Consider the following 57,671-nt stretch of genomic DNA (forward strand, 5'->3'; position numbering starts at 1 on the left):
GTAAATGTATAGGTGGGAGATGAAAAAAAAGCCTCACCCCCAACCCCTCTCCAAGGGGAGAGGGGAGTGAATAGTAAGACTGAATATATTTTAGTTTAACATGTGCAACGTGTTTGCGAGTATATTTTTGATATATGGCAATATATATAATGGCGATTTGTTTGGTTGCGGTTAACTAATTGGTTATCTTTGCAATGTGCGCAGAACGCCACAAATATAAAAAAGAAGGTTATTTCGGACGATAAAGTTTCATCTTAAAACGATGTGAGAACTTATAAAATGAATAAGAAAAAGAAAGATGATGTGCAACTCACACCCATTGAAGAGCTTATTAAAGAAGATTTTGGGTCTGAGGGGACAGTGGAACGGACGGCCTTTGAAACAGGCGTAGACGCTTTCATCCTTGGTGAGTGCCTAAAAGAAGAGCGTAAGAAATAAGGACTTACACAGGCACAGTTGGCAGCAAAGATTGGTACGAAGAAGAGTTATATCTCACGAATTGAAAATGGACATGCTGATGTGCAGCTGTCTACGTTATTCGGAATCTTTGCAATACTGGGTAAACGGGTGTCCCTGTCGGTTTCTTAGGGGTGTGCTTTGCCCCTTTTTGTCCTCCAATAAATCAAAAAGCGACCCGCACAGCGGCCGACGTTCACGCCATTGTCTGCCAAGTGCGGGTCTGTGGAGCATGATGCTCCATTTCTTGTGAGTTGTTGTTCTGTGCTAGGAGTTAAGGAGTTATGGAGTTATGGAGTTATGGAGTTATGGAGTTAAGCCAATGGCTTTGCAGGCTTTTAAGGAGATTACAGGCTTGCCAGTTTACGATTTTCTCAGTGTAACTTACAGTTCTGTTCAAAGACCTATACTTAGCATCTTAATCACAAGAATAGTTTTCTTTTGATATTCAAAGCTATTGGCTTAACTCCATAACTCCATAACTCCTTAACTACAATCTGCGTGCTATCGTTACCACGCCATTCTTCACCATTGCTTCTGCTCCCGATATGTTGCAGAGGCTTGCGAGCACATCTGCTAAGGGCGCAGCCGTAACCAGCTTGCCGTAGAGCCGTTCGTTGCGCAGGCCGTCTTGCACCTTAAAGCGCATGCCGTAATAGTTCTCCAAATACTCCGTAACTTCTGATAAGCGCATGCCCTGCATGGGCAGCACCCCTTTCAGTCGGTCTACGTATGCGGCTGCGTTAACCTTTGTTTTCGATGCAAACTGCCCTTGGGCAATGTTAAGCCGTTCGTTGGGCAGCATGTTCACCTTATCTTTCGCGGTAGTGTTCACCTCAACGCGACCTTCGGCCAACACCACGCTGGCTTTATCTGCAGCATAGCTGTTAACGCAAAAGTGCGTGCCCAGCACGCGCACGTCGAACCCTTGGGCATGCACCACAAAGGGGCGGCTTTCTTCGTGAGCCACTTCAAAGTAGGCTTCACCTATTATATATATATCGCGCGTGTGCGCGCTAAAAGGCTTGGGGTATCTGATGTGGGTGCGCGAGTTGGCCGTCATGCGTGTGCCGTCGGGCAGGGTAAGGGTCAGGGTGTGCCCAGTTGGCACCGCCAGTTCTTGCATTACGCTTGCCGATGCGTTGGGGGTGTGCGCCGCTTGCTGCGCAATTGTGTTGCTGTTGCCTTGCAAATTAAGCCCCAACCACACGCCGCATGCCAGCAAAGGCACCATCACGGCAGCTGCCACGATCCACCAACGCTTACTTCTTCGTGCCCTGTCGGTTTGAATTTTCTCGTAAACGCGCGCCATGATACGCTCGCCAACAACGTTGGCGGGCTCAGCTCGACTGATGAAGTCTTGCAAAAGCAGGTCTTCTTCCGAGCCGTCAAAGCGCATGTCGTGTATGTCCCTGTTCATGGGCAAAGTGTCTTATTCGTTTTTTAATGCGCCGGCTGCGGGTTTTGTGCGTCTTCTAAGTAGCTGTCTCAGAGTCTGCACGGCCAGTCCCACGTGGTAATTAACCGTGGCGAGGGCTATACCCAGCATGTTGGCGATGTCTTGATAGGGCATTTTCTCTACCTTGGCCAAGAAAAACACGTACTTGCATTTGGGCGGCAAGGTGTCGATGGCGGCGTTGATGGCCGCCAACTCTTCGGCCGAGATAAGCGTATCGGCAGGCGTTTGCATGTCGGGGAAGGCGAAATCGCCCATGCCGAAGTGCTCCACGCTAATCTGTTTGGTGTAGTTTCGTTCGCGCCGCAGGTAGTCAACGCTCTTGTTATACACGATGCGTGTTAGCCATGCGCGCACGTTTTGCAGTTGCGTTAGCTTTTTGCGCATGCGCCATGCCTCCAAAAAGGCATCGCTCACCACCTCTTCGGCCATCTCTCTGCAACCCAATATGCCGTAGGCGTGACAATAGAGGGTATTTGAGAAACGGCTGATAAACCCGTTGAAGGCCACTTGGCTCCCTTGCGAGATAAGCACCAGTTGTTGATATAGTTCTTCCATAGGAGGCGTGATGGGCGCATGCTATGCTCGCCCTTTATTATCTAAGACGAGTGGTTTGGGGGTTGTTATAGGTTTAACGGGACAAATAAAGGATATTTAACAAAAAACGTTGGGCAAGCGAGACGGTTGCCCTAAGATGCCCAGGATGGCTAGAATAACTAGAAAACTTTGAGTAGCTAGTGATAAGCAAGCAAATCGGGTTAACCAAACTAAGTGCAGTTTGGTTAACCCGATTTAGATTTAAGTAGCCATATCCTAGTTCCTTGTTGTGCTTACGTTCCTTCCTCAAACCATTCTTTGTCGGGCATATAGGGACCTGTGGCCTCCAACTTGCGTGTGCACATGGCGGCAGCAAACTTGCCAGACTCGGCATAACTTAGGCCTTGGGCACGACAATAGAGGTAACCGGCTGAATAAGTGTCGCCACAGCCCGTGGCATCTACCAGCTTACGCGGTGGATAGGCAGGGATTTCGTAGAACGTTTGGTCGGCATAGATGAGCGAACCACCGCTGCCTAGGGTGATAACTACATCTTTAACGCCCCACGATGCGATTTGTTGAGCCACCGAACGCGGGTTGGTAAGCCCCGTTATCACCTCCATTTCGTGTTCGTTTAGTTTCAAAGTGTGGGTGTGTTTCAAAATTTTGTGCTTCTCTTCCCAGTCTACGGCCACCACCTTTTGTCCACGCACCTCGCGTAAAAAGCCTTGTGCATCGATTGAAATGCGTCCGCGTGTGGAGAGTTCGCGTACAAAATCGGCCGAGAAGTCGTCGTTGAGCAATGAGCCTAGGTGGAAAACCTTGGCCTCGACGCCGTTCATCTCGCTAATCTTAAAGGGTTCGCATTTGGACAACACCCGTTGTGTGCGTTTGTTTTGGTCACCTTCGTAGCGGTTTTCGAAGTACACAGAGTTGTCGCAAGTATAAGCCAATACGTCGATTCGTTCGGCGCGCATGCGTTTCACCTCTTCAACATCATATCGTCCAAGCTTGGTTACCAACTGATAAGACACCTTACGGGGTAGGCGTGCTATGGCATACGAGAAGTAGAAGGCTGTTCCGCCAGAGATAAAGGCCTCGTGATGGGGCGTTATTATCTTGTCGCGCGTGATGTGTCCAATACAGCAAATGTCGTTCATTGTTAGAGATAAGAATTGTTTTAGGAAATTATATATGAGACAAGGTTGGGGTCTAAGCTAAGAGTTTGCGGCTGAGATAGCGTACGGGATACCAAACTGAGAGCCAACCCACGGCTATGACGGTGACGAAAATCCACGCCACATCGGTATAGTGCACGCTTACGGGGTAGGCATTGACGATGAACGAGCCCTCGCTCTTGCCTAAACTCACTAGTCCGTATTGTTGTTGCAGCCAACAAAGCAGTAGTCCGAGGCCCACGCCCACTAGCGCGCCGACGGCCGAAATCATGCGACCCTCGAACAGGAAGATGCGCACAATCTGCTTGTCTGTTGCGCCAAGGTTGCGCAAAGTGGCCACATCGGCCTTCTTGTCGATGATGAGCATAGAGAGCGAACCCACGATGTTGAAACACGCCACTACCAAGATGAAGGTGAGAAAGATGTAGGCAATGGCCTTTTCTACGTTCATGATGCGGAACGTGTCTTCTTGTTGTTCGTATCGGTCGAGCACTTTGTACTTACTTCCTGCAATGGTTTGTATCTTCTTTTTCACCTCGTCGGTGTTGGCATTGGGCTTTAATTTCAACTCTAAAGCCGTAAGCATGCCTTGCATACCAAAGAGATTGCGGGCGAAAGAAACGGAAGTGAGGATGTAACGCTGGTCGTACTTGGCTTGTCTTACCGAGAACACCACGCCTGGCGAGAGCAACGAGTCGACAACGAAGCCCGAAGTGGGGTTGGAAATGTCGAATTGTCCCTCGCGGTTGGGTGCAAACACGCGCATAAAGCCGTTCCACCGCGCGCCCGTACCTAGTTGTTGGGCCAGTCTGATGCCCAACACGCCATATTGCAAGTTGGCTGCGCGCAAGGCGAACTCGCCGTCGCCGTATAGCAAATCGTTGATGCGCGTTAGCTGGGTGAAGTTGTCGTCTACGCCCTTGATAGTCACCATCGCTTGCTTGTCGCCGTAAAACACCAGGGCATTATCCTCTACGCACTCGGTGGCAACGTCCACTTCGGGCAGTTGTTTTATCTGTGTGAGCACCGGATCGTCGGTTGGTGCGTCCTTTCCTTTGGCTGGCACCACCTCGATTTGTGGGTCGAAGGCGGTGAAGAGCGAGGCCACGAGGTCGTGAAAGCCGTTGAACACGCTCAGCACGATGACCAAGGCCATCGTTGCAACAGCCACGCCCACCACCGAGATGGCACTAATGACGTTGATGGCATTGGTGCTTTTCTTGGAGAAAAGGTAGCGGCGGGCGATGAAAAGAGATACGGCCATGGGCGGTTATTTTTTTAGCAGCTCGTCTATTCGTTCGATATAGTCGAGACTGTCGTCGATAAAGAAACGCAGTTCGGGTATGATGCGCAGCTGATTATGCACACGCGTACCCAGTTCGTAGCGTATGGTTTTGGTGTTGCTTTCAATGTTTTTGAGCAATTCTTCGCCCTTTTCCGAGGGGAAAACGCTGAGGTAGGCGGTGCAGATGCTGAGGTCGGGCGACACGCGTGTACGTGTTACGCTCACCATAACGCCGTGCATCATTCGCGTTTGCGATTGGAAAATAAGGCTCAACTCTTTTTGCAGAAGTCGTGCGATGCGGTTTTGTCTTGTTTCTTGCATAGTGGGGTGGGGTGTTTAGAGTGATGTGCGTGGCTATTCCAAGCTAACGTGTTGGCAGTCTATTTGTTCGTGCAGAAATATCTGCGCATTCTCTTTGAACTTGTCTTTGTTCTCGGTGGTGAGGTAGCGTGCCGTTCCATGTTTGGTGCAAAGCGCGTCAATCTCTGGGTGTCGTTGCAGATATTGTTGCAAGCTGTTGGCCACATACTCGCCTTGTGGCACGATACGTACGCCGGGCGGTACGTGTTTCACGATGCTGTTCATCAGTAGGGGGTAGTGGGTGCAGCCAAGCACGATGGCATCTATCTGCGGATCGGTACGCAAAAGACTGTCGATGCGTTTCTTAACGAAGTAGTCTGCGCCTGGACTGTCGGCCTCGTTTGCCTCAACTATGGCTGCCCACAGCGGACAGGCCATGCCCTGCACCACAATGTCGGGGAACAGCTTTTGTATTTCCAACCGATAACTGTCGCTCTTGATGGTGCCTTCGGTGGCTAATATGCCCACGTGGCGGGTGCTCGTAAGACTGCCGATGCTCTCGGCCGTTGGTCGGATGATGCCCAGCACGCGACGTTTGGCATCGAGCGAGGGTAGGTCGCGCTGTTGAATGGAGCGCAGAGCCTTTGCCGATGCCGTGTTGCAACCTATTATGATAAGGTGACAACCTTGTTCGAAGAGTTTGACTACGGCCTGGCGTGTGAACTGATACACCACATCGAAAGAACGCGGACCGTATGGCGCACGGGCGTTGTCGCCCAAGTAGAGATAATCGTACTGGGGTAACAGTTGCCTAATGCCGTGCAGGATAGTTAGTCCGCCGTAGCCCGAATCGAATACGCCGATTGGGCCTGCTTGTTGTGGAAAGTTATTCATTCGCTATTGATGTAACGGGCCGTTAGGCGCCGAAACGACGCCCATTGCCCATAAGGATGTTGCCTAAGCAACGTGTGCATCACTTCAACTCGGCACTGATGGCGGCCGAAACGTTTTCGCCCAATGCGGGATTGAGGTAGGGCGCAGCGTTGTTGTCGGTGTTGAGGATGAAGGCCAAGCCCTTTTGTTCGCCCACTTTGGCCACGGCTTGGTTAAGCCTAGCTTTCAATGGAGCCATTGCCTCGGTCTCGGCTTTCTGCAACAGGCGTGCTGCCTCTTGCTTGAAGGCCATGTTCTTCTCCATCAGTTCCTGCAATTCGGCCTGACGTTTCATGCGGATGGCTGGTGCAAAATCTTTCAGTCCATCGAGAAAAGCCTCGTATTTGAGGTTGAACTCGTCGGTGGCGCGCTTCATTTCGGCCTGATACTTGCCGCGAAGGGTCTCGATGTTCTGCTGAATGGTTGCGTAATCGGGGGCCGACTGCAACACGTCTTGATAGCTGAAATAGCCAAATCGCAATGTGGCAGCACGCTCCGAGGGTGCATTTTGTGTTTGTGCGGTTGCATCTTGTGCGCCAGTTGTGAGGGCTGCCAGGAGCATTATGGCCGCAAAAATAGTTTTTTTCATATCGTTTGGTTGGTGTTTTCGCCCCTTTTGGAGCATCTGTTAGTATGGCGATGCGCTGTATCGGCTGTGCTTATCGGCACGGATACACCTTATAATATATATGCGGGCGCATTCGCGAAAAGGCTGAAACCCGCGTTTGGCCACGACAAGAAACGAGGTCAAACACGGGCATCAGTGCTTTAAGAGGTTGTGAAGGCATGGCCGTTCGGGGCGTTCGCCGTAGCGATGTGCCGGCAGAACGGCTTTGCATAGGCTTTCCTCTGCCCTGGTTTGTTTGCCAAAGTGCGCGATGCGCAGTCTGTTATAGGGCTTTGAGGGGCGCTTTACTTCATTTTGTTGAGCTGTGCTTTCACTTCTGCCGTTACGTCTTTGCTAAGCGTATCGCTGATGTAGGGGATGCCGGCCGATACGTCCATGATGTAGACGTAGCCGCCTGCCTTGCCCACAGCCTTAATGGCATCTACCAGCTTACCCGTGATGGGACCCATCTTCTCTTGCTGAGCCTTTTGCAAAGACTGCTGGTTGTCTTGATAGGTTTGCTGAATTTTCTGGTACATCTGCTGCAAGCTAGCCTCCGTTTCTTGTTGCTTGGTGGCGTTCATCGTGCTCTTGGTCTTCTCGTACTCATCGCTTTTGCGTTTCAGTTCTTCTTGCATGGCGGTGAGTTCGTTCTCGAATTTCTTGGCCGAAGCCTCGATGTCGCCCTTAGCTTTTAAGAATTCGGGCATGGATGCCATCACTTCTTGGGCGTTAACATGTCCGAACTTCTGTGCGAACATGGCCATTGGTGCGAAAAGCATCAGCATTAAAACTAGTTTCTTCATTGTTATAATTGTTTAATATGTTAATATTCGGGTCTATGAGTTGGTGCGTTTAGAGTTGGTGAGTTGGTGAGTTTGAAGTTTATGAGTTTGATGTTTTGAAGTGATAAGGGGTGCGAATGGCGGAAAGCAACATGGGTTTGGAATGTCAAGTAGCGAGCCTCGTTCATCAGTTAGGTTTGCGTGAGATGCCAAAAGATATGGCCACCCCCTCTACCGCTCATCCTCCTTACCACATACTACTTCCTACTTACTCCTTACTACATACCCCTTACTCCTTACTACATACCCCTTACTCCTTACTACATACCCCTTACTCCTTACTACATTCTACTTACTACATATTACTTACTCCTTCCTACTTCCTCCTTACAACTAACCTCACTAATTGGAATAGCCCAAACGTCCCAGCACTTCGTTGCTGATGTCTATCTTGGGCGACCCAAAGATGATGCCCGTATCGCTTGCCCTATCCAGCACTAGCGAGTAACCGCGCTGTTCCGAGAGTTCTTTTACAGCGTTATACACGGCCTCTTGTATGGGGGCAATCAGGCTTTCGCGCTTTTTGTAGAGTTCGCCTTCGGGCCCAAAGTATTTCTTTTTCAGCTCGCCTGCGTCCTTCTCTTTCTTCATAATGGCCTCTTGCTTGGCCTTGCGTTGCTCTTGCGAGAGGAAAACCACCTCGTTTTGGTAGTTCTTGTACATCGTCGCAGCTTCGTTCGAGAGTGCCTCAACCTCTGCTTGCCACTTTTTCGACACTTGGTTGAGTTGCTCGTTGGCTCGCTCGTAGGCAGGAATGTTCTTCATAATGTATTCCATGTCGATGAGCGCGAACTTCTGCGCATGGGCTGCCAGCGACACAATGGCCACAAGGCAGGTGATGATAAGTTTCTTCATAATCTCTCTTCTTTAATTTGTTGTTGTCAGCAAAAGGGGCGAAGGCTGGCCAAAACCGGTTTGGCCGAGCCATGTTCCCCAATATGTTTTAGACGTATACGACGTTAAAAGGTTTAGAACTCTTGTCCTAAGATAAAGTGGAACTGGCTGCCACCCTTTGTTCCGTAAACCTTGTCGAAACCGTAAGCCCAGTCTATACCCATAAGTCCCACCATTGGAAGGAATATGCGCACACCCAAGCCTGCACTGCGTTTGAGTTGTAGGGGGTTGAACTTGCGCGTGTCGGTCCATGCGTTACCCGCTTCTGCGAAACCTAATCCATAGATGGTGGTGTTGCCCAGCATGAAGGGATAGCGCAGTTCTAGTGCCATGCGCGTATAGGCGTAACCTTCTGCACCGTATGGCGTGAGCGAGCCGTTTTCGTATCCGCGCAAGCCGATTGTTTCTTCGGCATAGCCCGTTGAATAGCCGCTCATACCGTCGCCACCCATATAATAGGTCTCGAAAGGCGACTTCTTATAGCTGTTGTACGAGCCCAACAGGCCGAATTCAACGCGCGACATCAGCACAAAGCACTTTTGTCCGCCCGAAAGAGCCGTGTAAGTTTTCGACTTAAACTTCCATTTGTGGTACTCCACCCAGCGATATTTCTCCTGCTGTTCCTTTGCAAATGTGGGCGATTTTGGGTCGTTGGCCAAGTTGCGATAGTCTTTGCCGTCCCACTTAGACCAAGGTGGAGTTACGCTAACCGATGCCATGAACTCCGAACCCTTGCGGGGGAACATGGGATTGTCCGTAGAGTTGCGGCTAAGCGTAAGCCCCAGGTTGATGTTGTTGGCGTTACCATTGCTCATAATGAAGTAGCGCCAGTTCTTCAACATGTATCTTGTGTACGAAAGATCCATCGAAAGCACGAAGAAATCGTCGGGCCAACGCAACCTCTTGCCCCATCCCACAGATGCACCAAGCATCTGTATGTATTGGTTGGGGTCGTAATAGTTCTCGTAATTGTTGTAATAGCTGCTCCCGTAACCGTTAAGCGAGTTGTAATAGGCATAGCGGGAATTGTTGTTATAATAGTTGCTGTTTACGCCAGTTTGCTTAGAGTAGAACACGCTGACGTTGAATTGCAACGGACGTTTGCCGCCAAGCCAAGCCGTTGAGTAGCTGGCGTTGTACGATTGATAGTACTTACCATTGGTTTGTACGCCCAACGATAGTGTCTCGCCATCGCCAATGGGCAGCAGTCCGCGGCGCTCCTTGTTCTTGCCAAAGAGGTTGCGCATGGAGAAGTTGTTGAGCTTGAGACCAATCTTACCGATAAGGCCCGTCTGTCCCCAACCCAGTGAGAACTCAATTTGGTCGTTGCTCTTCTGCTCCAAGTTCCAGTTGATGTCCACCGTTCCGTCTTCGTAGTTGGGACGAACGTCGGGGCTAACCTTTTCTGCATCGAAGTGTCCCATCGTTGCAAGCTCGCGCGCCGAACGTTGCAATGCCTCTTTGGAGAAGAGGTCGCCCGGCTTTGTGCGCAATTCGCGGCGTACAACGTTCTCGTAAAGGCGGTCGTTACCATTGATGCGCACCTTGTTCAGGTGTGCCTGTTGGCCTTCAACGATGCGCATTTCAAGGTCAATAGAGTCGCCAACGATGTTCATTTCGGTGGGTTGCAGGTTATAAAACAAGTAGCCGTGGTTCCAATATTGGTTCCCAACCGCGTCTTCGTCTTCCGTTAAGCGCTTGTTCAGCAGCTTTTGGTCGTACACGTCGCCCTTCTTCATGCCCAGAAGTGCGTTCAGATAGTCGGTTGAATAGACGGTGTTTCCTACCCAAGTAACGTTACGCAGGTAGTATTTCTTACCCTCGTCCACTTTTATATGTATGTTCACATGTTTCTCGTCGGCGTTCCAAACTGTGTCTTCCAAGATGGTAGCATCGCGAAAGCCCAGCTCGTTATACTTCTCGATAAGTTTCTTTTTGTCGGCAGCCCAGCGTTCGGGGGTAAACTTCTTAGCCTTAAACAGCGACGAAAGCTTACCTGCCTCGTGGGTTTTGGCGAACGCACCCTTGCGCAAAAAGCCGCCCTTAATCTTTCTGCTAGACAGTTGTGCGTTACCTTCGATGATGATGTCTCGCACCTTCATCTTTTCTTTCTTGTCGATGATTACGTCGAGTATCACCTGGTTCTTGTTAGACACGTCGTCGCGTTGGCGAATTTCGATGTCGGCGTTCTTAAAGCCTTTGTCGTCGAAATAGCGTTTGGCCAAAATCTTGGCGCGGTCTATCATGTTGGGCGTAATCTGCGCTCCTTTTAGCAGTCCCAGCTTGTTTTCCATGTCTTCGCGTTCCGACTTCTTCAATCCAACGTAGTTGATAACCGAAACACGCGGGCGCAAGGCAAGGCTTACGTGCAGGTAAATCTTGTCGCCGACAATCGAGTCGGCCGAAATCTTCACGTCAGAGAACAGCCCATGCCGCCAATAACGTTTTACGGCATCGGTTATTTCGTTGCCGGGAACGGTTATCTCCTGCCCCACACTCAATCCGGATATGCCTGCCAGCATATAGTCTTCGTAGCCTTCGATGCCCGAAACGTTGATGCCGCCCAGCACCAACGTTTTGGGTGTACCGGCGTATGATATGTCTGGGTACACGATTTTGCCCTGTGCGGCGGCTTTAAGCCCGCACAAGCAGAGGGCGACAACAGGAAAAACCTTGCGTAATATCTTCATTTTTGGGTTGTTTTCTATCTTTATAAGTCAATATACTTCATGCCTGCCGTTCAGGACTCGCTTTCTACTTGCATGCCCGTTTTGCCGAATCGCCTTTGTCGCGCTTGGTAATTGGCGATGGCTTGGTGCAAGTCGGCCTCGTCGAAGTCGGGCCAATAGGTGTCGCAGAAGTACAGTTCCGAGTAAGCAATCTGCCAGAGCATGTAGTTAGAGATGCGCAACTCTCCACCTGTGCGTATCAGTAGCTCGGGGTCGGGCATGAAAGCAGTCTCCAATCGTTCGTTCATCAGCTCTTCGGTGATGTCTTCGGGCTGCAACGTTCCCGCTTTCACGTCGCGTGCGATGCTTTGGGCGGCACGCGTAAGCTCCCATCTCGACGAGTAGCTCAGTGCCACCACCATGGTCATTGCCGTGTTTTGTGCAGTGTGTTCCATGGTTTCTTGCAGTTTGTCTTGCACCGATTGGGGCAGGCGTTGTATGTCGCCCACCACTTGGAAACGCACGTTGTTCTTCATGAAGATTTCGTCTTCTAGCGAAGAGAGCACCAAACCCATCAGCGCGGCAATTTCCGTTTCGGGCCTACTCCAATTCTCTGTGGAGAAAGTGTAAAGCGTTAGGAACTTCACCCCTAGGCGCACGCACTCCGAAGTGATACGTCTCACGGTGTCCACTCCGGCTTGATGCCCGTAGCTTCTTTCCTTTCCGCGTTCCTTTGCCCATCGTCCGTTGCCGTCCATAATGATGGCAATGTGTCGGGGTATGCGTTTGATGTCTAGTTCTTGTTCCATTAATCGTCTTTGTTACAGGTTCTGCATTTGGGCATGAAACTATATGTGAGCGACAACGAGAGGGCCGAATAGCCGTCTTTGTTTTTGAACATGCCCACGCTGCGCACCGTATAAGGGTCGGCAACGCCGTCCAACTTGTCGCTCGTTGCAAAGTGCATGGCCCATTCCAGCCCAAGGTTCAGCCTCTCGGCTAGCTTGTATTTCACGCCCACGCCTAAGGATAGGTTGGCCGTTGCCACGCTTTTTTCGCCGCCGCTAACGTGGGTCAGCCCCATTCCGCCCATGATATAGGGTGTAAGGGGTTGTGCCCCGCGATAGTCGCGCCCTGTGCCGTAGGGCCAAAAGTTGTACTCGTAGGCCACGCCCACATCCACCACGCGGTGGTTAAAGTGGTAAGGCGAGGCGGCATAGGCTGGGTAATAGGTGCCGTTGTTTTGCGACGAACCTTTTATCTTGCCTGTAAAGGCGGCCAGCCGCAGGTCCATATAGGGGTTTATCACTCGCCGCAGAACTAGTCCGCCCATAGGCTGCGCCCCACGGAAGATGCCTGCATTGAAGTCGCCTAAGTAAGTAACCAACCCTAATGTGCCACCCGCCTCCATGAGATAGAGGGGGTCTCCTTGCGCCATTGCTCCGCTTGGGAGTGCGGCGAACAGCAACATTGCGAGCCAGTTTCTTTTCACCTTATTATATAAATACGTACTGTGCGCGGCTTGTTGCAGTTTGCCCTTGCCCCGCGTTTGTGGTGTTATTTATTTGTTGCCCAACCCACACTGTTCTTGCGTACGCGCCAAACTTTACCCGTGCCAGCACAAACCAACCAGATGTGGTTGTCTTTGTCGGCACCCATTGCAAATTGGGTGGTGTTCTTTGCTATGTCGGTGGGCATTGTATAAATGCGGTTGGTGCGCCACGACAGCCCGCCATCGGCACTCACATACACGTTTTTCAACGCCTGTACGCTGCTGCTTGCGCCCATACCTGCACCGCCCACGGCCAAGAGAACCGGCCCATGAACCACTACTTGCAGGTTAGACATGCGCGGAAGTCGCGGCTCTGCCTCCAAACTATTGTAGTAAGCCCACCTTTGGGTAGAGCTTGTTTGTCCGTATTCGAACACCTTACCCCACACAACGGGTGCGGCATCGCCGGCGTAGTCGGCCTCTTTGCGGTTGCCAAGTAGCACCACTTGTTCGGTTTTATCGCTTGCCGAGTGGTTCCAAACCACCATGTTGAAATCTTGTTGCGGCAGATAGCCGGAGCTTGCTGCCAACGTTTCAAGTACAGGCTCTGACGTTCCAACCTTTGCCAAGTACAGGGTGCTAGTGCCTTTAAGCAGATGTAGCCCCGCATTAGATGCGCCCAAGAGGTGCGATATGCCTGCGGCGTTTACGCCGAAGTCGGTCCAAGTTGTGCCATCGGTTGATTGCCACACCCTGTTTCCGCTCAACACGTATGCCACGCCATTGAAACTAACGGCGTTTTGCCATGCGTTGGCATCGGGCGAGAACGAAGGCGATAGCTTTGCCCACGTCTTTCCGTCGGCGATGGGCGAGCCATAAACCACCGTTCCACTGCCAGTAGAACCGAAAACCAGCACCATCGACCCCGCGTTTGCTACGCGCATGCCTTGCATAGCGGCGAAAGCAGGCACCGTGGCCAACTGGTTCCACTTAAAGTCGTTGGGCTTTTGCTTGTGCACACGCACGTCTACGGTGTATTTCTGCGAGTACTTTTGCGAGTTGCTGTACACAACGAACGTGCGCTCGGAGGTAAAGTCCACCGAGTCTTGCCCGTTTTTATAGTACGCAGTAGAGTCGCTGGTAAGGCTTTTCAGCGTAACCACGCCTGCGTTTCTGGTAGAGAAGGTGCCAACAATCTTCTTTTGGTTCACGCCGTAGGGCAATGAGTCGAGGTTGTACACCCTTTTGTTTATCTGGTCGATGTAGAAAACATATTTCTTGGCATCGAGTTTTCTATAATATACACTGTCTTTCTTGCCGTCTTTTGTGGTGGAATCCACCCTCAAACTTAGTTTTCCAAGGGTGAAGGCCGTGATAGCCGTGTCGTCGTAATAGGTGATGTCTCTGGCATCGTCTTTCAGACAAGATGCAAAAACAAAACCAGCCGAGAACAGCAAAGCAAGAGACCATCGCATTTTTTTCATTCCGCTTTTGAATTAATTTAGCTGCAAATTTAGTGAGAATTCCTCAAATAAACTGCGTTTTGTTCGCTTTATTGTGCAAAATATGATAAACGCGCTGCTTTTTTAAGGTATTTTACGTGCTTTGGCGGTGGCAAGCGATGGGCGGTGTGCCACATGCGTGCCTAGACTTTCGGCTTTTTGTATAAGGTAAACAAACTGGATGATAGCAGCTTGTTGAGTTTGTATGTGTTAAGAAAAAACCATTGGGCTTGATGTTTTCTTTGAGCATGTCGACAGCAGTTACGCCATTTTTCAGTGCCTTCCTATCCCTAAACGGACAATCGAGTTCGTTTTTTCAATCTTTTCCCCAAATTAGCCTTTTAGTTAATTTTAGTGCATATATTTTACAAAACACACTCTGCCTGGCACACCATTCTAGCGAAATTTTAGGTTGAAAAGCGTGCTTTTTGCAGCATTTTTCAGCTTTACGCAATTCTTTTTCAGTCCATTTTTGATGGTTTTGCTTGCATTTAGCACCATTTTACCATTCTATTTGGTTGCCTGCTCTCTTTTTTTAAGGCTCTAAAAACTGTGTTTTTACCACTAAAACACCACTTTTTCATGGTTATTTTGTCCCTTTTAGCCATGTTTTTAATGGTTCTAAGAGGTTTTGTTTATGCGATTACAGTGTATTTTTATGCTTTTCATCTTGCATTTACCAGCATTTTGCCTTGCGTTTAGCAGCAAAACGCCCTGCATTTAGCGGCATATTGGCTTGCGTTTTGCACCAAAACGCACTCCATTTTGCACCAAAACGCACTACGTTTAGCACCAAAACACACTCCATTTAGCGGCAAATAGCCCAAAAGTAGGTGCAAGTAGTGGTTTCTTTAAATAAAAATTTATTTTGCCGCATGCGCACGCTAACCCCTTTTTGCATCAAAACAAACCTTCGCGAGAATTGATTATTTGCGGTGGAGTGAGCAGTTGGTGGGTAAAACAGGTACCTATAATGTTAAAATTTGTACTGAAAAGACTACAAATAATGTTTGTTGGGTGGGATGATGAGTCAACTAATTGGTGGATTGAGTATTGTGGAAGGTTGTGCAAAGGCGAACATCAGTAAAGCCTTTTGTTGGCTATTGTGAGGCTGTTAAGAGTAGCTAGGCGCTGGGCATTAGTCGTCGTAAGCATCGCCAAGCGATTGAAAGCCCTGTTCTGTCCAATACAAAGATTGTCCTTTGGCGTGGTATAGGCTTTGCAACAACTCGGTAAAGCTTTTGGCAACAACCGCTTGCTCGCCAGCAACGCCATGCCTATCCCAAAAACTATCGTAACAATATCCCTGTTTGTTTTTTGACAAGTCGATGGTTATATATTGCGAGTGGTTGTCGTGCGCAATGATAAACCAGTTGTGGCTTACGTCGTCTGCCACGTCTTCTCCCACAATAATGGGGTTAGCCCTTTTAAATTCAGCAGCACCAACGATTTTTATTGGATAATGGGCATCGTTGAAAAGCGAGATTGAAGAATAGTTTTCAAGAAAGTAACGTAAGTCTTGCGGTAAATGCAAAGGCAATTTGGCCGCAGGATGTGACAGTTTAGAAACCGCACAACTTTCGTTGTATTCTATTTCTGTTAGAATATTGATAAGGTCTTCCATATGTGTTTACTCTTTTTTATTGCTTGTATGGGCAGGTTGGTTGATGGCTTTTAATATTCTATTTTCCAAGTCGATAGGAAACCAAACAATAGAAAACTCATGGTGTTTAAATTCTTTTCTTGTAATGGGCGTCTCTTCTTGCGTGGCAAAATTCCTCAAACGAAAGTCTCCATCAACACCAAATATCATTCTTAGACTATCGTAATTTGAGTGTTTATACTTGTCGTAACAGTCTGTTTTCCCGATTATGCGCCACCGCTTTTTTATAATGCCGTCCCAAAATATTTGCAATGGAGCAAACAACACGCCCGAATTTTCTATTTCGTTAATGCAGGTTTGAGCGGAACCAATCTTCTTAAAAATCTCTACTAAGACCGAGGAGCTGGTTTCTATTACTCTTCCAAAGGCAAAGTCTTTATCTAAATCTTTGTCGGATAGTTTTACTTTTAACTTCCAATCGTCTTTGGGCATGAATAGAGGAATACAAAATATATCCCCTGCATGAACGACAATCTTATTCATTGTTTAACTTTTAGGGTGTTTGGAAAGTAACTTATTGAAACTTATTAATCAGTTCGAAGATGTCGCTTGCAGCTTTATTCATCTGCAATGAGCCTAATGCGCCTAAATCGTTAGCGTATATTGAATGGTCGTTGGGCGTATTTGTGCTTATGAAATAGCCCATGTCTCCATCTTGTCCAATCATCAAATAATTGGGTTCGTAGGCTCGTACCTCATAAGTTTCGTTCCTTTCCTCTATGTCGGAATAAGAAAACAGGCCTATCCCAGAGCCTTCCACCTCAAAGACGTCGTCCGCTTTGATGTGGCACAGGAAATCAAAATAGGGCTTGGGAAAGGTTATTTTCAACCTTTCTTCCAGTTCAATAACGTTCTTCTTTACGCTTACACAATCCATTGTTGTTGCTGTTATAAGTAAAATTGGTGAGGTTCGGACATGATGCAATGGGCTTAACGGCCGCTTGTTAAGTGCTAACGCGTATGACAATATTACTTGCTGTAAGCAGAATTTACGTTGAAGTTGTCTTGGCTTTCAGTATTTTTATAAATTGAGAGGAGTTTATTATCTTTGTGATGCTAAACCAAGATAAACATTCCTCTCATGTACGAAGTACAGGACAAAGCTACAATGGCCAATTGGGCTAAAATATCTCTGAGGTACTTCCAGAATTGTTCTCGGAACTTAATACCTCGCCCTTGTCGGTATCGGGACTTTTTCTCAACGCAGTTGTAGGTTCCGACGCAGAACAGTTCTGGCGGGGATGCCACAAACAAGAGGTAATTCCAAACGTTGTCTTTAACAAACGCAGAGGAAAGCAAAGGGAGGAAGAGTTCCTTGATAAATCGCTGTATAGCTAGAAGTTTCCATTGTCTGCAAGCACATTTAGAGCCTGATGATGGCTACTTTATTATAAACTGCAAAGCAGCCAGGATGAGAATGCCTGCAATTAGCATCCAGCGATTAATATTGATATTCTTAAGATTATCCGCATGCTGATCAGAAATTTGCTTGCATAATTCCTCTATATCCCTCTGGTTTTTGGTTATAGCTCGGTTTAATTCTTCTGTTCGTTCTGAGAGCCTACTGAACTCTTTGCTCATAGAATTAGTGAGCATAGTCATATCGGCATCGACTTTCTGTGATAGCTGACCATACTGTTTGGAAATATTTTCAGTACTTTCCTGCAGTTTATTATGAATGGAATGCACATCTGCAGAAATCTCGTCCTGTCTGGTCTTTAATCCAGAGGTTATTTCTATCGATTGTTCCAACTTCGTTTGGAAAGCACTTAATTCTTCATTGCTTTTTGCAAGTCTATCATTTTGTGAAACAAAATCAGTAAGTATGCTAGAAGAATTTTTCTTGAACTCTGCAATAATGGTATTACAAGAGGCCTCTATAGAGGTAACAGCTTCTTTTATTTCTGTTACTTTCTGAACTCTCATCTTAGCAATTTCCTCTTTCAAGAGGATAGTCTCTTGCAAAACAGCATTTACAGAAGCAACATAACCATTCACTACATTCTGAAGTTGTGAACTTGCATTGATTGTGTCTTCAATCTGTTCCTTTGCAGAGTTAATGTCCTGGAGATTCTTCTCGAGTCGCTCCAATGCAAGATTTATATCGTATGCCATAGTTATTTATTTAAATATTTCTTCGTTATCTTATTAAAATTCTCTTCATGAATGAAAAGCATTATTGCATCTTTACCTTTATTCAGGATTTCTTCCTGAATGTAAGCATCATGTACTTTTGCACAAAGTTTTTCATTGAATACTTCTAGTACGTTCCACATGCCATATCCCATAGTTCCATAAAGTGACATAAAACCTTCTATATAACTGTTATAAGCTGTTGCTTTTAATGTTTCATTGTTTCCTACACCAAGGAATGTGATGCAATAAGTAAGTAACAACTGAAGTGCAGCATTTTCAGGATGAGCACGCAGGCAAAGCAATGTTGCACCATAGAGATGTTTGACATTGTCGACCTCGCTGCCAGAGCCATCTTCCGTCATGGCCCGTATATATTTCTCTACGACCTCAAAGCCATCCAGTCCCTGTTCGTCGGTGTCCTCCATAAGCGAATAGTGCCTATCACCAAACTTGTAGCCTTTGCGTGCATATTTAGAGTTGAAGTACAGGTGAATGAACTCCTTTAGCCAATCATCATTGCCATTTTTATATCGCTCGGTGATACTATCTTCGCAAGCAATACGCATATCATCAATGGCACGATAACGCTTCTTCTCCAAGTTAGTATAGACAAAAGCCGTCAGATACCCTAAACACTTATCGAGGTAGTTACGTCCTTTCTGATTGTCGATTTCAGCAACTTTCTTCTCAGCTTGCTCCGAAGAGTAATATTTCTTGAAGAAATCAAACATACACTGTTGGAACTCTTGGTCTGAACGATTACGGATTTTAAGCTCATAAGTTTCTGACAGATAGTCTATAGTAACGTCCTCCACCAGACCTATACAACAAAGTCGATAGATGGCCTTATCGGTATCATCTTTGTCTCGTTTCCGGCAAAAGAGAATCTTTAGTTTTTGATATGTAGCCTCGTCAGCATGATAACGTAACCATCTTGAATCGTTGGAACAGTTTGCAATCTGAGTAAGTAAATCGTTGAAGTTTCCTATCTTATTTAGTTGTAGTGGTCCATATCTGTTTTCATCTATGTTATTCCAGTTTTGTTTCTGAGCAATATTTGTAATTTCGGCTTTCAGCATTGCCTTGAAATCATCTGGGGATTGTTTTATTTGATTTTCCCATGAAACCGTTACATAGACATACCCATCTTTGTCAGCTTGAGACATTGCGCGGTAAATTCCTTCCGTTAGATTGTTTCCACCATCCAATGGTGTGAGAAGGTCTTTAGCAGAATGGTCTGAGTAAGTTTTCAGGATGTTAATAAGTGCATTTGTAATTTTCGAACAGATCTCATCTTCAAAGCCTATATAATTGTATGACGGACGCAACGTATCCAAGAAGATAAAGCCATATTGCTTTGCATTTTCTTCCTTTGAGAAGATAGTTATTGCATTCTTTAATTGATTCACTTCCAGGCAGATGTCATCATTACCCATGATCTCACGTAACTTCCCTTGAATCTCAACGACATAAGTTGGCTTTATATTCAAAAGGCGATCAGTCATCTCATTAAGAATAGCTTTCTCCTTCAGTAAGCCTCTAAATGAATTATTATGGAACCATAGGTCGATACCTTTATCTACATTCTCAAGATAACCATTCCTGTGGATTATTTCGGTAATCGTTTGAGCTTGTTCATCCGTAGCCCCTTCTGCCTTACAAAAGTCAGTGAAATCATTGGACAGAATATACCGGTCATTATATTTTTCAAGCCAACGGGGGTCATCCTTTCCCATATAGAAACGGATGTCATTAATTTTATCTATCGTCAGATGGATATATTCCGTAGGTTCGTAAAGAATATAAGAAATAGCATTTTTCTTGTCGCGCCCACCACGTCCAGCTTCTTGAACATAACTTTCTATGGATGAAGGGTGGTTTATGTTAATGGTAAAGCGAATGTTGGGTTTGTCAATACCCATACCAAAGGCCTTTGTGGCTATCATTACATTTATGTCATTATTATTGAATGATGACATATGACCAGAAGGTTGGTCACCACCCACGAAAGTACCTATCTGCAAGTAATCTTTTTTTGATCTAAGTACTGCTGAGATACCTTCTCGAGTTCCCCAGTCATTATTGTTCACTCCAAAGGTTCCTTTGGCATGGGGGCAGAAAATGATTCCTGCATAAGGGTATTTGTTTTCTTCGTCGGAGGTATAGAAGCACTCTTTTTCGAAATTTTCCAGCGCACATTCCGAGTTGTGTATGTTCTTTTCTTCGAGTTGCGAAGGTATTGAATCGAGAAGCAGAGACATCTCTTCTATCTTAGCTTTCGCTATGACATCTTTCATGTCCCACTCATCAACACCCGCTTTCAGCAAATAAGGCTGTTCAGACTCTTTTAACGAATCAAAGTCTGCTTTTACCTCTATGACACGATAGGCCAATTCAGGACGCGTATCATTTTCTGGGCGGACAACAGCTTCGCTGTCAATTGTTAGATTACCACCTAAAGTAAGTTCCCGTTCAACGTCGGCTAACACGTCAAAAGAGGCCGTTGCCGTAAGTCCGATGATAGATAACGGACGTTTGGACTTCGTATGCATGAAGTTAATCATATTTCTTCCCAAATGAAGATAGGATGTGCGGAAGTCATGTCCCCATTCTGAGACACAATGCACCTCGTCTATGATACCATAAGAGAAATATACATGATTCTTCTTGGTCATAGAAACTAGACTTTCTCGGAAGTTTGGCATCATAAATCGCTCAGGAGATAGTAACATAAACAGTACTGCTCCCCTCTGCAACATATTCAGCTTGTCGGCTTTTTCCATACTACTCATGCTACTATTAACGCATTCGCAGACATCAATTCTAATACTGCGCAATCCCCTAACTTGATCAAGCATCAATGACACTAATGGGTCTACTACAATTGATACGCCAGGTTGTAATATGCATGAAATCTGATAGGTTAGTGATTTTCCACCACCAGTAGGAAGTAGTCCGATAGTTGTTCTATCTCCCAAGGAATGACTAATAATAGGCAACTGTCCTGGCCGGAATGAAGGCTTACGGAATATGTCATGTAGGAAATAAGACAGAACCTTTTCACGCTCCGGTATATTAACATATTTACCCGTAGTATCTTTGACCACCAACGGCGGATATTGAATGCTCTCTGCAGAACAGATGGTTCTATGTCTCTTTTGATAGTGAGAAGAACGAACTATATAAACAGCATCAGCTTTGATATTAAGTGGAAGGGCATCGATGTTATCACGCAATAACATAGAGATATCCACGCAAACATCAAAATGCCTGTGTGGTATCTCTAGATTAACTTTCTGCTCTAAGTGTAAGGGTGAATCGGCAAATTCAGCTGTAGAAACAACGCTAAGATTAATTTTGGGCAAAGGATTACTTTTCCCTGATAGAGAATAGATGTTCTTTATCTTTTCTTGTAGAACCTCTACGGCTATCGCCGCACAAGGCACGTCGCGTTCTACAACTGCAACATTCCACTCAGTAGCGTTTTTCTTAAGACATCCTGCCATTAAAGTTTCTATTAGGACTCGTTCAAGTCTTGCTATTGCCAATGGGCTAAGCACAATCTGGAGTGTATCTTTCCACGCCCCAGACAATTCTTTTCTGCTATTCTTTTCTAATATCTGCAGATACTGATTAGCTGATTCCTTTTCTCTCCAGTTGTGTAGAAAAGAGATGTCCTTTAACACCTTTATGTGGTATGTATACCATCCTTGTTCTGTGGAACTACTATCCCGTTGTTCATCACGATGTCGTTGAAAGATATTACTATGATAGACCTTTGCATCTTTCTCTATTATAAAGCCTGTACGAGACTCACCGTATGGTATATTCATGGCAAAGTCCACGCGTTGTTCTTTATGAAAGTTTCTGTCAGGAATTTCTATAATTGTAGAAAGAGGGCGCAGGGGTTCAAGAACCTGTATCAAATACTCATTTTTGCAATCCTTTAAGGTCTGTTCTACGAAGCTTTTTTCAAAGCTACTTTCCAACATATCTCCATTATAGCATTCAATATTAAAACGTGGGTCTACAATGTGTAATGCTTCATAGATTTGTTGAGCAGAAATAGAATGTTTTGAATCATAATTGAGATTTGCTCCTTCTACAGGTTTTTCTGAAACACCAAACAAGTCTGAGAACGTATCTTCTAAAAAGATAGGAGCTTTCGTTGGAAGACCACGAGAAATAATGTTTGCAAGTACGGCAAACTGGGCATCGAATTTATCATACACTCCCAACTGAATATTTGATTTTACATCAAAAACGGATAATGCACGATAAAGACTCTCTGCTTCATTAGAATATTCAAAATCTAGATATTCTTCAGCTACCGAATCCAAAACATAACCAGCAAAGAACTGATCTTGTTTGTGGGACTCCTCAATACGTTTTCTAATATCCCTAATAGCCTCTACACGTTCGAAAGCCTTATCAAATATGCGCAAAGAGATTGTCCATTGATTTAACCATTCTCCTTTATCCTTGTCCATTATTGCAAACATCTCGTCAGGATCAGTTGCAGCAATGAACTCGCCAATCCGTCGTGAATTTGAATAATATGGACCTATACAGATGAAAGTATTGGCTGCATTAAACGATTTTTGAAAAAGATAGATGAATTTAGCCAAGTCAAAGCCTTCTACATCCAAGATATTACTGAATAAATGGATTTTTCTATAATTAGATTTTTCAAAATCGTCCACACATAAACTATCAAAATCTTTCGTGATAGTTCTAACAGTATAATTAGGATTAATACAAGCAACAACTTCAGAAGCACGTTTAACTGCTGCTTTAGATGGCTCTATAAGATTAATGTTCAATAACTTTGGTGTAATCTTATGGGAAGATAGAAAATCTAAAAGACATATAGTTGCTGTACCTTGCCCACAACCCCAGTCATAGATTTCAAACTCTTCTGTTAGTAATTGCGCAAAATTGGGTATAGCATCAGATGCGGCTTCAAGCTTAGCTTTGTGCATCTTCCCAAAGCTATGCAAATACATATTCAAGTGGTTCTCATCGTCCAATACCCCTTTACCCCTATCCAAGTCATGGTGTAGCTTGTCGCGTTCAGCTCGATTCGCCGGGAGAAGAGATTCCGCAGTATCTCTCATTCCAATGAATGATAAATTCCCTTTTTCCTTAAACAATCGTATAAAGTCAGACATAATTATTTACCTGTAATTGTATCGGCGTTTCTGTTCTGTTGATGTCGCTTCCAGTTTTCTATAGCGAGTTTTTGGGTCGTATTTGCATAACAATATTCACAAAGATGTGGACAAGTATTATACTCACCAATATCCTTTGCAGCCATGCAACCGCATAAAGCCCTTTGACCAGGATCTTTTTTATGGGCGCTAATAAAGTATTGGTTATTAGGAAGGCATGTGGCGCCTTCTGGAAGCAAAACTCCTGCGTCGTCAAACAAGGAGGGTGAAGGCATTGGCTTAACCTTTACCTTCATAAAATTCATAAGTTTCTTATCATCCCATGCTAACCGAGTTATGAGATCAGCATCAATACAACGATTATGGAGAATACCATATCTTTCAATATCAATCTTTTCGCTACAAGTAGCAAGCTGATAATTCCAGCCACGCTCAATATTCATTTGTGAGAGTTTTGCTGCAAACTCCAGCATTTGCTCCTCAGTCCACTCATGATAGGGAACACCGCTTTTCTCTAAGTTATATTTCACTTTTTTGTAGGTTGCGATATCTGCATACGAGAACACAAGCTTCTCTGTATAACCTTTTAAGGCATCACCAATATTTTTTACTTTATCGAGCAAGTTTCCTATGGAAATATCATCTGTTAAAATAATAGGGTCAAATCTCCAAATAACACTTCCAAGTCCTAGTTCTTTAACTAACAACTTAAATGTTTCAATACGCTTGGAGAGAGGGGGGACTTTCTCTAACTGATTACCTTCATAATCATTCAAAGTATATTGAACATAACATTTGATGTTTTTGCATTTTAGAACGCTTAAGTATGGGAGAAGTGGGCGTGGGTTCTTCGACCAGAATACAATGAATCGTGTGTTGATATATGAAACATACGATTTAACACCATTAAAAGGATTTGTCCATGCGGAGAACCCCTTCTCTAATCGGTCGAAAAACCAATCTGCATAGAATGCCGGAATGTCAGTACTTCTGCTTGCAGATATGATAATGGGTGCCTGTGCTTTCACAGTTTTTCCATCAATTATAATATCAGTATATTCCCAAGTTGCCATTTCTAATCTTTATATCAGCATTCTTTTTCTATTCTCGATGGATATGCTTTTTCCAAGCGCATTATCTGTTTTTAATCTTTTTAAATTCTTTTTTGAAGTAAAAAATAGCAGTATTGGTAATTGTTAGTTGGAGTTATGATTAGTGCTCTGCTGTTTTCTGTCAAAATAATGGCTTTGATAAGGTGGAATATGAAAACGTCCTACAACTCCATTATAAATTACCCTGTAATTATGATTTGTTCGCAGAACTTATATATCTATCCGTACAAAGGTACATAATACTTTTCTAATAAAGAAAGATTCAGGGTCGTTTTTTATATTGAAGGCATCGTGGCTTTCTCCTCATTATATACTTACAGGAAACATGTTTACAACTAGTAGAGAATGCACTGAGTAGCCTCTAACAGCCCATCTTCGGGACATAATTACATTATGTCACAGAGAAATGGAGTAGGATTTAATTGTCGTTGTAAGTTTGTCCAGCACTTCGTACGTGAGATGTTCATTTATATTGCTTTTCGCATCACAAGGCTAATACAACTCTCAATTATAGCAGTCTTAAAAGTCAAGACGACTTCGTTGAATATCATTCCATTTCTTTCTTACAATTTGGTTTGCCACCAAGGTTTTTAACGTAACCATTAGCTGAATATTATCTGCAAGTGCCGTTAGTGCGCCTTAAAATTATAAGTGCTAACGCTTATTGTCACGATGTTGTTGTACATTGATGTCGTTGGATTGTTCGCAGCGTTTTTTCAAATCTTGGGGTAAATCATCGCGCAAACAAATGGCAACTTTACAGCCTGTGTCGCCTGTGTTGTAGATTAACCGCATCAGTTCGTCATCTAAGTGTTTAAACTCGGCTATTTCAGACATGATGCAATAGGCCAAATCGTTTGGCAATTTGCCCAGCAATTCTTTCACGATAGGCTCAGCGTCTGCTTGTTCAACGTCGAGACGTATGGCTATATTGCTTGACGTTTCCCACGTTTTGCTTAGCTTTTCAAAATCGCAAAACACGTTTTCCTTATTTATATGTAGTGTTCTCATTTGAAATGTGATAGCGTCTTGTTTGTATTTAGGTGCTAGCATTCAACTTTAAGTTGCATGATTTTTTGCTTGAATTTGTTGAGTTCAATCAAGTCAAAACCGCTGTCCATGTGGTGTATCACCCTTAACAGTTGCTTTTGAACTGCGAGTTCTTGAGAAATAAATGCGTCTGAGTTGCTCATCCTTTTGTTACTTAACGCAATTATATCTGCTGTTTCGACAAGTTTAATTGCGCAGTAATCAATGTACTTCGCATCGTTCTCCTTGATGAAGTCAAGATAATATGCCTGTGCTATTGCTGCATTCTGTGCCAAAACCGCCTCGTTTCTTCCATCTTCATCTGTGTCTGGTATTATTTGTTCTACCAACTTTATGTCATCAGAACTAACACGTGTTTCAATTTGATTAAACAGTTCTTGGGTGCAATTAAACAGCATTTTATCTGTTAATTGACTGATTGCGTCAAACCGACAACGCTTGTTGGTGCTTATGAGGTAACTTTCGAGAAAGCTTTCCATCCTTATCACACAACTGATGCCAAACAGCAATTGCTTGTTTGGCGATAGTGCTAATATGCTGTCCTCAATTGTCTTTTCCATCACTTACAACTACATGGCGATGCGCTTTCACTCTTTTACCAATTCGATAATACGGCTATCGAGCTGGTTTCCGCCCAATACTTTAAGCCCAACCTTGTGTAGGTAGTCGCCCGTAAAGCACTTGTTGTGGAAGGCCAGATGGCTTTCTTGCCCTGGCATGAGGCAAATTTCGCGCACGCGATAAGTGGCGGCGGGGTCTAAACCTTGTAAACGGGTGCTGATGATGGTTTCGTTATACCGCGGATGCAGGTCGTAGGCAAAGAGTAGGGCATGCGTTTTCTCGTCGTTTACGCGCATCAGGGCGCAATGACTGGTTTCGTAAGGCGATACCAAACGATAAAGATTGGGGGCGAAAATGATGGGTTTAAGTCGGTTATACTCCTTTATCGCCGCCTGGCAATAAGCCAAATCGTTTGGCGAAAGGTGTTTCAGGTCGAGATCGAAGCCCAATTTACACGAGAAATCTACATCTAAACGAAACTTCACCGAGGCAGTTTTGTTCCAGTCGGTAACGTGCGAACACATGGCCTTTGCAGGCATAAAGTGCGAGAAAGCCCACTGAATGTAGATGCGCTCAACGGGGTCGGTATTGTCTGAACACCAAAACTCGGTGAAATACTTCAAGGCCTCGAAGTCGCAACGGGCGCCTCCGCCCGAACAAAGCATCATGTAAAGCTTGGGATATTTGGCTTGAACGCGGTTGAGAACGGCGTAAAGTCCGCGCACATAGTCAACGTATAGGTTGCCTTGTCGTGCTTTAAGGTTGGGTGAAAAGATGTTGGTGATGGGGCTATTGCAATCCCATTTCATGAATTTGATGTTGGGATTTTCTTTCATTAGCCCGTCTATCACGCCGAAAACAAAGTCTTGCACTTCGGGGTTTGTTAGGTCTAGCACCAGTTGGTGGCGGAAAAGATAAGTCTCGCGGTCGGGCAAACGCAATATCCAATGTGGTTTGTTGCGTGCCAGTTCGCTTTCGGGGTTCACCATTTCGGGCTCAATCCAGATGCCAAAGTCCACGCCTTGCTCGTTCGCCCCTTTCACCAAGGCCGGTATTCCGCCAGGCAATTTGGCGCGATTAGCCTGCCAATCGCCCAGCCCTGCTTTGTCGTCGTTGCGCGGATAGCGGTTGCCAAACCATCCATCGTCTAGCAAAAAGAGGTCTACCCCTAGGCTTTTGGTCTGCCCAAAGAGGTTGTCCAGTTTCTGTTCGTCGAAGTCGAAGTAGGTGTTTTCCCAATTGTTAAGCAGCGTCATGCGGTCTTCTTGCGCCATATACAACCTGTGGTTCAAGGCCCAACGCTGAAAGTTGCGGCTGCCTTGCCCAGTTCCTTGGGTGCTTAGTGTGAAGATAAACTCAGGTGTGCGAAAGGTTTTGCCGCGGTCGAGCGTATAGGTTGAGGCGTCGGGATTGATGCCTGCCAATATGCGCAGCTGGTTGTTGTGGTCTACTTCGAATGTAAAACGAAAGTTCCCCGTCCAACCGATGGTGCCCATTAGCACCTTACCGTGGTTCTCGGAAACGGGCGAGCCGAGGCCAACCTCGAAGAAAGGGGAAGCCAACATGGCGGCTCGTGTGCCCAGGCGGGTGTCTATCGTCTTGCGTCCAAAGTTCAATTGGGTTTGGCTCATCTGCATTTCGCGCGCCCAATCGCCGCTAAACTCGGTTAGATAATACGTGGGTTCTTCGAAATAGAGCATGGCAGAGGCATAGCGGCCCAGGCTTATTGGCTTGTTTTCGCCGTGGCTAATCTCCGCCCATTGGCAGATAACGTCTTCCTTAGCGTAGGCCAAATAGTGCAGATTAACGTTTAATGGGTACTTCTCGTCGCGCAGTTTCACAACGGTTTCGGTGGCTCCGTTGCGCGCGGTTTGCGTATGCGACACGTATTTAAGCACCGAAGTGGGGTTGCCGTTGTTGTGGGTAAGTTGCAGTGCTGGTTCAAAATAGTCTTCTGTTCCCATAACGGGGTACGCCTCAGAGCCTGCCCACATGGGCGAAGTTTGATTGGCGCGCGGCATAAAAAGCTGGTCGAGGGGCGTTGCATCGCTTAGTTTTTCGCCTAGATAAGCTTGGTAGAGCCGCCCGTTCGGTTTCACTTCCAGCACCAGTTGTACGTTATTGGTGTGTATCGAAATTATGTTCTTGGCGTAGGCTGCCACGCCGACGAGCATCAATATGGCCAATACGAGGAGTTTGAGGAGTTTCATTTGTTGCGTTTAGGATGTTTAGCGTTTATGAATTGTTGGTGTTTTGAACCGATGTTTTTTATTATAACGGATTGTTGTTCGAAGGCGAAACGTGGCCAATTTCTTGCGATAGGCTGTTGTTCTGCACCGCTCTTGCTGGCGCAAAGGTAGCTGTTTTATTTCAACTACAAACAAAAGTTGATTGGAGTTTGATTGGAAAAGAAAGCCCACGCACTATTGATGCGGCGTACCTTCCCTTTTTGTAATTTCCGAATATAGGCGGCCAATCCTTACTGCTTGCATTGGGGCGAACGCTTTTTCGTCGCATGCACGATTGATGCTGTCGCATAAGTCGTCTACCTTTTTATCTAGTTTAGAAAAGGCAAGTTTGGTTTCTGCATCCTGTTTGCGCGCCAGTTTCTTGTTTAGCGCCTCTAACTGGATATAGCTGTCTTCAAAATCGTCTAACAATTTATCCCATTTTGCAACGTTTGCAGCAGAAACAGTGTTGCACAAGACATACACATCGGCATAGGCTTCCTTTAAGTCAGAGGCGTTTACGGTTGCTATCTTAAAGGTGGCGGCATCTTTCGGCAGGTTGTCTTCAACAATCATGTCGAACGAAACCCAATACTCGCCGCTCTTGGTCATCATCTCTTTAAGCTTTGCATCGTCTTTATAGCTGTTTCCTATTGAGGAAAACTTGGCAATAGATTGGCCTTGCTTGTCGCAAACGTCAAGGGAAAGGGGACCGTTGGTGTAGTCTTTAAATGTTTCGTCGTTGGGGTTGCCTTTGCCGTTAGACCTTATCTTGACCGCGATGGTGGCGTAGCGAAGTAGTTTCTGGGTATAGTTTAAGCGGTATTCGCCTTCAACTACTTCGAGCACAGCAGACAACGAACCATCTATTTTAACCGTAGTTGGTTTAAGCATAACGCTTGCATTGAACGTCTCTTCTTGCTCGTTGGCGGCGCGGTTGCTCGGGTTGCTGCTGCAAGACGTTAGGTAATGCACTGCGATGAGGGCCGTAAAGATAACAAGAATTCTTTTCATAATCATACTTTTCTATCATAGGGGTTTGTCATTCGAAAGCGAAACGTGGCCAATTTCTAGCCCTAGGCCGATTTTAGCCTTTGTCTCGTTGGCGCAAAGGTAGTTATTTTTTATCTCAACCACAAGCCATTGTCATCCTGTTTGATAGAAAAACGCAACACGCTAAGTGGCTCGGCGGAAGATAAGTGGGGGCTATGTATATATATTTGAAAGCCTAAACATGAAGAACTTTATAGCCGCAACTCCTCTCAAAGTCGCCCTGAAAGCCTTTATCTCTGCATTGAAAGATTCGGCGAATGCGTTTGTTGCCCTGCTCACAAAGCAGTTGAGCATCCCCATCGTAATGTCCGTATAAGGTTGCTGCAATTATGTTGATGCTCTTGAATATAGAGTTGGCAACCTTGTTGTACCACCAGGGCCAAGGCAAGGTCGTTGTTTAGCCAGTTGTAATCTAGTGGAGTGGGTGTAATCTTGGTGCCGTCGGGAGCTGTTGGCCTTTTATAGCAGTTGGCAAAACGCCCAACATAATCGCCCATAGCATCCTTTACGGTCAGGTTTTCGACCGTGGTTTTGGCCTGCACTATGGTGCCACAGGCGCACCAAGTGCGGGCACGACTAATCCCTAATCTTAGTGAAAGCCACCCTCTTCGATGCTCTTCGCCTTCATGTGTATGCCGCCCAACCTCACCATTTGCATTGGGGCGAGCGCATGGGCTTTAACAGCAGAGTCTATTTGTGCCCACATTCGCTCTTTCTTACCATTCAATTTGCTGCGTTCAGAATCAAGTTGAGTAGGGTTAAGTTCATCCGTTTGCTTGTTCATGGCCAGCTCTTTGAGGTAGGTTGTTTCAAGTTCGTCTATCAATTTATCCCATTTTTCAACCTGCTCCATCGAACTGGTGTTGCAATTGAGGCGAAATTTATCCTTCAAATCCTGGTTTGCATACGTAACATCATAACCAATGGTAAAGCCATCAATGTTCTTGGCCAGGTCGCTGGGTATCATTCCGACAAACGAGATGCACACCTCCCCACCCTTTTTCAAGGCTTCTTTCAGCTTAGCGTCGTCTTTATAGCTGCTTGCCAAAGGCACAACATCTGCAAGAATCTTACCGTATTGATTGCAAAAGTAAAGATACAAGGGGCCGTTGACAAAGTCGGTTAAGGCAGAACTGCTTACATCGTCATTACCCTTACACTTAAACTTAACATCCATCACGATGTAGTTAAGCAGTTTTTTGGTAAAATGCAGACAATAATCTGCATCAACCACTCTGAGCGAAACATCGTCTTTACTCTTAACATCAAGGCGTTTAGGACTGAGCACCACCACCGTATCACTACCTTTTTCACCACGCCCACAAGTGCACTTGCCCTCATTCTTAGCGCACGATGACACCAACAGCACCGCCACAAGGGCCATCAAAACAACAAAATATCGTTTCATATTTAAATAATTATACTACAATTACCTGAGAAACAGGCGAACAAACAGCCCCACTTAGGCCCACAATGCAGAGCATAAAGGCCATTAAGGAAAGTGCACAAAGTTAGTTATTTTATTTTACTTACATTGCATTAACGCCCCTATTTCTTTTATCTAGAAATCAAATAGTCGATGGTAAGTGTTAAATTTCTTGCTTTTCTTTACAAAACACACTCCTGCGGGCTCACCCTTCTAGAAGAAATCGCACCCCAAAAGCATAGAAAACGCACCGCTAAAACCAGTTTTTGACCTTGACCGTGCACCACACGACATGCCATTTGCTATGTTTTAGCCCTATTTTGTCTTCCCAAATGCGACGCAAACCCAAAAAATCATCGCTCCGAAAAGCATAAAAATGCGCAAAAAACAACACTTTTTGTTCTGCCATATGCACCATTTAGGTGTGCAAAATGCAGCAAAACGCAGTGCATTTAGCACCAAAACGCAAGGCATTTAGCACCAAAACGCAGTGCGAAATGCACCACTTAGCACCACTAAAAGCTATAAAATGCCATGAAAAAGCGAAATACGGGAGAAAAAGAGCGATAAAACGGAAAAACAAACCATAAAACAAGGCGCAACTAACGATAATTGGCACAAACCTCAAAAACAACTCGCCACCTTAAGAAAAAATGCATATAAACGGCACTAAATACGTAAAAGCAGCCCAAAAGCGCACTATAAACGCGCAAGCCGCAGACAATCAGCCACTTACGAATTATCGAAATACGCGCAAAAAACAGCACCGCTGGCAGGTTGGTGAGTAGAACAGGCACTCATAATGTTAAAAAACAGTGCAAAATCTTTACAAAACGGCGTTCTTAATGCCCTCACTCGCACCTTCATCTCTGGCCTAAACCACTGGCAACCCAACAAAGCGCGCCATAACTTTGACCTTGTCACCGCCCCACCATCCCCATTTCACCGAGTTACAAACACAAAAAAGAGGCTCTCCCTTTCGAAAGAACCTCTTCTAAGGTTGTCCCAGATGGACTCGAACCACCGCTGACAGAACCAAAAACTGTAGTGCTACCATTACACCATGGGACAATTAACGGGTGCAAAGGTACTTGTTTTCGGGCATGCCACCAAATTTTAACCCAACTTTTTTATGCTTAATGGGCAAAAAATGTGGAGAAGAAGGGGTGAAAAGGACTTTTAAAGGTGAAAGGGTGAAAGGGTGAAAGGATGGCTGCGCCCTTAAAGGTGAAAGGGTGAAAAATTGAAAAGGTGAAAAGATGGCTGCGCCTTGCTCGCTTGTCAACTTATCTACTTGTCCACTGGCGAAGGTGAAAGAAAGGTTGCGCCACCAGTCTTGTTAACTCGTTAACTTGTTACTTGTCAATGACAAGTGCGACCGTATCTGCTAATGAACGTGTGCGGTTTGTTGGGCTAATAACTAGAAATTCTAGTAAATCTTGTCGGACTTGTCAGACCTGTCAGACCCGTCTGACCCGTCTGACTAGGAGAACTAGATAAGATAAACAAGCCCCGCTAGCTTAATTAACCAAATGCCTGAAACTCATTAACCCGCCTGCCACCGCCTCGTTTTTTGTCTGCTTTTCCGTACGGCTTTTAACACTATGGCTGCCCTTTTTATCCACCACCTCACCCCACTTGCCAAAAAATCGATTCTCACGAGGGTTCATTTTGATGCAAAATAGGGGTTGTCTGTGAATGCGGCAAAATGAATATTTATTTCAAAAGACCGCCATTTGCGCGCTTTTGGAGGTCATTTGCTACTAATTGCAGTGTGTTTTGGTGCTAAATGCAGTGCGTTTTGATGCTAAATGCAGTGCGTTTTGGTGCTAAATGCAGTGTGTTTTGGTGCTAAATGAAGCGCGTTTTGGTGCTAAACGCAGTGCATTTTGGTGCTAAACGCAAGGAGATAAGCATAAAAATACACAGGAATAGTATAAATAAAACCTTTCAGAACCATCAAAAACATGGTCAAAAAGGGCAAAACGACCGTTAAAAAGTGGGATTTTAGGGGCTAAATGTGCGTAATTGGGCTTGAGAAATTTTGAGTTGGCAACCAAACTAGAAAGGCAAAATGGTGCAAAATGCAGGTTTCGCTCCTAAAAACAGACAAAACAAAAGGCGTGAAAGACTAAAAATAGTGACTATTTACCCACTTTACAGCCTAAATTTTCGCTAGAACGGAGTGAAATTTAGAGCGCACTTGTAAAATAAAAGATAATATTTTAAGTTTTCAGCTGGTGAGTTATTTGAGCTGATGAGTTATTTGAGCTGATGAGTTATTTGAGCTGATGAGTTATTTGAGCTGATGAGTTATTTGAGTTGGTGAGTTATTTGAATTGATGAGTTATTTGAGTTGATAAGTTGATGAGTTATTTGAGTTGGTGAGTTATTTGAGTTGGTGAGTTATTTGAGTTGGTGAGTTATTTGAGCTTATGAGTTTATGAATTATTTGAGCTGATGAGTTATTTGAGCTGATGAGTTATTTGAGTTGATGAGTTATTTGAGCTGATGAGTTTATAAGTATGGGCGTTTGGGAGTTGATGGGTTTGTGAATTGCCGAGTTAATGCGGAGGTGAGTTTTTTAAGTTGACGGGTTGATGTATTCGGGACACTAAAATATGTTTTTATATGGTAGTACGTTACGTATTATTATTAAACACCCAATTTTCTAAAGAAGAACAGAAAACATCAAAGCTAGGAGCAACCATTATCAATCCTTCTTCCAATGAATACTCATGATAAAATGCTTTAATTACCCCCGTTGAAACCTCTATCCAAATATCATTACCACATCCATCATCAGCAAAGGGGATATGGGTTTGGACAAAATAATCTAGCTGAGCGTCATCCTGTAATTGAAGATTCCTAACCTTAACAATATCATCAAGCTTTAAAAAGAATCCTATTTCTATTTTATCCCAATCCCCCTTTTCAATAGAATAAAACGCATGCCTAAACATCATTGCCTGCTTTGGGAACAAGACACCATCAAACATGAGATAAAATTGAATGAAACTATTGATCTTATTACCACCAACTCCCAAAGACTGCCTTATTTCTTCTTCGGAAAGTCCAGAATCCCTGCCTTCATACAACAATCTGTTATTGGTAAACAAGTTCATTTTTCCTTCTTCTTATATTACTTTACCTGTTGTCTCTTGCATGCAGTACTTCAAAGCACTGGCATAGGTACGTATGATTCAACAGCGAAAACACAGTTTGTGTGCACTTAAAATGCGAGGTGGGTTCCAAGATGCACATTAAATATACTTGGAACCCACCTTCGTTAAAACTACGACAAGCCTTCGATTACGCCGTTAACGACGTCGATGCGTTCGGCTTGCGGACTCTTTGGCAAGCCAGGCATGCGCATGATGTCGCCTGCAACAGCCACAATCATTTCCGAACCCGTGTTGATAACAAAGTCGCGGATGGTGATGTCGAAGTTGGTAGGCAGTCCGTAGGCCTTCGCATCCTCCGAAAACGAGTATTGCGTCTTAGCAACACACACGGGGAAATGCTCTAAGCCCAGTTCCTTAATGCGCGCCAACTTCTTCTTGGCGGCAGGTTTCAGCACCACCTTATTTGCCCCATATATGTTTTGCGCAATCTTACGCACCTTCGTTTCGATGTCGTCGGCATCGTCGTAAAGCATACGCAGCGGTTCAGAGGGGTTCTTCTCGATGGTTTTAACCACCAATCGTGCGATGTCTTCCGCCCCTTTTCCGCCCTCGCCGAAGGCCGTGTTGAGTGCAAAGCCCACGCCAAGTTCCTCGCAATGGCGGCGAACGACGTCTAATTCCTCATCGGTGTCGGTGGCAAAGCGGTTCAGGCACACCACCACCGTTTGGCCAAAGGCCTGCATGTTGGCGATGTGCTTGTCCATGTTGGCCAATCCGCGGCGCACGCCCTCCACGTTAGGCTCCTTTATTTCCTTTTCGTTCACGCCGCCGTGCATCTTCAACGCCTGCGCGGTGGCCACCAAAACGGTTAGTTTGGGCGAGATGCCCGCCTTTCGGCACTTGATGTCGAAGAACTTCTCGGCGCCCAAGTCGGCGCCGAACCCCGCCTCCGTGATGGCATAGTCGCCAAAGGTCATGGCCATCTTAGTTGCGAGCACGCTATTGCAGCCGTGTGCGATGTTGGCAAAGGGACCGCCGTGGATAAAGGCCGGCGTATTCTCGATGGTCTGAACCATATTGGGATGGATGGCATCGTGCAGGATGGCGACGATGGCACCGCCCACGCCCAGGTCTTTAACGGTGAAGGGCTTGCCTTGCAGCGTTACGCCCAGCAACACGTTGTCGATGCGGCGGCGCAGGTCCTCTTCGCTTGTTGCGAGGCAGAAGATGGCCATTATCTCCGAGGCGGGCGTGATGTCGAAGCCCCCTTCGGTAACGATGCCGTCGGTTTTTCCGCCCAATCCCGTAACGATGGTGCGCAGGTTGCGGTCGTTCACATCGAGAACGCGCCGCCACAACACCTCTTTCATGCCGAATCCGTCGTCTTGGTGTTGGTAAATATAGTTGTCTAGCAGGGCAGCAATCATGTTGTTGGCCGAAGTGATGGCGTGGAAGTCGCCCGTAAAGTGCAAGTTAATCTTCTCCATCGGCAACACCTGTGCATATCCGCCGCCAGCAGCTCCCCCCTTCATGCCAAAGCATGGGCCTAGCGAGGGTTCGCGTAAAGCAACCACGGCGTTCTTCCCTATGCGGTTCATGCCCAGGGCCAAGCCCACGCTGACCGTGGTTTTACCGTTTCCGCTTTTGGTGGGCGTAATGGATGTAACCAAGATGAGGTTGCATTTCTTTACGCGCTCTTCGTCGATGAGCGTGTATGGAACTTTGGCGATATGCTTGCCATAGGGTTCTAACTTAACGGCAGAAATGCCGGCCTTTGCGGCAATGTCGTTAATAGGCAACAGTGTAGCCTCACGGGCAATCTCGAAATCTGTCTTCATAGATGTGTAAAGCGTTAGTATAGTAATAATCTTATTGATTTAACTCTGGGTCAAATTTAGGTTATTTTTTTGCAACAGCCAAGCGTTTTGCCAATAAAAAGACAACGAAAAGTGCATTTTGTACATGCAGAGGATGGGCAAAGTGCACAGTGCCAACCACAACGGTGAAGAGGAAAGGGGAGGCGGCAACACATGCAACGGCATCACTTTCTGCCCTTCGGCCTACCCTATTTCCCGAAAAATGTAGTACCTTTGCACCACGATAACAACGGTTAGGCATAGCCTAACACACTTTTCCTACAACAAGAGTAATGAAAAAGCTATATATTGAGACCTACGGCTGCCAGATGAACGTGGCCGATAGCGAGGTGGTGGCTGCGGTGATGCAGATGGCTGGCTACGAAATGTGCCAAGACGAAGCCGATGCCGACGCCATATTTATGAACACTTGCAGCGTGAGAGAGAATGCGGAGAACAAGATTTATAACCGACTTGACACGCTGCACGCCGAGCAAAAGAAGGGCCGAAAGGTGATTTTGGGCGTGCTGGGCTGCATGGCCGAACGCGTGAAAGACGACTTGATTGAAAACCACCACGCCCAGTTGGTGGCCGGACCAGACTCGTATCTGAACCTGCCCGACATGATTGCGCAGGCAGAAGCGGGCAACAAGGCCATCGACATCGCCCTATCGAAGACCGAAACTTACAGGGATGTGGTGCCGAAACGCGTGGCATTGGCCAAGATTAGCGGCTTTGTGAGCATCATGCGCGGCTGCGACAACTTCTGCCACTATTGCATCGTGCCTTATACGCGCGGTAGAGAGCGGTCGCGCGATGTGGATAGCATCCTTAACGAGGTGCGAAACCTACAACAACAAGGCTACAAAGAGGTTACGCTATTGGGGCAGAACGTTAACAGCTACCAGTTTGTGAACGAAGAGGGACAAACAATAGACTTCCCCCAACTGCTGCGACTGGTGGCCGAGGCGGTTCCCACAATGCGCATTCGTTTCTCTACGCCCCACCCAAAGGATATGAGCGATGCCACACTGCGCGTTATTGCCGAGGTTCCAAACGTTTGCAGGCACATACACTTGCCCATACAAAGCGGTAGCGACAAAGTGCTGAAACTGATGAACCGCAAATATACCGTGGAATGGTATCTTAGCCGGGTAAAGGCCATTCGCGAGCTAGTGCCCGACTGCGGTTTGTCGACCGACATCTTTGTGGGCTATCACGGCGAGACGGAGGCCGACCACGAGGAGTCGCTCCGCATCATGCGCGAAGTGGGTTACGACTCGGCCTTTATGTTTAAGTACAGCGAACGCCCCGGCACTTATGCCTCGAAACATCTGCCCGACGATGTTCCCGAAGACGTGAAGATACGTCGCCTGAACGAATTGATTATGGTTCAGAACGAGAACTCGGCTCGCGCCAACCACGCCGAGGTGGGAAACGTTCGCGAAGTGTTGGTTGAAGGGCCGTCGAAGCGCAGTCGCGAACAGCTTTGCGGCCGAACCGAACAAAACAAGATGGTGGTGTTCGACAAGGGTAACCACCATATTGGCGAGTATGTAAAGGTGCGGATAACGGGCAGTACTAGCGCCACACTGCTGGGAGAAGCAGTAGGATGAACAAGGGATTGATCATTCGAAAGATGCCAAGACTAAGGGGTATAGCTTCTGCTCACCACATTATAAATTGAGCTCATTTTATTTTCAACACTATGGTTATAGGAAACGAATATGTTTTTGAAAACATTTTGCAAGCAAGTGCTTATATCCTTGAGCACGAGAAGGAAGCATTAGCTAATGATAAAACAAGGCAAAAAGCCCGTATTAGTTATCCCTTTCCAGACTTTACCAAACCATTTGAGGAGCCAAACATTCGCATTATACCACCGGATAGTCTTGAATACCCATATGCAGCATACTTTAATGATGCAGACGACAGCAAGTTTATTATGAACAAACTTATGTCTGGTCGATATTCTCTCAAACCAAATCTGCGAAATCGTAAGTTCCTGTTCAGAGGTGAGACAGAATTTCATAACCCCTGTAAACCAAGTTTGTTTAGGAATACAAAAAAGAAATATTTCTTAGACTACATGATTCATGGAGATGAGATGTTCTACTTAATCTTGTCTCATCCACTAGTGCAACTTCTGGATTTAGGTGTTGTGCTTAATGGCGAACTTGTTCGTTTCGAAATGAATCTATATGGTTTAATTCAGCATTATTATAACAAATCGGGACTATTAGACCTGACTAGCGATATGAATGTGGCCCTATTCTTTGCCACTCAAAAATATGATTGGGAAACAGATTCATATTCGCCTTTGACAGATGAAATCCATGAGCCTGGGGTATTGTATTATTACGACATAGATTTTTATCGAGACTTCAAAACCCTTCATAATCAAGAGTTTCTTTCTACGGTAGGCCTGCAAGTTTTTCCTCGAAGCGGCAGACAGCGCGGTTTTGTCTATCAGTGTCCTATGGATATAAACTTTAACGACCTCTCACAAGTAAAAGCATTCCGTTTCAAGCACAACGCAGAAATCGCTCAATCAATATATGAATCAATGAATGGCGGAGAAAAACTTTTTCCGCATGACGTTTTGCAAGCCCATTGGAAAGATGTTGCAAGGGACGAAAACAAAGTGTCATTGAAAGCAATACATTTTAACTTAACCAGGAATGAGAAAGAAAACTTGGATAGTATACGTGCAAAGCTTGAAAATGACTACCACATAAACGTAGAAGACTATGAGCCAGTACTGACAAAAGAAGAACTTCATGAGTATTATAAAGCCGTTAAAGATCAAAATCTTTGGGAGGATTTCTGTAATCAGATATACATTCCCGGTGACACAAATGGGAAAATGATGGCTGACTTGCTAGATGTTCCAAATAAACCAGAATACGAATGGGCTTTCAAAGAAGGAATTGAGCATGAGATAGATTATGACAAAGGGTTTCTCTTGAAAGCATATAAGCATATTCTTCAATAAATGGACGAACATTAACCGTAAGAGATTTAACTATTAGATTGGGTTAGAAGGCAGAGTAGATGGCCTAGACAAAGTTGACTATAATGCCAAACTCAGTTATCAAGCTGATGTTGCAGAATTTTAGTCCAGTCGTTTCAGCCATTATAACACCCTAACGCCCTAAACAGAGATACGGTGTTGCTCTGAAAAAGAGCCATCTTGGGAGAAGGACATCGGGCTAATCCACCAACAATAAATCCTGTGCAACGACATGTTGCACAGGACTTATTGTTAACATGGGTTGCCAAATGGGCTGAGCCAGTGTTGGCAGGCGCACACGTTATTGCACGATACGCTCTACAACTTGCATGGAACACATGTGCCTTCCAAGGCCGTTCCCTGCCTTCATCAAAGTTTCTTTCCCACATTCATCACAATTTCTTTCCTGCTTTTATCAAGGTTTCCTCCCCACCTTCATCACAATTTCTTCCCTACTTCACCCAAAACATGTTTTTCTTCTTCAAGAGAAACTTGTTCCCTATTTCAATGGGAACGTGAAATGTTTCTTGTCTTTTCCTTTCAGTCCCACGTAGTCCACCTCCATTTTACCATTTGCAATGCGGCAAAGCAGATAGGTGTTGTTGCTGTTTACCAGATTGGGGAAATTAATAACCTCATTTGGTTCCTGATAGCCAAAGGCGTGAAGATGGGCAGAAAGCATCACCGACACGTTCATCTTATTGAGTTCGGGCATCAAAGTCTTCTGCAAATGATAAGGGCCGTGCCACTTTTGTAGCGTCGGCGGAATGTGAGAAAACACGATTAAGGGATGTTTCCCCACTTGTTTACTTTCGCGAAGGCCATGCAACCACCTGGCCTCTTCCTCACGATACTGGTCGTAGTTCACAATACCGCTGTATTCAATATCCTCGTCGGGCTTATCCTCGCCCGTATCAATAAACAAGAAGTCTATGCCTGCCACATGTTGCACGCGATAGTACTTGCCATTGTTCGTGGGAAAATAGCGATAAAGGTAATCGGCAAACTGTCCGCGCAGTTCATGGTTTCCGCGATTGAAGAATAAAGGCGTGTGCGTTGCAAACATACGTACGCAGGTGTCCAAATAAGCCTCCATCATGTGTTGTTGGTTCCTCAAACGGTTAGACATGTCGCCATTGAGCAACACAAAGTCCAGTTTTTTAAAGTCTACATTCTTACACAATTCTTTCATAAACTGCGCGCGTTCGTGAATATCGTTCAGCACAAGGAACGTCACTTCGCGCGGCTTTGCAGGGAAAGTCTTAAACTCGTGCGGTTTTCCGCGCCACACATCGGTGCATGCCGTCTTTCCCAATGTAACCCAATCATCGTAGCGCCATTCGGCAACCTCCTGCGTAAACACCCGATAACGATATTTCGTATCAGGTTTCAAGCCCTCGATACGCACGCGATGCACACTATCCGTCAGCACCTTTCTTCCGGCCAACACATCGTAATAGCGTTGCCGCGCCCTTCCATAGAAATGGTCTGTGGAGTCGGGAGCAATCTCAACCCACGACATTCCAGGAACGTCGGTTACCCAAACAATTGTAGTACCCGTGCTGTCCATGTCGCAAATCCAAGGGCCATGCGTCACTTTAATGGCTTTGGCACCGACAGCAAACAGCAACATTAAGCTAAACAATAAATATCTCATGTGCTTTTTATTTAAATTCGTCAACAACATTCATCTTCAGGAAAGCCCTATAAATCATACGAAAGACATGGCAGATGGTACCATTCACTGCCTTATATAATTATGGTGTACGGCTGTCTCCCTTCCACGTTGCATCTTTCTTTTGCAAGTCCTCACTATTCTTTCCCACCATTATTTCAAATGTTCCAGGTTCAACAACATATTGCATCGTGTTGTCCCAAAATCCCAAATCATGGGCATGTAGCACGAAGTCAACGCGCTTTGTCTGCCCCTTAGGAATGAAAACCTTTTGAAAACCCTTCAACTCCTTCACTGGCCTAACCATCGAGGCCACCTTGTCGGCCACATAAAGTTGCACAATCTCCTCACCGTCAAAGTGGCCCGTATTGGTTACTTCGACAGACACTTGCAGCGAACCATCGGCAGCAAACTGCTGCGGACATTGCATTTCGCCGTACGAGAACGTGGTGTAACTTAACCCATAACCAAAAGGATACAGGTTTTTATTGGGCACATCAATATGGCGAACGGTCGAACTATGGGGCATATCGCCAGGCCTTCCAGAGCGTTTATAGTTGTAATAATTGGGTATTTGCCCCTCCGTAAGCGGAAAAGAAGTGGTTAACTTGGCCGAGGGTACGGCATCGCCAAAGAGTATGTCGGCCACGGCATTGCCGCATTGCGTACCTGGGAACCAAGCCTCCAGCAGTGCATCCGACTGCTTATCCACTTTCTCTAAACATAAGGGTCGCCCATTCATCAGCACAACCACAAGCGGTTTGCCAGCCTTACGCAGCGTATCGAGCAACGCTTGTTGCTTACCCGGCAAGCGAAGCACGGCCCTACTGCGCGACTCTCCGCTCATCAAGGCCTTCTCTCCCACAACGGCTATCACCACATCGCTATGCTTTGCAGCCTCGAAAGCCGCCGAAAACTCGTGCGTTGAAAGGTCTAAGAAGTCGCAACCCTGCACGTAGTTAAGCACAACATCCTTGCCCAACTTATTCTTAATGCCGTCCATCACAGTTACTACATCTTTTTCTTCACCCCGCGCTTTCCACGAGCCCATCACCTCAGAACGATTATTTGCCAGCGGACCAACAAGCGCAATGCGTTTCGTTTGCTTAGAAAGCGGAAGTGTGGCGTTGGCGTTCTTCAACAACACCATTGATGCCGTGGCAGCCTTTCGGGCCAAAGCGGTAACAGATTCTGAGCGTACCTCACGGCGTTCGCGTTTCAAATCAAGAAAGCGATAAGGGTCGTCAAAAAGCCCTAAAACATATTTTGCTCGCAATATGCGTTCAACAGCGGCGTCTATCGCGTGCACATCGAGTTGCCCTTCACGCACAGCCTCCTCCAAACAACGGTTATATAACCCGTCGGTCATATCCATATCCACCCCTGCCCGAAAAGCCATCAGGGCCGCATCCTTATCTGTTTCGGCCACGCCATGCGCCTTCAACTCTTGCACGGCATTCCAATCGCTCACCACAAACCCTTGAAAGTTCCACCGATTACGCAGCAGTTCGGTCATCAACCAACGATTTCCAGTAGCAGGAATGCCATTAACGCTGTTGAAAGCAGACATGAAAGTCCTTACGCCAGCATCTACACAGGCCTTAAAGGGTGGCAGATAAACCTCGGCTAAGGTAGACAAGGAGAGGTCTACCGGGGCATAATCGCGCCCTGCCTGCGGTGCGCCATAGGCCACAAAATGCTTGGCGCAGGCATATACAGCATTGGTTTTCCCTAAATTCCATTGAAAGCCCCGCACTCGCGCCGCTGCAATTTGGCTTGCCAGATAGGTGTCTTCGCCCGCACCTTCAACAATTCTCCCCCAACGCGGGTCGCGTGCAATGTCCACCATTGGGGCGAAGGTCCAATGAATGCCCGATGCAGCGGCCTCAACGGCCGCAGCCTTAGCCGTTTCAAACATGAGATTGGTGTCCCAAGAGCACGACTCGGCCAGGGGTGTAGGGAATATCGTCTTGTAACCATGTACTACATCGAACGCAAACAGAATGGGAATTTTTAATCGCGACAGCTGCATATTCTTCTCTTGCAACGGTCGTAGCTTGTCAACACCGCCTACATTGAGTATGGAACCCACCATACCACGAGCGAAGAGCGAGTCGGAAAGGGCACCACTCTGCGGTCCTGTCAGCAAAGAGCCCCCTACATATTGAGAAATCTGCCCAATCTTCTCGGCCAATGTCATCTTTTGCATGAGCGACGTCACAAATTGGGTTTCTTTATCTGCTGCGCTTAGTTCTTTCTTCACCAGCTTTCGCGGCTGTTTAGCATGGGCATGTTGCGCATTCCCAACAAGTAGGCTACCCACTATACAGGTAACGGCTAGGACACTTCGTTTCATATTCTTCGAGATTGTTGTTTTTTTATTTCGTTCAGATGTTATGCCCTCGGCTCCAACCGAAACGCCTTTTTACAAGCATCGTAGCGGCACAAAATGGAGGGACTTTAAGTGTTAGCGCGCATCAACCGTGTTGATTTCAATGGTTTGTGGGGCTAAATCCACAGCCTTTGCGGTAAGCCGAACGGCAGAAGGCGACTTGCCTGCCTGCACCACCACCAAGCATTTGCCGAAGAAAGCGCGCCGTTCATGAGCCTGAAACCGTTCCAACGAAAACGGACTTCCATTGTCAACGCCTGCAATTTTGGCGTCTCCCGCCAATGAAAACAAGATGTTGTTTTCTGCCCAAGGGCACAGATTGCCGTCTTTATCCACAACCTCAACCATAACAAACGACAGACTTCGGCCATTAGCTTTTATCTCTTTCCGATTAGGAGTAAACCGAATATGATGGGGCGCACCTGCCGTTTTCAATGATTTCTCTGCCACAACCTTTTCGTTTTTCCTCGCAACCACACGCACCTCCCCAGGTTCAAACGTTACGCGCCAGGCCACATGGTACTCGTGTTCGTTGCGCTTTTGGCGCACGCCTTGCGACTTCCCATTCACAAACAGTTCCACTTCGTCGGCCTGATTATAATAACACCACAGGTCTATGGCTTGCCCTTCTATCCAGTTCCAATGCGGAAAGAGGTGCAACACAGGCCCCTTTGTCCACTCACTCTGATATAGATAGTAAGCATCTTTGGGAAAACCAGCCAAGTCTACCAATCCAAAATAACTGCTCCGAGCAGGAAAATTAAACGGTGTTGGCTCGCCAATATAATCAAAACCCGTCCAAATAAACTGACCAGCGCAATAAGGCGTGTGTTTCACCACGTCCAACGTAGCCTCGTGGGTTGAGCCCCAATGGGCGCAACAATTATCGTAAGCCGAACAAAGGAACGTGGGGTCGGTGAACGGGCGCTTACGCCCAGGCAAACGATAAACCGAGTCGCTCGGCATTTTATAATAGCCCCGTGTCTGCAAGGCCGATACTGTTTCGGTCATCAAGAAAGGCTTTCCGGGAAAATTCTGCGGCACATCTTTCACCTTTTTCTGATGATAGTTAAAGCCAATCACATCTAGTGCCCCGCTTTTAAACAAGTTGTTGTCTGGCGACACCTCATTGCACCCTGCCGTAATAAGTCGGGTTGAATCATAGCGGCGCACAATGGCGGCCAACGCTTGGGTGAGTTTCACTTTAACATTAAGTGTGTCGCCCTGTGCCAATGCGGCCTTATCCCTGCTGTTGTTCAGCAAAATGTTCACATCCTCTAATGCCATTCCGGCGTTGTCCACCTTGTTCCATTGTTCCAAAACCTCGTTACCAATGCTCCAAAGAATGATAGAAGGGTGGTTGCGGTCGCGCAAGACCATATCTCTTAAATCGCGTTCAAACCATGTTTTGAAATGCAACGAATAGTCGAAAGGCGTTTTTCCGTGCAGCCAACTGTCGAAAGCCTCGTCAACAACTAGCATCCCTAGGCTGTCGCAAAGGTTCAGAAGTTCGGGTGCCGGCGGATTATGCGAACACCTTACGGCATTTGCGCCCATCGCTTTCATCAGCGAAACTTGCCGATAAAGGGCGTCTTCGTTAATGGCTGCGCCTAAACAACCTAAGTCGCCATGCAGACAAACGCCGTTAATCTTCATGTTCTTGCCATTTAAGAAAAAGCCTTGTTTAGCATCAAACGCCACCGTTCGCATGCCCATCCTTATGGTGTCGCCATCTAGCACACGCCCATTCTCTATAATTTCGGTCGTTATGGTATAGAGGTTAGGCGAAGCGGGCGACCATAATTGCGGTTTAGGCACACGCATTTGCTGTTTAACCGTTGTTCCCGAAACAGCTATATCGCATACTTTCGATGTCTGCGTAACAAGCTGGCGAGCCTTATTCCATAGCTTTTGGCGCACAATAACCCGACGGCTACGCCCACTGAAATTCTCAATCTGCGTGTTGAGCGTAACACTTCCAAGCCCTTTCTTCACCTCAGAAACGGCTTGTACGCCCCATTCTGCAACGCGTACATCTGCCGATTTCGACAAATATACATGGCGATAAATACCACATCCCGTGTACCAACGGCTGTTAGGCTGCTGAGAATTGTCTACCTTTACGGCGACAACATTGTCGCCTTGCTTGTTAAGGAGGGGCGTAATGTCGTAACTAAAACCGATAAAGCCATAAGGGCGCGTGCCTAAAAGCGTGCCGTTTACATACACCGACGTATTCATATATGCGCCATCGAAGTGCAGAACATAACGAGACGCGGCATCGTTGTCGTGCAAAGCCAAATGTTTTCTGTACCACCCTATACCGCCAGGCAATGCCCCGCCGTTGGCCCCCGATGGGTTTTGGGCATAAAAGTCGCCTTCAATTGCCCAGTCGTGCGGCAAGTCCAACAGGCGCCAAGCATCGTCTTTAAAGTCGGGTTGCAGCGGGGCATCGTCTGGATGTAAGGCAAATCGCCAGCCTTCGTCCCACAAATGCCGCTCGGCCGCATGGCTTACCAACGTGCAGAACCACAGCAATGACACCGCTATTATATAGGGAGGTTTGAGAAAAGGATTGGTAAATGTTCTCATCTTTGAATTGAGATGGTTATGATTTTTGTTATCAACTTATGGCATGTTCTAAAAATTCCTCGCAAAGGTTCATTTGTTGTTCCTTATATTGCTCTTCACTGTCTTTTTGCTTTTATCTGGCATCTTTTGCTTATTCTTTCAGTCGCATAGTCCATTATGCTCCTTCACGAAGTAAGCAAAACCTGCTCAGCTAAAAGCTAAAAATACAGCAAAGGTAATTTTTAGAACCTGCCTTATCAGTACAAAGCCGTTTGTAGTGTGGCTACAAGCGGCTTGTAGTCACGCTACAAGCATCTTGTAGTGCCAGTACAAGCGTCTTGTAGCGCCAGTACAAGCCGCGTTGTACTGATGTTTAAGCCTGCAATGTGCAAGTTTACTCATAAGAAATGAACTCCTAACTCTAAGGCGAAGAAAGCCCACGGCGTATAGGAGGAAACAATCTTTTACCTTATTTTACGATTACTTTACGGCCCCCTACGATATAGATGCCGCGCGGAAACGTGCCCTCCTGCCAGCGTTCAGCCACCTTGCGGCCGTCGATGGTGTAGACGGCAGCGTTGGTTTGCGATTGGGTTTCTACCTTATTCACGGCCGTATTCTTCTTTTCACCAACAATTCGCACACTTCGCAAGTAACATCCCTTGCCCGTTACGGCCAGTCCGTGTTGCTTTAACTCCTTTACGGCTTGCGCGTTGAGGGTAAACGTGTAGGTGTTTTCGTCATGCCCAGCCTTTAAGGGCAAAACGTTTCCTGCGGCTTTATCGGCCGAAAGGTCGGGTCTATGGTTCTTACCTGCATCTGGTTTCTTAAATTGTTGTAGGCAAAGCGTTCCTCCGGCAGCAACGTCTCGCACCATCACTTCTATTTGTTGGCCTTTCTCTATGTCTGCAAACATGGTGGCGGGAATAAGCACCTCGCCATTTGCCATTTGTTTGAAACCCACCCACTTGGCACTGTCTCTTTGCGAACGGCAAACGGAGAACAAGCGGATGTTTTCGCCTTTCATCACGCCCCCTTTGGCTTTCAGTTTCTTGCAGAGGTCGTCTGTAACAATAAAGGTTACTTGTGCATCGCGTTGTGTAAGTTCGGGTTTCAGTGTTGTAATGGCATTGCCGTTGTAGTCGTAGATGTCGAGTTTCAGCTTTTCCACTTTTCGATATTCAGAGTTGCTGAGCGTGTCGATGTCCATTACAAGCTGATCGCCCACTTGCAAGCCCTTAAACTGCGTTGCAGACATTTCTAGTGCCACGTTTTTTGTTTTCCAATCCGAGCCCTTGGGCATAGAGCCAAGCCATAGTGCCTTATTGGTTCGCTTAAAAACGCGCAGCCAATCAATATCCATTTCATAATTGCGAGGCACTTTATTGAGGTTTCCGCCATACTTAGGGTCCATTTCCGGGTACAACACGCCACCGCCTTGGCCGTCGGGCTTACCTCCAACCTGTCCGGTTATCGCCACATCCCAAATATGGTCGATGTTGCCTTTAATGTATTTGTCTTTCAACAACTCATTGAAACGATACTCAGAAGAGCCTCCTACCTTATCGGTTTTGGTTGTAAATACCGACCTTACCCTTCCATCTAACAAGAAGCTAACAGCCAGATGAACAGAAGAGTCGCCCGGCAGCGGGTCCATTTGCGCCCCATACACATGGAAATCTTCTGCCGGATTGAAATCAATTTCCCTTATGCGGTCGGCAAAATCGTTGTGGTTATAGGTTGTTTTATACTTGGTTTCGCCCGTGTTTGGGTCCTTATATGCCTTTGCGCGGTCCAGTCCGTGTACAGATTGGTGGATGGTTCGTTTTCCTTTGAAATGATAAGTATGCCCTTCCCAGTTATGCGTTATATCCTTATCATCATCGTTCACGAAGAATTCTTCGAGATCTATTTCAAAAGTTCCGGCACCTCCATAGCGGTGGCGCAGCCATAATGCCATCCAAACACCGATGGTATAAGGTATTTTTGCCTTTACTTCGATACGCGAATAAAGCGGATAATACCTGCCGCCACCCTCGGCATCTCGACTAGACAATGCGCCCGACCACCACCCAATTGTGGTATAATTGTGGTTAGGTTTTAGCGGATAACGCATAATTGGGCCATAGTCTACATCGGGGTCGGGCGGTGAAGGACGGCGAATGCCCGTCTGAATGGCATCTCGCGTGGCACGAACTGTTAGGATGCCGTTCTTTACCGTAACCATTTTGTCGCGGTAAACCTGCGCCATACCTTGGCCCGTGTTATTGCCATAGTAATCGTTGGCATAGTTTTTTGTGGCATCTCCATAGAGTCCCCAAAGCTTTTTATCGACAGACGAGCCGTTAAACTCGTCGCCTTTCAAGCTGGTCCAACCGGGTAAAGCGTGCGTTTTAGGCACATTGGGTTGTGCGCTTATGCTGATGTAGCCCATACTTAGGGCACAAATGGTTGCAATGATTGTTTTCATACTTCCTGTATTTTTTGTTGTATTGTAAGTCTATCGCTATCGCTTGGCGACGTTATGGGATAGCACTCGCCACACGATAGGACAGACCCTACAACACCAGATGATTAGAATAGCCGTGCAATACGATAGCGATTGCAAAGTGGCTCGATAGAACTTTTAAGGTTCTTGGATTGTTGCTTTCTTTGAAACAAAGTCTATCGTTATCTTTGTTCCTGCCTTCCACACATAGTCTTTGTTGGGTTCGCCTTCGCCATTTTTGCGATATAAGAAAGCCTTAGACGCAGGGTCGACGTAGACTTCGCGTTTCCACGAGCCAAACTTCTTCACTTTTTTAAAGGCAGGTATGTTGGGATAGATGCGCATGCGGCCTCCACTGGCAAGCGTTGCGCTCATGGTTCGCCCATCGGCATTGGTTGTAAACTGTACCGCAGAGCCGCCACAATCGCCCGACAGTTCTAGCGGCTGGATGGCAATTTCGCGCGAATCCAACCCCACATAGATAAGATAGATGCCATCGCTAGGCACAACAGTCCTATCGTTTACAACATTATAATCTGTTGCTGTTTTCAGTTTGGCAAAGTTTCCTTTACCAAAAGCTTTCTCTGTTGAGAACTCCAATGCCGTTCCGCCACGCAGATACGTAATGTAAAACCAACGAGCGGCACCAGCATAGCCATTCTCAAACAATGCTATTTCGGGAGCGTTCCAATCCCATTTTCCAAAGTCGTCGCCTGTCATATAAAGTTGCTTAACCCCTTCTGGTATAAGGCTTTCGGGGGTTGTTCCGCCAAAATCAGCCGTATTGTCGGCCATGTTGAGCGTAACCGTTGTGCCTTTGGCCACTGGTAGCGCAGGCATTTCGTGCACGGCTACACCCGGATAAACCACCTTGCCGTTGCGAATGGTGAACTGCATCGTTGACCAATCGCGTGCGTTTTGGTCGGAAAAAGCAAAGAGATTAAGGTTTCCCGTCTCGGTTGTTTCTACCTGCAAGCGGCTGCCGTTGGATGTTAAGGGCAGTTCTTTATTGCCCAACGCCTCTCCTGCGGCATACACCTTTGGCGTTTCGAAGGCAATTAATTTGCGGTCTAAGTTTACATAAACCAAATACAGTCCGGTAGTGTTCACCGTGGCTTTTCCATTTCCATCCAAAGTAACGCCCTGCATCGTGGTTAACGAAGAAAAGGCTTGCGAACCATCTTTTGCCGTTGCCCATTCCACCGTTTTCCCTGCTTGCAAATGGCATAACCGCCAAAATTCGCCATTGCCAACAGCACCAACAGGTGCCATCTTCACCACATCGTTGGTGTTCCATGCCCCAAAATTGGTGCCGCCCATATAGAGTTCGTTGGCAAGTCCCGTTACTTCAACGCCCTTTCCACCCATGCGCGCAGCAAACTTTCCTGTTAAGACATTGTATTGCACCTGCACATTGTACTGTCCTTTCAAAGGGAATTTAAGCTTTACGGCAGACTGATTGGTGAGTTCTTGATAAACTTCGGTGAGTTGGTTGGTGCGTTCTGCCAAGGCCATGCCCGTGAAAACAGTCGACAGCGTGTCGTTCTCCGTATCGCTGTCGCGCAGATAAAGCGGAACGCCATTGTTCATGTTGAACACATATTTATTGGGCAATAGCTGTTGGGTAGAGTCGGCATTGCTCCAAGTTACGATGTGCGTAAGCTTGTCATAAGCCACGTTGCTAAGCGCAACAGCCGTGTTTCCGTCTGAAGTAAGCGCGCCATCGGCTTGCATGGTGAACTGCATGGGAATGAGGGTCAACTCTTTTCGTTGCTTGTTAACAACCACTTGATAAAGCCCTTCGGTAGGAACAGAGAAACCTTCGGCATCCGCTGATAAGCTAAACGTATTGACGTAGTTATTGGCAAGCGTCATTTCACTTCCCTTGCCATAGGCCACAGGCTGTCCGTCGGTGCCAACATACGAGATTTTAAAATGGCCATCTTTCTTCAACCAAGCGCGAATACTCAACATGTTGGCACGCGAGCTGGCCGTTAATCGCCCAGCCTCTATGGGCAAAGAAAATTCGGACGAGGGGCCAGAAAGGTAAACGCCTTCGGGGACATCCACCACTTCATCGTAGGCTATGTTATTTTCGGTGCAAGCCATCGCGCCTAAGAGGGACAGCATTGCCACTATATTCTTTAACTTTATCATGATAAGATTGTTTAATTACCAGCCATTATTTTGTTTCCATTGCTTTAATTTGAGCACTTCCGACTGAGGTATTGGATACCAATACATTTTGGGTTGAAACACCCTTTGTTCCACTTTTACAGGCATGTAGGTGTACCCGCCCAAAGGCTTTCGCTCAATTTGTACGCCCATGAGGGGTGCTCCGAGCGTAGAAGAGGCAATCTTCCAGCGGCGAACATCCCAAGAGCGGTGCTCCTCAAAGGCCAATTCAACACGGCGTTCGTGCTGAATAACAGCACGCATCTGCTCTTGTGAAAGTGCCGACACGTTAGGGAGTGATGCCCGATTACGAACTTTATTGAGATAAAGGGCTATATCGGGATTTGTTGGGTCGCACTCATTAAGTGCCTCGGCATAATTCAAATAGATTTCTGCCAAGCGAAACAGCGGAACTACATGGCCACTGCTACTGCCTCCCGTTTGGATGTTCACATCTTCATTGAGGAATTTGCGCAGGTAATAGCCTGTTTTCGTGGCGTTTGGGTTAGGACTTGCATCTGCTCCTTCTGGATAAGTGGCAACCTTTTTGCCTTTAAATGGTGCCATGTTCATTAAGATGGTGGCCCCTAAGCGTGCATCCCTATTCTCAAAAGGCTGCGCAGCCTTGGCCGGGTCGTTCCAATCGAAAGGCGTTCCATCAAGCATTTCGTAGTCGTCCACTAAGTTTTGCGAGGGGTTTGTGCCACCCTTTCCACCAAAACTTACGGGGAAATTACTTTTTTCAAAATCGGAATTGGCAGCATATCTACGTACAAAGATATACTCTTTGTTTTGAAAATCATTCTTAAACAAGTCGGCATAAGACGATGCCAGCTCGTATTGATTGAGGTCGATAACCGCTTTTGCGGCATCGGCCGCCGACTTCCACAACGCAACATCCGTAGGTTTGTTGGCTTCGTTTGTATCACCGAAGTCAACATAAAGCGGACTTGCCGCATAGAGCCACAAACGACTCTTTAAGGCTAAGGCTGCACCTTTCGTTGCACGGCCAAAGGCATCGTTTACGTTTCTCCACGGCGTGAGTTCAAGCGTATCGGCAGCTATGTCACACTCTTTGGCAATGAAGTCCACAACTTCTTTCATCGTTGGGCGCAGCGTGTTCTCATAATTCCCGTTAATGCTAAGCGTAGAGGTGACAATGGGGATTGGACCATAGCGTTTGAGCAGCTCGAAATGAAAATAAGCGCGAAGGAAACGCGCCTCGGCACGCCACATGCGGATGTCTTTCAGGCTGTTGGCATACTCCACTTGCTTGTCGGGGTCTAGGCGCGAAATGTCGAGATTTACATGATTTGTGTTCTCCAACAACGTACAACACTTGGAAATACCCGAATAGTAGCGGTTCCACACATCGTCCGGATTGTTTAAAGCATTCCATGAGCCATTGTTGAACTGCTGAATTTCCGCCGATTCGATGGCAAACTCGGCATCGTCTGTTGCCGAAGCCAACATTGCTTCTCGCGAAAAACGGTTCAACCCGTCTGGAAGTAGCGTGTAAGCATAGGTTAGGTACTGCTTTGTTCGATTGTAAGAATCGAAGGTTGCAGTTTTATCTATAAAGGAATCTTCCTCACGATCCAGAAATCCATTACACGAACTGAGGGTGAAAGCAATGCTTATCGCCGCAGAAATGTAGATATATGAAAAGAACTTTGCGTTCATAAGAATAGGTTTTAATGGAAAATAAATTAGAATGCGAGTTTCAGACCCACACTAACAGTACGCATGAGCGGGTAGCTTAAGAGGTTGTCTTGCTCGGCATCGCCCAGCTTTCCAAGGTAGTCGAGCGTAAACAAGTTGGTTGCATTGATGTAGAAATACACGCTGCTTAGGCGTAATGCACGCGAAACGCGCTCGGCAAGTTCGTAACCTACCTGCACATTGCGCAGCCTTAGAAAACTTCCATTGCGCCGCCAGAAGGTAGAAGTGCGGTAGTTGTTGCTGAAATCAACTGTCGACAAACGCGGATAAGTGGCATCGGTATGCGTGGGTGTCCAACTGTCTAAGGCTAAGTTAGAGGCCGTTCCGTTGTTTTGGAAAGAGTAAATACTGGCTCCCCGCAAATAAATGTCGCGCTGGGCAACCCCTTGGAACAGTACACTAATATCAAAACCTTTGTACTTCATGCCTCCACTCAGCATATAGTTCCATGCAGGAACGGTTGCATTGCCAATGGGGTGTGCATCGTTCTCGTCGATGATTTGGTCGCCATTATAATCCTTATACTTAATGTCGCCAGGCGCAACATGTCCGAATTGCGGTTGTGGCAAGGCAGCTTTTAATTTGCCGTCGCCGTCAAAGTCGTTGGCCGTATAGAACCCGTCGGCCTCCAACACAATGGGTTTCCACACGGGGTTACCTTTCCTATAAAGGTAGCTTTCGGCTTTTACGTCTTCTCCTTGTTCGTCAACTCTACTCATGGCATACCATGTTCCGGCCTCAGCAAAGTAAGATATTTTGTCGCTAACCTTACCTTGATAGCGCGCTTTGAACTCGAAACCATGATTAGTTACCTTACCCACATTCATCAATGGGAGTATGCCGCCATAGGATGCGCCTACGATACCCAGCACTTGTGCATAGGGATAAGTGAGAATTTCTGATTGGGTTTCATGGAAAACATCGAGATTAATGGAGAGATTTCTCCACAACGTGGCATCGACGCCCACATTAAAGATACGTTTCTTCTCCCACGTTACAGAGGGATTGGCCAAGGTTCTCTCGGTAAAGCCAGAAGATTGTGAACTTCCTACACCGAAAAGATAACTGCCATTGCCGCCATAAGTCTCGTCGTAGATAAAGCGAGCCGACGTTTGGTTGTTGCCCGTAAGGCCATAAGAGGAACGCAACTTCAAGAAATCGACCCATGATGCCGCTTTCATAAACGGCTCGTTGCTTACTATCCATGCCGCAGACAACGCAGGGAAGACGCCAAAACGCTGACCGCGTGCGTAATTATCGGTTCCCATATAAGATGCAACCAGCTCGGCAACATATCGTTTGTCAAAGTCATAGGTCAAACGTCCTGCGAAGTTTACATAGCGTTCATCGTCGCGCACATTATATAATTGGTACCTGTCGTTGAGCATCAGCAACATGGCGTGAATGCCATGCTTGCCAAAACGCCGCTGATAATCTATCTGTGCCTGCAAGCCCACACGCGTTTGGCTGGTTCGGAACCCCTCTGTGGCTGTTAGTGCAGCATCAGAACCATATTGCATGTAGCTATAAATCGGGTTGTTTTGCGCATCAACGCCTGTTTGTGTAAGCGAATAACGTGCATAATCACGCGTTTTTGGCGACGTTTCTGCCATGAAATTGTGATAGCCAAACGTCACCTTGGCACTCAATCCGCGCACCAAAGCGCTAAAATCATACTGTAAGCCGAAGATTACTTGCAACGAACGAGAGTTTTCTTTGTACAAACCGCGATTTAAAAGGTTTGCCACGGGATTGGTATAAAGCGAAGTTCCACCAATACTTCCATTCGGATTGTATACGGGGAAAGCATTAGGGGGAGTGGTCCATATAGATTTTAGGTAGTCGTCTGCACCACCTCCGCCGGGCGTTGTCTTCTCTGCCAGACTTGCACCCGAATAAAGAGAAGCTCGGAAATAACGCGTGATGTCAACATCCAAGTTGGCTCTGAAATTATAACGCGAATAATCTACATTGGCACTTTCACGCCCCTTAGAGTCGGTTCCACGATAAAGGCCGTCGTTTTGCAATAGGCCAGCCATGACATAATAGTTCAAGCCACCACCGCCTCCGCGAAAGGAAAGCTCGCCCATCGTCAGAGGCGCGGTGCTTTTATATACTTGCTTTTTCCAATCTACATTGGGATATAGATAACTATTACTGCCCGACTGATAGGCCGACAGGGCCTCGTCTGTATACAAAGGGGCCTTCCCGTCATTGGCAAGTGCCTGATTATAGAGGCTTGCATAATGGTAAGCGTCCATCGGCGAGTCCATGATTGTAGGCATCTGAATGCCCGTTTGCATGCGAAACCCTATCTTCGGAGCAGAATGAAAGCCTTTCTTCGTTGTGATGAGCAACACACCATTGGCTCCTCGCGAGCCATATATGGCCAATGCCGCTGCATCTTTCAACAAAGAAACCGACTCAATCTCTTCTGTGGAGATATTATCCAATGGGGTTTCAAAGCCGTCGACGAAGACAAGCATTTGCTGTTTGCCGTTGAACGAGCTCACTCCACGCGTGAACATGTTCTCCATATAAAAGTCGTAACCAGGCTCGCCCGACTTTTGGAGCATCGACAATCCCGGCAACAATCCCTTTAAGGCATTGCCCACCGTTGGCGATGTAATCTCCATTAGGCGTTCGCCCCCTACTGTTGAGATGGCAGCCGTTTGTGCCCACGAGGGTTGTGCGCCGTATGCAATTTGTGTTGCCACCGTATCTGCGGCATTTTGTGCATTTACTGGCGAACAGAACAGCATGAGCGCACATCCTATATTAATATAATCTCTGTATTTCATTGTTCTATCTTTTTTGCATTAAGGCATACTATAACGTACCATATATTTACCTTATATTTACCATCCTGGGTTTTGGATGAGGTAGCCTTTATTTACTTCCTTTTGGTCAATGGCATATAAATAACAGTTATCATTCCAAAAGCGATGCTCAAACACATACGGCTCATAGTGGATATGGGTCTTGTTTCCATCCGTGGAATGAATTTTCAAACCGTAAAACTTACCCTTCATCACGCCTTCTTCGCCAGCGATGCGCCATCTCCGAATATCCCAAAAGCGGTGGTCTTCGAATGCCAACTCTACCGAACGCTCGTTACGAAGTTTCGTTCGGAAGGCCTCTTTCGTCATTCCCGCAGGGAAATCGGGCATGCCCGCACGCGACCGAATAAGGTTCACAGCATCATAAGCTGCCTGTGGTGGTGCACTCTCGTATTCGTTAAGTGCCTCTGCATAGTTTAAATATAGTTCTGCCAACCTAAACACTGGCCATTGCACATTGGCTGTGTTGCTGCCATTTACATGTAGTATGCGGGGAACCCACTTGTGGAGCAAATGGCATGTGCGGTCCATCTTTGATTTCTCGGCTCCGCCTTCAAGGAAGTTGATAAACGGAATTTCATCGTTCCAACTACTGCTGTGATAAGCAACGGTTTGCTTAAATCGTGGGTCAAGACTGTTATAGATGTCAATAAGGTTGTCGCCTCCGTTCATATTCCAATCTGCGGGTTCGCCATCAGCACGTTTCTCATAATGCCGAACAAAGTTGAATGTCACATACAGTCCGGCATCGCCCCAAGCCTTATTCATCGCCCATGTAGGCAGATTTGCAACCAAAGGACGGCTCGTTGTCTTGAAGTTCCTATACTTCATGTTACCCAAAATAATTTCTTCATTATCTGGAATGGTCCACACATCCTCATAGTCTTTATCGGGATTGCCCGTGTTATACAGCCGATAATGCCCCGAATTAAGCGCGGCATCAATAGTGGCTTTGGCTGCGTCGGCTGCCTTTTTCCAACGTTCCTTGTCATAATTTCCATAACCAATAAGTTCTTCATGCCCAGGAAAAGCCATGTAAGGCGTATTGGTATTGAACAGCGGACTTGCTGCATAAAGCAACACCCGTGCCTTCAAAGCCAAGGCGGCAATGCGCGTAACACGCCCAAGCTTAGTGTTATCGGTATAATAATCGGGCAGATAACGTGTGGCGCGGTCGCAATCTACAAGAATAGAATCAATGCAATCGGCAAAAGAACTGCGAGAACGTTGTGAGAAGTCGGTTGGGTCAATCACTTCTCTTACAATCGGCATACCGCCATAACGATACACGCCTTCCCACAGCAACATGGCTCTCATGAAGTAGGCCTCGCCCGTTGCGCGTTTATTAAAATCGGGGTCTCCTTCATCGAAAGGCACTTCATGAATGCGTTTCAATATAAGGTTTGCCACACGTGTAGTGTGGTTTCGCAAATAAAAGCGGCAGTCTTCGTCCCAAGTAAAGTTGCTGTTCGTATGGTTACCTGCATTCCATGCGGCATTACCCATTGCCCAAGTAGCAACATCCTCGCCTTCGTCGCAGGCGGAGGCCAACGTAGAAGACGACAACAGCCTGCGGTCGGTGTTAGAACTGCTCATACAAAAGCCATAAGGCATGCCCTCGGCATAAAGCGTAGTCAACAATTTCTCTGCATCTGCACGTGTTGCGAACACCTCGTTCTCTCCATAATCAACAGAAGGCGGAGTTTCAAGGAAGTCGGAACAGGCAACCAACAATGCGGGAGCAAATATCCATGCTATATATAATGATTTCTTTTTCATAAGGAAGGTTTTTTAGAATTGAACATTTATGCCGACATTATAGATTTTCTGCAACGGATAGGTGTTGATTTCTGTTGCACCGCCTTTTGAAGGTGCCTCAGGGTCTAAGTCGATAACGTCTGTCCAAGTAAACAGGTTAGTGCCACTAACATAAAGCCTTAAACTCTCTAAGCCCAAGGCTTTGAGTTGGCTCTTGCGAAAAGTGTAACCTATCTCAACGTTCTTCAAACGCAGATAGTCGGCATTACGAATCCAAAAATTAGAGTCTTGATAGTTATTGTCGGTATCTCTTGAGGGGCTCATCGACAAGCGAGGAAAGTTTATGGCCTCTCCCCGTTCGTAGCGTTCCTGTGTCCAACGCTCCAATATCAAGGTCTTTGCGCTGTTGTGCGCGTTGATAAACGGCCACAACGCACGACCAAAGTATTTGATTGAAACATGGGATGCGCCCTGAAAGAGGGCGGAGAAGTCGATGCCGCGCCAACTACAACCAACCGAGAAACCATAGATAATCTCCGGAGTTGGCGAATATCCGATGGGTACCATGTCGTACATGTCTATCTTTCCATCCTTATTCACATCCACATAACGCATGTCGCCAGGCTGTAAGCGATTGCCGTTCCAACTGCTTACAGGCCGATCGAGTGCGTTTATTTCTTCCCACGAATTATAGAACCCGTCGAAAAGCAGACCATAGAACTGCCCTACGCGCCTACCAGTACGCATTTGATAGGCATATTTCTCAGGCACTTCATCTTGAAAAAGAATTTTATTGCGCGCAAACGAATAGTTGAAACGGCCCCAATAGTTAAAGTCGCGAATGTTATTGCGATAGTTCACGTCTAATTCAAAGCCTGCGTTTTCCATCTCGCCCATGTTATAAGCCGGCAACGATGCGCCTATCAGCATGGGTGCGCTGTTTCTGTTTGAGAGAATGTTGTTACGGCGTTCCTTAAAATAATCGAACGACACCGTGAGGTGATTTTTCAAGAAGTTCATGTCGACACCTAAATTAAGCTTACGCGCTTTCTCCCATGTCAGCAACGGGTTGCCTAAGCGTTTCTCTTCTATCATCTGCGAATAAACGGGGTTTGCAGACGAGCCGAAGTTGTAGCCCGTCAGCTTTCCGCTTGTTTCGCCATAGACAGAGGGTAGGTACAAAAAGCGGTCGCCACCAATCTTATCATTACCTACCTCGCCATAGGTTGCCCTTAACTTCATGTAAACCACCCAGTTGTTCTTAGGGAAGAATGGTTCTTCGCTAACAACCCAACCGGCCGACACTGCTGGGAAGAAACCAAACCGACGGCCGGCGGCGAAATTCTCCGTGCCGTTATAACCCATGTTGAACTCTGCCAAATACCGATTGGCATAGCCATAAGTAACACGCCCAACAATTCCTTGATAGGCATTGGGAACATGGTAAGCCAAGTTCGGGGCATAATATTTACTTTGGTTGTAAAGCAAGAGTGCCGTGGCCT

The 57,671-nt window shown here is 46.4% G+C and carries 39 protein-coding genes, 1 tRNA gene and 1 pseudogene (1 of these 41 only partly in view); 4 read left to right on the forward strand and 37 right to left on the reverse strand.

Translation table 11 applies throughout. The annotated features are described in order from the left end of the window. The first annotated feature begins 279 nt into the window (after positions 1-279). Positions 280-438 (forward strand): hypothetical protein, encoded by a 159-nt coding sequence (locus tag HMPREF0670_RS17080; RefSeq protein WP_009230765.1) that lies wholly within the window; start codon positions 280-282, stop codon positions 436-438. Between the two features lie 12 nt (positions 439-450). Further along, positions 451-588, forward strand: a pseudogene (locus HMPREF0670_RS17085) (helix-turn-helix domain-containing protein); the annotation flags it as partial. A gap of 358 nt (positions 589-946) precedes the next feature. Here the strand turns inward: HMPREF0670_RS17085 and HMPREF0670_RS08560 are convergent. From HMPREF0670_RS08560 to HMPREF0670_RS08695, 28 genes are all read right to left on the reverse strand, one after another. Further along, positions 947-1,876 carry a FecR family protein gene (locus HMPREF0670_RS08560; RefSeq protein WP_009230766.1) on the reverse strand — a complete coding sequence of 310 codons (930 nt, stop codon included), beginning with the start codon at positions 1,874-1,876 and terminating at the stop codon, positions 947-949. 12 nt (positions 1,877-1,888) lie between these two features. Next, entirely contained in the window at positions 1,889-2,470 is a 582-nt protein-coding gene (locus HMPREF0670_RS08565; protein WP_009230767.1) for an RNA polymerase sigma factor, read from the reverse strand. A gap of 272 nt (positions 2,471-2,742) precedes the next feature. After that, positions 2,743-3,609 (reverse strand): PfkB family carbohydrate kinase, encoded by an 867-nt coding sequence (locus HMPREF0670_RS08570; RefSeq protein WP_009230768.1) that lies wholly within the window; start codon positions 3,607-3,609, stop codon positions 2,743-2,745. A gap of 52 nt (positions 3,610-3,661) precedes the next feature. Then, positions 3,662-4,891, reverse strand: a complete 1,230-nt coding sequence (locus tag HMPREF0670_RS08575; protein WP_009230769.1) for an FtsX-like permease family protein — start codon at positions 4,889-4,891, stop codon at positions 3,662-3,664. A gap of 6 nt (positions 4,892-4,897) precedes the next feature. Continuing rightward, entirely contained in the window at positions 4,898-5,233 is a 336-nt protein-coding gene (gene rbfA / locus HMPREF0670_RS08580; RefSeq protein WP_009230770.1) for a 30S ribosome-binding factor RbfA, read from the reverse strand. Between the two features lie 33 nt (positions 5,234-5,266). Then, a complete protein-coding gene (murI, locus tag HMPREF0670_RS08585) occupies positions 5,267-6,106 on the reverse strand; it encodes a glutamate racemase (RefSeq protein ID WP_009230771.1) in 840 nt (279 codons plus the stop codon). A 79-nt stretch (positions 6,107-6,185) separates the two neighbouring features. Then, positions 6,186-6,734, reverse strand: coding sequence for an OmpH family outer membrane protein (locus HMPREF0670_RS08590; RefSeq protein ID WP_044077998.1), 549 nt, complete (start codon positions 6,732-6,734; stop codon positions 6,186-6,188). Between the two features lie 323 nt (positions 6,735-7,057). Beyond that, entirely contained in the window at positions 7,058-7,558 is a 501-nt protein-coding gene (locus HMPREF0670_RS08595) for an OmpH family outer membrane protein (RefSeq protein WP_009230773.1), read from the reverse strand. 381 nt (positions 7,559-7,939) lie between these two features. Beyond that, positions 7,940-8,452: an OmpH family outer membrane protein gene (locus HMPREF0670_RS08600; RefSeq protein ID WP_009230774.1), complete on the reverse strand. Its 513-nt coding sequence runs from the start codon at positions 8,450-8,452 to the stop codon at positions 7,940-7,942. A 113-nt stretch (positions 8,453-8,565) separates the two neighbouring features. Further along, positions 8,566-11,181, reverse strand: coding sequence for an outer membrane protein assembly factor (locus HMPREF0670_RS08605; RefSeq protein WP_009230775.1), 2,616 nt, complete (start codon positions 11,179-11,181; stop codon positions 8,566-8,568). Between the two features lie 50 nt (positions 11,182-11,231). Beyond that, positions 11,232-11,969, reverse strand: coding sequence for an isoprenyl transferase (locus HMPREF0670_RS08610; protein WP_009230776.1), 738 nt, complete (start codon positions 11,967-11,969; stop codon positions 11,232-11,234). Then, the gene (locus HMPREF0670_RS08615) at positions 11,969-12,652 is read right to left on the reverse strand and encodes a DUF6089 family protein (RefSeq protein ID WP_009230777.1); all 684 of its coding nucleotides are present in this window, start codon (positions 12,650-12,652) and stop codon (positions 11,969-11,971) included. The genes HMPREF0670_RS08610 and HMPREF0670_RS08615 overlap by 1 nt, the downstream gene beginning before the upstream one ends. A 65-nt stretch (positions 12,653-12,717) precedes the next feature. Then, on the reverse strand, positions 12,718-14,136 hold the full coding sequence (locus HMPREF0670_RS08620; protein ID WP_009230778.1) for a DUF6242 domain-containing protein: 1,419 nt from the start codon (positions 14,134-14,136) through the stop codon (positions 12,718-12,720). A gap of 1,156 nt (positions 14,137-15,292) precedes the next feature. Further along, a complete protein-coding gene (locus tag HMPREF0670_RS08625; protein WP_009230779.1) occupies positions 15,293-15,778 on the reverse strand; it encodes an SMI1/KNR4 family protein in 486 nt (161 codons plus the stop codon). 6 nt (positions 15,779-15,784) lie between these two features. Further along, a complete protein-coding gene (locus HMPREF0670_RS08630) occupies positions 15,785-16,300 on the reverse strand; it encodes an Imm26 family immunity protein (protein ID WP_009230780.1) in 516 nt (171 codons plus the stop codon). 31 nt (positions 16,301-16,331) lie between these two features. Further along, positions 16,332-16,694, reverse strand: coding sequence for an SMI1/KNR4 family protein (locus tag HMPREF0670_RS08635; RefSeq protein ID WP_009230781.1), 363 nt, complete (start codon positions 16,692-16,694; stop codon positions 16,332-16,334). Positions 16,695-17,197: 503 nt separating this feature from the next. Next, positions 17,198-17,932, reverse strand: a complete 735-nt coding sequence (locus HMPREF0670_RS08640) for a hypothetical protein (RefSeq protein WP_009230782.1) — start codon at positions 17,930-17,932, stop codon at positions 17,198-17,200. 2 nt (positions 17,933-17,934) lie between these two features. Next, the gene (locus tag HMPREF0670_RS08645; RefSeq protein ID WP_198009290.1) at positions 17,935-23,124 is read right to left on the reverse strand and encodes a DEAD/DEAH box helicase; all 5,190 of its coding nucleotides are present in this window, start codon (positions 23,122-23,124) and stop codon (positions 17,935-17,937) included. A 2-nt stretch (positions 23,125-23,126) separates the two neighbouring features. Then, a complete protein-coding gene (locus tag HMPREF0670_RS08650) occupies positions 23,127-24,197 on the reverse strand; it encodes a DUF1848 domain-containing protein (protein WP_009230784.1) in 1,071 nt (356 codons plus the stop codon). Positions 24,198-24,890: 693 nt separating this feature from the next. Further along, on the reverse strand, positions 24,891-25,247 hold the full coding sequence (locus HMPREF0670_RS08655; protein ID WP_044078079.1) for a hypothetical protein: 357 nt from the start codon (positions 25,245-25,247) through the stop codon (positions 24,891-24,893). Positions 25,248-25,282: 35 nt separating this feature from the next. Continuing rightward, positions 25,283-25,846: a hypothetical protein gene (locus tag HMPREF0670_RS08660; protein ID WP_009230786.1), complete on the reverse strand. Its 564-nt coding sequence runs from the start codon at positions 25,844-25,846 to the stop codon at positions 25,283-25,285. 27 nt (positions 25,847-25,873) lie between these two features. After that, positions 25,874-28,057, reverse strand: a complete 2,184-nt coding sequence (locus tag HMPREF0670_RS08665; protein WP_009230787.1) for an alpha-galactosidase — start codon at positions 28,055-28,057, stop codon at positions 25,874-25,876. A gap of 213 nt (positions 28,058-28,270) precedes the next feature. Continuing rightward, positions 28,271-29,089 (reverse strand): hypothetical protein, encoded by an 819-nt coding sequence (locus HMPREF0670_RS08670; protein WP_009230788.1) that lies wholly within the window; start codon positions 29,087-29,089, stop codon positions 28,271-28,273. Between the two features lie 192 nt (positions 29,090-29,281). Next, positions 29,282-29,428 (reverse strand): transposase, encoded by a 147-nt coding sequence (locus HMPREF0670_RS17090; RefSeq protein WP_410524380.1) that lies wholly within the window; start codon positions 29,426-29,428, stop codon positions 29,282-29,284. Between the two features lie 289 nt (positions 29,429-29,717). Further along, on the reverse strand, positions 29,718-30,536 hold the full coding sequence (locus tag HMPREF0670_RS08680) for a hypothetical protein (RefSeq protein WP_009230790.1): 819 nt from the start codon (positions 30,534-30,536) through the stop codon (positions 29,718-29,720). Between the two features lie 1,018 nt (positions 30,537-31,554). Beyond that, positions 31,555-31,625, reverse strand: a tRNA-Gln gene (locus HMPREF0670_RS08685). Positions 31,626-33,196: 1,571 nt separating this feature from the next. Beyond that, positions 33,197-33,679, reverse strand: a complete 483-nt coding sequence (locus HMPREF0670_RS08690; RefSeq protein WP_009230792.1) for an SMI1/KNR4 family protein — start codon at positions 33,677-33,679, stop codon at positions 33,197-33,199. Between the two features lie 170 nt (positions 33,680-33,849). Beyond that, entirely contained in the window at positions 33,850-35,517 is a 1,668-nt protein-coding gene (locus HMPREF0670_RS08695; protein ID WP_009230793.1) for a formate--tetrahydrofolate ligase, read from the reverse strand. A gap of 311 nt (positions 35,518-35,828) precedes the next feature. Between HMPREF0670_RS08695 and miaB the strand changes: the two genes are divergently transcribed. Continuing rightward, complete coding sequence (miaB, locus tag HMPREF0670_RS08705) at positions 35,829-37,151, forward strand: tRNA (N6-isopentenyl adenosine(37)-C2)-methylthiotransferase MiaB (RefSeq protein ID WP_009230794.1); 1,323 nt, start codon at positions 35,829-35,831, stop codon at positions 37,149-37,151. A 92-nt stretch (positions 37,152-37,243) separates the two neighbouring features. Then, the gene (locus tag HMPREF0670_RS08710) at positions 37,244-38,530 is read left to right on the forward strand and encodes an FRG domain-containing protein (RefSeq protein WP_044078003.1); all 1,287 of its coding nucleotides are present in this window, start codon (positions 37,244-37,246) and stop codon (positions 38,528-38,530) included. A 517-nt stretch (positions 38,531-39,047) separates the two neighbouring features. Here the strand turns inward: HMPREF0670_RS08710 and HMPREF0670_RS08715 are convergent. The 9 genes from HMPREF0670_RS08715 to HMPREF0670_RS08755 form a co-directional block, all read right to left on the reverse strand. Next, positions 39,048-40,205 (reverse strand): FN3 domain-containing metallophosphoesterase family protein, encoded by a 1,158-nt coding sequence (locus HMPREF0670_RS08715; protein WP_044078004.1) that lies wholly within the window; start codon positions 40,203-40,205, stop codon positions 39,048-39,050. 100 nt (positions 40,206-40,305) lie between these two features. Continuing rightward, a complete protein-coding gene (gene bglX, locus HMPREF0670_RS08720; RefSeq protein ID WP_009230797.1) occupies positions 40,306-42,579 on the reverse strand; it encodes a beta-glucosidase BglX in 2,274 nt (757 codons plus the stop codon). A 111-nt stretch (positions 42,580-42,690) separates the two neighbouring features. After that, on the reverse strand, positions 42,691-45,207 hold the full coding sequence (locus HMPREF0670_RS08725; protein WP_009230798.1) for a glycoside hydrolase family 2 TIM barrel-domain containing protein: 2,517 nt from the start codon (positions 45,205-45,207) through the stop codon (positions 42,691-42,693). Between the two features lie 448 nt (positions 45,208-45,655). After that, on the reverse strand, positions 45,656-47,656 hold the full coding sequence (locus HMPREF0670_RS08730; protein ID WP_009230799.1) for a family 16 glycosylhydrolase: 2,001 nt from the start codon (positions 47,654-47,656) through the stop codon (positions 45,656-45,658). A 156-nt stretch (positions 47,657-47,812) separates the two neighbouring features. Then, positions 47,813-49,831: a SusF/SusE family outer membrane protein gene (locus HMPREF0670_RS08735; RefSeq protein WP_009230800.1), complete on the reverse strand. Its 2,019-nt coding sequence runs from the start codon at positions 49,829-49,831 to the stop codon at positions 47,813-47,815. A gap of 15 nt (positions 49,832-49,846) precedes the next feature. Beyond that, a complete protein-coding gene (locus tag HMPREF0670_RS08740) occupies positions 49,847-51,532 on the reverse strand; it encodes a RagB/SusD family nutrient uptake outer membrane protein (RefSeq protein ID WP_009230801.1) in 1,686 nt (561 codons plus the stop codon). Between the two features lie 26 nt (positions 51,533-51,558). Continuing rightward, on the reverse strand, positions 51,559-54,372 hold the full coding sequence (locus tag HMPREF0670_RS08745) for a SusC/RagA family TonB-linked outer membrane protein (RefSeq protein WP_009230802.1): 2,814 nt from the start codon (positions 54,370-54,372) through the stop codon (positions 51,559-51,561). Between the two features lie 57 nt (positions 54,373-54,429). Beyond that, positions 54,430-56,190, reverse strand: coding sequence for a RagB/SusD family nutrient uptake outer membrane protein (locus HMPREF0670_RS08750; RefSeq protein ID WP_044078005.1), 1,761 nt, complete (start codon positions 56,188-56,190; stop codon positions 54,430-54,432). 12 nt (positions 56,191-56,202) lie between these two features. After that, positions 56,203-57,671: the final stretch of a TonB-dependent receptor gene (locus tag HMPREF0670_RS08755; RefSeq protein WP_044078006.1), read on the reverse strand. The gene runs 1,951 nt beyond the window's last position; only the last 1,469 of its 3,420 coding nucleotides appear in the window; its start codon lies beyond the right edge, outside the window — the gene reads right to left on this strand; it ends in the stop codon at positions 56,203-56,205.

This window comes from Prevotella sp. oral taxon 317 str. F0108 (genome assembly GCF_000162415.1).
GTDB lineage: Bacteria > Bacteroidota > Bacteroidia > Bacteroidales > Bacteroidaceae > Prevotella > Prevotella conceptionensis.

Bases quoted from the DNA above. Each gene is read 5' to 3' on its own strand.
- HMPREF0670_RS17080 (WP_009230765.1), top strand. From the start codon at position 280: ATGAATAAGAAAAAGAAAGATGATGTGCAACTCACACCCATTGAAGAG.
- HMPREF0670_RS08560 (WP_009230766.1), bottom strand. From the start codon at position 1,876: ATGAACAGGGACATACACGACATGCGCTTTGACGGCTCGGAAGAAGAC.
- HMPREF0670_RS08565 (WP_009230767.1), bottom strand. From the start codon at position 2,470: ATGGAAGAACTATATCAACAACTGGTGCTTATCTCGCAAGGGAGCCAA.
- HMPREF0670_RS08570 (WP_009230768.1), bottom strand. From the start codon at position 3,609: ATGAACGACATTTGCTGTATTGGACACATCACGCGCGACAAGATAATA.
- HMPREF0670_RS08575 (WP_009230769.1), bottom strand. From the start codon at position 4,891: ATGGCCGTATCTCTTTTCATCGCCCGCCGCTACCTTTTCTCCAAGAAA.
- rbfA (WP_009230770.1), bottom strand. From the start codon at position 5,233: ATGCAAGAAACAAGACAAAACCGCATCGCACGACTTCTGCAAAAAGAG.
- murI (WP_009230771.1), bottom strand. From the start codon at position 6,106: ATGAATAACTTTCCACAACAAGCAGGCCCAATCGGCGTATTCGATTCG.
- HMPREF0670_RS08590 (WP_044077998.1), bottom strand. From the start codon at position 6,734: ATGAAAAAAACTATTTTTGCGGCCATAATGCTCCTGGCAGCCCTCACA.
- HMPREF0670_RS08595 (WP_009230773.1), bottom strand. From the start codon at position 7,558: ATGAAGAAACTAGTTTTAATGCTGATGCTTTTCGCACCAATGGCCATG.
- HMPREF0670_RS08600 (WP_009230774.1), bottom strand. From the start codon at position 8,452: ATGAAGAAACTTATCATCACCTGCCTTGTGGCCATTGTGTCGCTGGCA.
- HMPREF0670_RS08605 (WP_009230775.1), bottom strand. From the start codon at position 11,181: ATGAAGATATTACGCAAGGTTTTTCCTGTTGTCGCCCTCTGCTTGTGC.
- HMPREF0670_RS08610 (WP_009230776.1), bottom strand. From the start codon at position 11,969: ATGGAACAAGAACTAGACATCAAACGCATACCCCGACACATTGCCATC.
- HMPREF0670_RS08620 (WP_009230778.1), bottom strand. From the start codon at position 14,136: ATGAAAAAAATGCGATGGTCTCTTGCTTTGCTGTTCTCGGCTGGTTTT.
- HMPREF0670_RS08625 (WP_009230779.1), bottom strand. From the start codon at position 15,778: ATGGAAGACCTTATCAATATTCTAACAGAAATAGAATACAACGAAAGT.
- HMPREF0670_RS08630 (WP_009230780.1), bottom strand. From the start codon at position 16,300: ATGAATAAGATTGTCGTTCATGCAGGGGATATATTTTGTATTCCTCTA.
- HMPREF0670_RS08635 (WP_009230781.1), bottom strand. From the start codon at position 16,694: ATGGATTGTGTAAGCGTAAAGAAGAACGTTATTGAACTGGAAGAAAGG.
- HMPREF0670_RS08640 (WP_009230782.1), bottom strand. From the start codon at position 17,932: ATGGCATACGATATAAATCTTGCATTGGAGCGACTCGAGAAGAATCTC.
- HMPREF0670_RS08645 (WP_198009290.1), bottom strand. From the start codon at position 23,124: ATGTCTGACTTTATACGATTGTTTAAGGAAAAAGGGAATTTATCATTC.
- HMPREF0670_RS08650 (WP_009230784.1), bottom strand. From the start codon at position 24,197: ATGGCAACTTGGGAATATACTGATATTATAATTGATGGAAAAACTGTG.
- HMPREF0670_RS08655 (WP_044078079.1), bottom strand. From the start codon at position 25,247: ATGAGAACACTACATATAAATAAGGAAAACGTGTTTTGCGATTTTGAA.
- HMPREF0670_RS08660 (WP_009230786.1), bottom strand. From the start codon at position 25,846: ATGGAAAAGACAATTGAGGACAGCATATTAGCACTATCGCCAAACAAG.
- HMPREF0670_RS08665 (WP_009230787.1), bottom strand. From the start codon at position 28,057: ATGAAACTCCTCAAACTCCTCGTATTGGCCATATTGATGCTCGTCGGC.
- HMPREF0670_RS08670 (WP_009230788.1), bottom strand. From the start codon at position 29,089: ATGAAAAGAATTCTTGTTATCTTTACGGCCCTCATCGCAGTGCATTAC.
- HMPREF0670_RS17090 (WP_410524380.1), bottom strand. From the start codon at position 29,428: ATGGGGATGCTCAACTGCTTTGTGAGCAGGGCAACAAACGCATTCGCC.
- HMPREF0670_RS08680 (WP_009230790.1), bottom strand. From the start codon at position 30,536: ATGAAACGATATTTTGTTGTTTTGATGGCCCTTGTGGCGGTGCTGTTG.
- HMPREF0670_RS08690 (WP_009230792.1), bottom strand. From the start codon at position 33,679: ATGAACTTGTTTACCAATAACAGATTGTTGTATGAAGGCAGGGATTCT.
- HMPREF0670_RS08695 (WP_009230793.1), bottom strand. From the start codon at position 35,517: ATGAAGACAGATTTCGAGATTGCCCGTGAGGCTACACTGTTGCCTATT.
- miaB (WP_009230794.1), top strand. From the start codon at position 35,829: ATGAAAAAGCTATATATTGAGACCTACGGCTGCCAGATGAACGTGGCC.
- HMPREF0670_RS08710 (WP_044078003.1), top strand. From the start codon at position 37,244: ATGGTTATAGGAAACGAATATGTTTTTGAAAACATTTTGCAAGCAAGT.
- HMPREF0670_RS08715 (WP_044078004.1), bottom strand. From the start codon at position 40,205: ATGAGATATTTATTGTTTAGCTTAATGTTGCTGTTTGCTGTCGGTGCC.
- bglX (WP_009230797.1), bottom strand. From the start codon at position 42,579: ATGAAACGAAGTGTCCTAGCCGTTACCTGTATAGTGGGTAGCCTACTT.
- HMPREF0670_RS08725 (WP_009230798.1), bottom strand. From the start codon at position 45,207: ATGAGAACATTTACCAATCCTTTTCTCAAACCTCCCTATATAATAGCG.
- HMPREF0670_RS08730 (WP_009230799.1), bottom strand. From the start codon at position 47,656: ATGAAAACAATCATTGCAACCATTTGTGCCCTAAGTATGGGCTACATC.
- HMPREF0670_RS08735 (WP_009230800.1), bottom strand. From the start codon at position 49,831: ATGATAAAGTTAAAGAATATAGTGGCAATGCTGTCCCTCTTAGGCGCG.
- HMPREF0670_RS08740 (WP_009230801.1), bottom strand. From the start codon at position 51,532: ATGAACGCAAAGTTCTTTTCATATATCTACATTTCTGCGGCGATAAGC.
- HMPREF0670_RS08745 (WP_009230802.1), bottom strand. From the start codon at position 54,372: ATGAAATACAGAGATTATATTAATATAGGATGTGCGCTCATGCTGTTC.
- HMPREF0670_RS08750 (WP_044078005.1), bottom strand. From the start codon at position 56,190: ATGAAAAAGAAATCATTATATATAGCATGGATATTTGCTCCCGCATTG.